We start from the raw sequence: 48,425 nt of genomic DNA, 5'->3' as shown, positions 1-48,425 counted from the left end.
TACTCACCCGTCCGCCGCTAAGCAGGAATGGAAGCAAGCTTCCATTCCTGCTCCGCTCGACTTGCATGTATTAGGCACGCCGCCAGCGTTCGTCCTGAGCCAGGATCAAACTCTCCAAATTGGTATTTAGAAAGAGCGATTGCTCATTTTGAAACATCTGACGAGAATAAAATATTCTCTAATTTTGGACCTCACTTGCGTGAAATCCCACTCACTCGTTGTTCAGTTTTCAAAGATCAATGTCTCGTTTTTCATTCATCACCGCGTCTCAGCAGCGACCTTCATAATATATCACAGCGCCTTTATTTCAGTCAAGCGTTTTTTATTCTAATTTCTCGCCCGGCTTCCAGGCAAGTTATTAGGAAGGTATCTTGTCCAAAGGGCCGAAGCTTAATGTATCATAAATTCCGAACTCACGTCAACCTTTAGAATAAAGTTATTTTCAGGCCTAGGAGCATCAGCACTCCAGGGAGACCAAGAACCGTTACAGCGCCTATGGTTGCAGGATTCAATGGCACATAAATATCCGTTAATATCCCGGAAAAGTTCACTATATAAATACCGATCGCAGCCAGAAGGAGATGCGTGCCAAACAGGCTGAGCCAGGCCCAGCCTAATTTTTTCCTGAAAACAATAAAGAATAATAATAGTCCTGATAGAATCAGTACTGCTGATGCCGCAATTCTAAGCATGATAATCCTCCTTTGTCTTTTTCTATTTTCTATAGCCGAGCTCGATTAAGCCCCATGCTTTTGGCATGCTTCAAATGAATCTGATATTTACGTTCTGCCGCTTCCAAAATATATATGGCATAGTCTATCTGATCCTGGCCCCGCGCCTCGTCAAACATTAAATGCGCCCTCTCCCACTCTGATTGTGCCTGTTTAACCTCAAGAAAAACGTCCCAGTGATCCTCCTGTCTTCCTCTCTGCTCTCCGACGGCCTGCTTCCTTACTCTCCACCATCCCATTCCAATTCCTCCTTAAGAATAATTTCAGTACGATGTGAAGCAACCTCACCCTCGTTTATTCTCATTCATATCGGAATCGGGACAAACTTAGAACTAAAACACAGCATTAAATCACCTGCCTGAAACTGAAGAAGCCGAAGGCTCAGGCCTCCGGCTTTTGCGAGATCAAACAAGCATAGCTTCAATCAAAAAAGAAGCCCGCAGGGGCTTCTTGATTAAATGTCCGTGCGCCAAAGCTGCTCAGAACAGCTCACGCCGACCTTCGAGGGCCTTGGACAAGGTTACCTCGTCCGCATATTCCAAATCGCCCCCTACAGGCAGTCCATGGGCAATCCTGGTGATTTTGATCTCGAAGGGGCGCACCAGGCGGGAGATATACATAGCTGTTGCTTCACCCTCAATATTGGGGTTGGTTGCCATAATAAGCTCCTTCACCCTCTCATCGCTTAGCCGGGTCAGCAGCTCCTTCAGACGGATATCATCAGGACCTATACCCTCCATTGGTGAGATTGCACCCTGCAGCACATGGTAATAGCCATCAAATTCCTTAGTGCGTTCAATGGCCACGAGATCCTTGGAATCCTGAACTACACAGATTACGGAGGGATCGCGGGTTTTGTCCTGACAAATCCGGCAGGGATCGGTGTCAGTAATATTGCAGCAGACCGAGCAGTAATGAAGATTGCGTTTGACACTGACCAGCGCCTTGGCAAAATCAATAACCTCGTCTTCTTTCATGTTAAGCACGTGGAAGGCCAGCCGGGCGGCTGACTTCGGGCCAATTCCGGGCAGACGCGTAAAAGCTTCGATCAGCTTGGCAAGCGGTTCGGGATAATACAAAATATCGGTTCTCCTTTGGACAGATGGAGTAAGGTCTAGAACAGGCCAGGAATCTTCATGCCGCCGGTAAATTTACCCATGTCATTATTAGCCAGTTCTTCCGCTTGGGTAAGAGCATCATTTACAGCGGTAATCACGAGATCCTGCAGCATTTCGATATCGTCTGGATCCACAGCCTCCGGCTTGATTTGAATGGAAAGCAGTTTTTTGTGGCCATTGACCTGGACGGTCACCACACCGCCGCCGGATGATCCCTCAATAGTCTTGCTGCCCAGTTCTTCTTGAGCCTTAAGCATTTGCTCCTGCATCTTTTTGACCTGCTTCATCATTTGGTTCATATTGTTCATACGTCGTCTCTCCTTTGGAATGCGCACTTGGCGCTAATAGGCTTAACTACTCTTTTATGACAACAAGGTCTTCCCCAAAGAGCTGGATAGCCTCGTCAATCCATGGTTCAGTCCGTGTGTCCGCAGTCTCGTGCTCATGCTCCAGCCGCAGCTCCTCTGTACCGGTCTGAGCTGCAGATTTCATTGCGGCCTCATTCCAGTCACGGAGCAGCATAGTAACGAGTCGGTAAGGTTTGCCCAGACGTGCTGCGAACACATTCTCAATCACCTGTCTGTTCGCAGGCTTCTCGGTCGTATCGCGATGAATCGTATTTTTGAACGCAACCAGTACAGCGTCTTCTATAACAGCCACAGGCTCTCCGTCCACAAACCATGCGTGGACCGTTACCTTCTCTTCCTTCACTGCCTGCAGGACAACGCTCCACTTCTTATACACATCAGCGAAATCGGCACTGTCCTTGCCTGCGATAAATTTGTCCAGCTGTGGGGGCAGCTTGGAGGGCGAAGATATGCGCGGAGCGGGATTCTGAGGGGCAGTCTGTCTGCCCGCAGCCGCCTGCTGACCCCCTCCGGACAATGCCCCAGCCTGCAAAGCCTGTTCCAGCTTTTTCTCCAAGGCCGCGATCTGGCGTTTGAGAAGCTCCAGCTCTCCCGGGTCCACAGCGGCAGCATTGCCGCCTGCTTGACGCGAAATACCAGCAACAGCATGCGGAGCAGCCTCTTGAGGAGGAGCTTCCTGCTGCTGACTGCACAGCTTCATCAATGCTACTTCAAACAAAGTTTGGGGATGGGTCGCATATTTCATTTCACCCAGATAACGGGCCAATGTCTCAACGATCAGAAATAGCCGATCCCGGGAAAATGCGGCCGCCATATCGCGGAACTCCGCTGGATTCAGCACCCGATCCGTTAGCTGATCGGCCCCCGGCACCATCTTGATCATAAGTAAATCCCGGAAATAATACAGGAGGTTCTCCAGACATTTATCAGCACTCTTGCCTTCATGCATAAGCTGTTCAACCAGCTCCAGAAGCAGCCCCATATCTCCTTCCAGAATAGCCGTGGCGAGGCGGGCGAACTGTTCGGAGGGAATGCCTCCGGTCATGCCCAGCACCTGCTGATAAGTCACCTGCCCATCCGTAAAAGATGAGATCTGGTCCAGTATGCTTAGCGCATCACGCATTCCGCCGTCAGAGAGACGGGCAATGTATTGCAGCGCCTCTGCATCTGCAGAAATGCCTTCCTTCTCACAGATAGCCGTTAAGTGAGCGGTCTGTTCCTCCAGTGACACCCGCCGAAAATCAAAGCGCTGGCAGCGGGAAATAATCGTTGCCGGCAATTTATGCGGTTCTGTCGTTGCCAGAATAAACATTACATGAGGAGGCGGTTCCTCCAGCGTCTTCAGCAGCGCATTAAAAGCCTCTGTGGTCAGCATATGCACTTCATCAATGATATACACTTTACGGCGGACTTCGGTAGGAGCGTATTTCACCTTGTCCCGGAGGTCGCGTATTTCTTCAACACCACGGTTCGACGCCGCGTCAATCTCTTGCACATCCATGACATTGCCTGCAGTGATCCTGAGGCAGGAAGGGCATTCGTTGCAGGGTTCGGGACCCTCATTCCGTTCGCAATTGACCGCTTTGGCGAGTACTTTGGCGGCACTCGTCTTGCCGGTGCCCCGCGGTCCGCTGAACAGATAGGCATGCGAAACCCGCTGTTCACGAATTGCATTCTGCAGCGTCTGAATAATGTGCTGTTGCCCTACCATGTCATGAAACGACTGCGGCCGCCAGGCACGGTACAGCGCGATATGTTCCACTATGCATTACCCTCTCTTAGGCTGCCGCTTTCGGCATTTGTCGCTAATTTATTATACTATATCCATCAGAATTTGACCAAAAACAAAAAAGCATCTTCGCTTGTGGCAAAGATACTATTATAGGCAATATGATAAACCGTGCACCTGTTATTGATGGCTTCGATCCAAGCGGCAACCCTGCAGCACCGCTCGGGCTAGGCCACCCTCCGGCACAAGAGTAAACTCACTTATGGCTGCTTCCTTCCGGACCTGACCAGGTTCACGAGCACTCATTGCGGAGGACCCAACCGTCAACACAGCCCGCAGGAACCAAGGCCTCACATCGACAGCACCTCTAACAGGAATTCAACCTCGCTACAGCGGATTGCGAGTTACAGGGCACCGCTACCTCCCCGTCTAGCACGGCGAAGATAAGTATAGCTTACAGCTGGACAAAAATCAACTCCAGGCAAAAAGAAGCATTATTGCCAACTCTCTGAGAGGCAGCGTCCTTTTCTTTACGGAAGATAAAGAACATTTAATAAGGTGAAGCCTATAATTATATATCCTCGACGGAAAAGCCCCCGGACGCAAAGTCCAGGGGCCTGCTCCAATCCATAGCAAGGCGATAAATGGATCAGATACCATACTTTTTCTTAAATTTATCAACACGTCCACCGGCATCCAGAAATTTCTGCTTGCCCGTATAGAACGGGTGGCAGCTGGAGCAAACCTCAACACGCAGCTCCGGCTTCACAGAACCGGTCTCAAATGTATTGCCGCATGCACAGGTTACCTTGGTTAGATTGTAATTGGGTTGTATTGCAGATTGCATATGAACCTCACCTCTCGTGCCCTAAGCCTCATGCGGACCTAGAGTTAATAAGATATCTAAGCGGTATTTTAGCACGAAAGAATAGACTCTGCAATAAGTCTTAATCCCACTTGTTGAAGCTATACTTTCACACGCCGCTGCTTGGCCCGGGCCAGATCTGCAGGCGGTACATGTGTATACGAGCCTATAACAACATCAGGAAGCTCCCCGCGGAAAATTTCCAGCATCGTCTTCATTCCCAGAATATCTCCTTGAGCCGGAGGGATTAATTCCAGGTAGCTCTCCGGGTCGATATTTAAATTGCGCATCTGGATTAGTTTCAGATCTGTACGTCTGGCAAACTCCACCATCGCTTCAATCTCTTCTTCACGGTCAGTCACCCCCGGAAAGATCAAATAATTGATTGACGTATACACACCCTGCGAAGCCGCGTATTTCAGAGACTTCTCCACATTAGCCAGCGTATAGCCCCGTGGCTTGTAATAGGCATTATAGTGATCATCCAGTGCACTGATTGTGCTGACACGCATCAGGTCCAGTCCTGCATCAACAATTCCGCGAATATGATCGCTTAGCCCGGCATTGGTATTGATATTGATATAGCCCATATCCGTCACGGCACGGACTTCACGGATAGCTTCAATAATTAGCTTGGCTTGTGTGGAAGGCTCACCTTCACAGCCCTGGCCGAAGCTGATAATCGACCGGGGTGTCTTTAGATGCTCCAGCATGACCTCTGAAATCTCATTTACTGTAGGGCGGAAATTCATTCGCGTCTGCGGCGACACAAAGCCGCTGTCATCAGGCTGTTCGGAAATACAACCGAAGCAGCCGGCATTGCAGGAATAGGAAACCGGGACCGCTCCCTCCCATCGGCCAAGAAAGGTATTGGAAGAGGTCAGACATTCGTAACCCAGCGCGCAATTGGATAGATGCTCATAAAGACGGTTCTCCGGGTACTTGGCGGTTAAACCGCCCACTCCCACTTCTACATCCTCACGATCACAATTAAGCGGATTCCATTGCTCCGGATCATCTGTAAGATCAGCGGCCACATAAAACCCGCCATCTTTCCACACTACTGCGGAATAGCCGAAGAGCGGAAGCTTATACGACTTGTCTGTCTTGACATACCCGGGAAGACATAAGCGGGTAAAGCCCTGCGGAAGCAAAGCTCCTACTGCCTGCGAGCCTTCAGGCAGCGGAAGCATTTCACCCGTCTCAGGGTTCATGCCCACCGCCCGGGTGTTAGGCAGCCCAACTAACGTAGCCCCCTCGGGCAGCGGAATTAATTCTTCCTCCAGCATCTCAACAATCATATCCCCGCTGCGGGCCAGACCGAACAGCTCGGGATGATCATATACGTTTCCATGCCCGTCGGCATATACCAAATACATGTCAGTCTCCTCTTGTTATCTTTTCTCAGGTTGTTGGAACAGAAGGCGTCTTCGGCCGCGAGGTCCGGCGTGCGGATGAACCGCTGTTCGAGGTTCCCCCATTGCTGGCCGTTCCGCCCGGAGACGAAGATTCCTTATTCCCTGCAACATCAAAGGACGCCAGGAATTCGGCGTTGGTCTTGGTGTCACGCAGCTTCTTGATGAAGCCCTCCACAAAGTCGTAGGATTCGTTCATATTTTTGCGGATTGCCCAGATTGTGTCCAGCTCTTCTTTGCTGAGCAGCACCTCTTCGCGGCGCGTGCCGGAACGGCGGATATCAATGGCAGGGAAGATGCGGCGTTCCGCCAGCTTGCGGTCCAGATGCAGCTCCATGTTCCCTGTGCCTTTAAATTCTTCATAAATAATATCATCCATACGTGAACCGGTATCAATAAGCGCTGTTGCCAGTATGGTCAAGCTCCCGCCTTCTTCCACATTCCGTGCGGAGCCAAAAAAGCGCTTGGGACGATGGAAAGCCGCCGGATCAATCCCGCCGCTGAGCGTGCGACCGGACGGAGGAACAACCAGATTATAGGCACGCGCCAGCCGGGTAATACTGTCCAGCAAAATAACAACATCCTTCTTATGCTCCACTAAACGCAAAGCCCGCTGCAGCACAAGCTCAGCTACTTTGATATGATTCTCCGGAAGCTCATCAAATGTAGATGCAACAACCTCGCCCTTCACAGAACGCTGCATATCAGTTACTTCTTCGGGGCGTTCGTCAATCAGCAGTACAAACAGGGCAATTTCAGGATTATTGGTGGAAATGCTGTTGGCAATTTCTTTTAGGAGGAGCGTTTTCCCTGCTTTGGGAGGTGCTACAATTAAGCCGCGCTGCCCCAGACCAACAGGAGCAAGCAAATCCATTATTCGGGTAGACAAGTGAGTAGGGGATGTTTCAAGTGGCAGCTTATCTTGCGGATAAAGAGGTGTCAGCGCCGGAAAATGCAAACGCTCTGCTGCACTGGCAGGATTCTCGCCGTTGACGGCGTTGACTTGAAGCAATCCGAAGTAGCGTTCATTCTCTTTGGGCGTGCGGCATTTGCCGGAAACAAGATCGCCGCTTCTGAGATCAAACTTGCGAATCTGCGAAGCAGAGATATAAATGTCTTCCGCACTGGGCAAGTAGTTGATCGGCCTCAGAAAACCATAGCCCTCAGGCAAAATTTCAAGCACACCTTCCATAAACATGAGCCCGCTCTGCTCAGCCTGCGCCCGGAGGATGGCAAAAATCAGCTCCCGTTTCTTAAGCGTCCCGTAGTAAGGAATCTGGTATTTCTTCGCCAGCTTATACAAATCGGTCAGCTTCATTTCTTCCAAATCGGAAATTTGAAGATCCATGTAATAACCACCTATTCAATTTTTATAATGAGTTCTTCTAGCAGGTCAACCGGTAAAAATAGGAGTCTATTAAATTGTTTATTAGGATAGCATTACCCAATTTGGAAGGGGATATGCAGTTTAAGAGTAAAAAAGCACCCCTTTCCCCGCATCGGATAACCCTATTCTATTCATTCTCGCGCCATACTTCGGCTCCCAAATTACGCAAATTGCTGACCAAATTGTCATAGCCACGGTCTATATATTCTACACCGGTAACCTCGGTTATCCCTTCCTCTACCGTCAGACCGGCAATCACCAGCGCTGCACCTGCACGCAAATCGGCAGCCTTCACCTTCGCAGCGTTCAGCTTGCTTCCTTCGATAACGGCGGAGCGCCCTTCAACACGGATTTTGGCGCCCATCCGCACCAGCTCCGGAACATGCTTAAAGCGGTTGCTGTATACAAAATCGCTGAGCACACTAACCCCTTCAGCCTGGGTAAGCATACTTGTCATTGGAGATTGCAAATCGGTGGCAAAACCGGGGTATATCAGCGCTTTGACATCAGCATGCTCATATTTGGCCTTGCCGATGACCCGGATGCTCTCATCCAGCTCTTCGATATCCACACCCATCTCCAGCAGTTTGGCAGTTAGTGCCTCCAAATGCTTCGGAATCACATTATCTATCAATACATTGCCGCGCGTAGCCGCAGCAGCAATCATATACGTTCCAGCTTGGATACGGTCAGGGATGATAGAGTGACGGCAGCCGTGCATTTCCGTGACACCTTCGATCCGGATCGTTTCGGTACCAGCGCCTTTAATTACAGCGCCCATGGAGTTCAAGAGAGTAGCTACATCTATAATCTCAGGCTCTTTAGCCGCATTTTCAATGATTGTTGAGCCCTTGGCACGTGAAGCCGCAAGCATGATGTTAATAGTGGCGCCTACGCTCGATACGTCCAAATAGATTTTGGCACCGCGCAGTTCCTTGGCATACAGGTGAATAGAACCGTGGTCATTGGTTACAGTTGCTCCCAGCGCTTCAAAGCCCTTGATATGCTGGTCAATCGGACGGGGTTCAAAGTTGCAGCCGCCGGGAAGACCAATTGTCGCTTCCTTAAATCTTCCAAGGAGAGCTCCCATCATATAATACGAGGCCCGGAGTTTCTTGACCGGTCCGTTAGGCATTGGGATGGATACGATACGGGAGGGGTTAATTCTCATCTGGCTGCCTGTCCAGGAGACAGTGGCTCCAAGCTCTTCCAGAATTTCGGAGTAGACAGCTACATCACTAAGGGACGGCAAGTTATCCAGAACAACTTCAGACTCAGCCAAGATCGCCGCAGGAATAAGCGCAATGGCGCTATTCTTCGCTCCACTGATGGTAACAACGCCTTCTAAAGGACGTCCACCGCCAATCATTAATTTTTCCATATATTTATCCGGTTCCCCCTACGTGTATTGCAGCTTGCCCTGGCAATACCTGCTGTGGCTTTGCTTAGTAATGATGATCAGAAACGGATGCGCCGTCCTTACAACAAGGACGGCACCGTTTCCAAAAAGCGAATACAATACAAGGACTGGTTGCCGCCTTAGGCAATAACCCCTTATATTAAATGGAAAGACACCGGCTAGGCGGTGCTCTCCATATCAAACTATTCAGCTGGACAACGTTGCAGTAGTTGGCAAATAGGAAAGTGCAGCGACAGCTCAAGGAAGCCTGTCCGCTTGCATCGTGAAAGGATTAGGCTTTGTTGTTGGAACCAAACTCGCGGATTTTGCCGATAACGGTTTGTTTGATGGCTTCGCGGCCTGGTGCGATGAATGTACGAGGATCGTAAGCATCCGGTTTAGCAGCAAGCACTTCGCGAACAACCTTAGCAAAAGCAATCTGGTTTTCAGTGTTCACGTTGATTTTGGAAGTACCCAGGGAAATGGATTTCTTGATGTCATGCTCAGGAATACCTGTACCGCCATGAAGAACCAATGGGAGGTTAACCGCATCGCGGATTTCTTCCATTTCTTTGAATCCCAGGTTAGGCTCACCATGGTAAGGACCATGTACGGAACCAAGTGCAGGAGCAAGGGTATCGATGCCGGTTTCTTTGACGATACGCACGCACTCGTTCAGGTCCGCATATTGAATGCCGCCGATTACGTCGTCTTCCTGCCCGCCGACAGTACCTACTTCTGCTTCTACAGAAACGCCTTTAGCATGTGCATATTCGACGACTTTTTTGGTCATTTCGATATTCTCATCGATTGGGTGATGGGAACCGTCGATCATTACGGATGTGAATCCGGCGTCGATCGCTTCTTTACACTTGTCGAAGCTGGAACCGTGGTCCAGGTGAATGGCAACAGGAACAGTAATCTTCAAATCATGAATAAGACCTTCAACCATCTTAACAACTGTGTAGAAGCCGCCCATATGTCGAGCTGCGCCTTCGGATACGCCAAGGATTACTGGTGACTTCTCTTCTTCTGCGGCACCAAGAATCGCTTGTGTCCACTCCAGGTTGTTGATGTTGTACTGGCCAACAGCGTATTTCCCCTCAAGTGCTTTGGTTAACATGTCTGTCATTGATACTAATGGCATGGTTTCAATCCTCCTAAAATGTTGAGTTGCTTATATAAGCCGACATCACATACAGGCCTATTATAGCACATCCTGTGTCAAATACTAAATAGGATATACAAAAAAATGTCCCGGTGGGACGTTATTCGACCACCCCATACTCCAGGCAGACTCTCCTCTTTAGAGTATCCATAAAGGAAGATTCCCAAACTGTCGATTCCTAAGCTAGCTGCATTGGTCTATCGACTTATTGTTAAGGTGCATGTTCACGGCTACCCGCATCTCATCAATATCAAAAGGCTTCGTAAAATGCATCAAAGCCCCCAGCTTAGTCGCTTCCTTGATCATATCCAGTTCACCGTAAGCAGTCATCATAATGACCTTGATATCCGGATTGATCTCTTTCAAATGCTTCAGGATCTCAAGCCCGTCCATTCCCGGAATTTTCATATCGAGCAAGACTAGATCAGGGGATTCGCTGCGGACAATGTCCAATGCCAATTTTCCGTTAGCTGCTTGAAATGTGGCATACCCTTCACTATTGAATACTTCCATGAGGAGAATCCGGATTCCGTTCTGATCATCGACAATTAACACTTTCTTTTTTTCCATAACCATACCCTCCCAGAATTTGAAGCAGATTGTCCATACCGCGCACCCGCACAGCTAACGGCCCCTTAACAAAATAGTCTATACGAAACCTATTATTCGTTCCTTACAGTCAAAATCCTGCTAATTGGTTAAAATGCGTAAATCTATGTCATTTTATGGACTGTAATCAGACGCGAGGAGCAGATAATAGCTGCTTCAAAGTCAGGCGGCACCGCTTCTTGAGAGAAATATAAGGATTGCATAGTGCATTAACCCTATATAATTTCAAAGAAAGCCTCCGGATCGGAGGCTCGGCCAGGGCCTTATACGGGCCTTTTCTTTGGATTACAGCTGTTCGGAATGCGTTAATGAGGCATTGACAAATTCACGGAAAAGCGGCTGCGGACGATTCGGACGGGAGGTGAACTCCGGATGAAACTGCACAGACAGGAACCACGGGTGACCCGGAAGCTCGACAATCTCCACCAGGCGGCCATCCGGAGAGGTTCCGGAGATGACGAGGCCGGCTTTTTCAATCTCATCACGGTAGGCATTGTTGAACTCATACCGGTGACGGTGGCGTTCATATACCAACTCATCGTCATAGCAGGACATCGCGAGTGATTCAGGGAGAAGCTTGCATGGGTAAAGACCAAGACGCATTGTTCCGCCCATATCCTCGATATCCTTCTGCTCCGGCAGCAAGTCAATCAGCGGATGGGGTGTAGCCGGATCAATCTCCGAGCTGTTCGCACCTGCCAGTCCCAGAATGGAACGTCCGTATTCAATAACGGAAACCTGCATGCCCAGGCAGATGCCGAAGAAAGGAATGGATTGCTCGCGGGCATAACGGATAGCAGAAATCTTGCCTTCGATTCCCCGGTCGCCGAAGCCGCCCGGAACGAGTATGCCGCCAATGCCGCCCAGCAGCTCGCCTACATTCCCGTCGGTCACAAGCTCAGCATCCACCCAACGGACCTTCACATCCGCATTAGCGGCAAAACCTGCATGCGAAAGAGATTCCACTACGCTCAAATAAGCATCATGCAAGGCTACATATTTGCCGACGATGGCAATCTCAACGGTGCGCTCCAGCTTCTGAATCCTTCCCAGCATATCTTCCCATTCGCGCATATCCGGAGCAGGCGTCGTCAGCTTCAGGTGGTTCACTACGATTTCGTCCAGGCCTTCATCGCGAAGGTTGAGAGGAACTTCATACAGGGTTGAAGCATCGCGGCATTCCACTACTGCGTTGGCGTCGATGTCGCAGAACAAGGCAATTTTGGCCTTCATATCATCAGAAAGCGCATATTCCGTGCGGCATACAATGACATTCGGCTGAATCCCGATACTGCGCAGCTCTTTGACGCTATGCTGTGTCGGTTTGGTTTTGACTTCCCCCGCGGCCTTGATATATGGAATCAGGGTTACGTGAATGTACATTACATTTTCGCGGCCAATGTCGCTTTTGATCTGACGGATGGCTTCCAGAAACGGCAAGCTTTCGATATCGCCCACGGTACCGCCGATTTCTGTAATGACCACATCAGATCCAGTCTCACGGCCTGCGCGGAATACACGCTCCTTAATCTCGTTCGTGATGTGCGGAATGACTTGAACTGTACCGCCCAAGTACTCCCCGCGCCGCTCTTTGCTGATGACCGAGGAATAAATTTTACCGGTTGTGACATTGCTGTTCTTCGAGAGATTAATATCTATAAACCGTTCATAGTGCCCAAGGTCCAGGTCCGTTTCCGCCCCATCGTCGGTTACAAACACTTCGCCATGCTGATAAGGACTCATGGTTCCAGGGTCTACGTTAATGTAAGGATCGAATTTCTGAATCGTCACCTTCAAGCCTCTGTTCTTGAGCAGCCTGCCCAAAGAAGCAGCGGTAATGCCTTTGCCCAGGGAGGACACAACGCCACCCGTTACAAAAATATACTTTGTCACTGTAAAACCCTCCTAAATAAAGTCCAGAAATTCAGGTGACGCTTGGTGTTTATCGTAACCCTTTTTTCCATTATCAAAACGGGGAACCCAAAAGCTGCTTCCAAATGAATCCCGAAAAACCATCCAGGAAGAAATGGCCTTGCCGTCCACTGAAGGAGGCGTCCGTTTCTCCAGAAAAATAAGGATAATTAATAACGTGAAACATATGAATTCTTATCTTTAAAAAAACAAAAAAGTGACACCCGTAGAACCGGGGCACTTTTTATTTTAGAAAACAATATTAACTTCCACTATAAGCCCATGCAATAGTTTACTCTGACGGTCCCACCCATGTCAAGGGAGGAATTGCACCATACTTGTACACTATTCTAATAATTATCGCTCTCGTCCTCATCATCGGCATCTTCCGCTTCGCCGTCTTCGGAATCCTCTTCATCCACTTCGTCTTCATCAATGTCTTCTTCATCAATCACAACATCTTCGTCGACTTCTTCTTCGCTGTCGTCGTCGGAATAGAGGTCATCGCGATCTTCATCGATAGCATCGAAGTCCTCTTCTTCAGCAGCGTAGTTTTCTTCTTCTTCCACGAAGTCATCGTCTTCCAGATCGTCATCCTCGTCATTAATGATACGTGGACGCTTGGAGTTGCCGACCGGGTCATCGGAGCGTTCCAGCGGATACCAGCGCTTCAATCCCCACAGGTTGGTTCCGACGCAGGCAAAACGCCCGTCAATGTTGATCTCGGTATATAACTGGGCAATAGTATCGTTGGTTTCTTCGTCTGTCATGCCGCGCAGCTTGGCCACTTCGACCATCAGATCACGGTAATAATAGGGGGTGTTGGCCGCTTTAAGCACCAGGAAAGCCAGATCCACCATCGGCATTTCTTTTACTTTCTCGGGGTCCAGCTTTAAATTGAGTGGCGTACTCACTAAAGGACACTTCCTCTCACGCTTTGTTCACATTACCGTTAATTTCTATTCCATAATATCCATTAACAAAACTAAGTAAAACCTATTTGGCAGCAAATTGCAAGTCAATTGCGTCCGGCTGAATTATGTATTCCCGGGCTCCCCGGAAAACTTCTTCTTCCCTAACATTAAAAAGGCGGAGGAAGTCCCTCCGCGCATGACTGTATCCACGCCAAGGATCGGCTCCTTACGGGATGTTGCAAAGAGAACTTGCGGTCTCTTCTGTTTATTTTATGTAAAGCTCCGCTTTTTGACACGATGGGCAGCCCATTTCGCTAAAAAAGGGCAAGTTCCCATTCGGACGTCCGCCTCCTTTCATACAATATGGCAGCACGGCACCGAGGAGGGGACGGCGTAACTTATGGATTATTACGGATTTTGGCAGATGCTGCTTGATGAGATACCGGCTGCCCCCAAAAAAACAGAGCGGCGCATTGTAACTTTCAATGATCCCCGCCAGTATGCCGGAGCGCTGTCAGAGTGGAAATCGCTGAAGGCGAAGACACCGGGATTGCGGCAAATAAAGATGTCCCCGCTGATCCGGGCGTTTTTTGTGCCCGCCGCTGCGGCAGGCAAGCTGCTTCATAAATTTGAAGGTGCTCTAAGCATCGAAGAGGATTCACGGATACAAGTCCACGCAGTGGCCCCTGAAAAAGCGGGCACCTCCGTGATGCCATGGGGTGTGAAAGCGATTCATGCCCCGCAAGCCTGGTCCAAATCGACTGGCGTGCATGTCAGGATCGGCGTCATTGATACGGGGGCCGACTACCGCCACCCGGATCTCAAGCATTCGCTGGCCTCGGGCGTAAACCTGCTCCACCGCGGTATGCTGCCGCTCGATGACAACGGGCACGGCACCCATATCGCCGGCACACTTGCAGCAGCCGGCGGCACCCGCGGCATGATGGGCGTAGCACCGCGGGCGCTGCTGTACCCGGTCAAGGCTTTTGACCACAGCGGATCCGCCTATGTGTCGGACATTGTACTAGGCATCGACTGGTGCGTACAGAACAAGATGGATATCATTAATATGAGCTTCGGCATGAAAACAAGAAGCAAAGCCCTTCACGATGTGGTGATCAAGGCCTACCGGGCCGGGATCGCCATCGTCGCCTCCTCCGGCAACGACGGCAAGCGCGGCGGAGACTATCCCGCCCGCTACCCCGAGACGATCGCCGTCGGCGCCCTTGACCGAAGGCACCGCGTCGCGGCCTTCAGCAACCGGGGTCCGTATATCGACGTATACGGACCCGGCGAAGGCGTGCCCTCCTGCTGGCTGAAGGAGGGCTACAAAGAGATGAGCGGCACCTCCATGGCGACCTCGCATGTCACGGGAGCCGCCGCCTTGCTGCTCGCGCTGCGCCCGGGCCTCTCGCCCCGGGAGCTGAAGCTGCTCCTGCGCCGCACAGCCTCGCCGGTGCGGCTGCGCAAGGGCCAGCGCCGCGCGGCCTTGGGCGGCGGCGCGGCCGATGCCCTGCGCCTGCTGCGGGCAGGCGCGCGGGCGAAGCGGGCCGCCGCGAAGGCGTAGCGGCGGGCCGGCGACGGGCTAGCAGCGGGCGCGGCCCATAAGGCCCCTGAGCCGGGGGGCCTCATGGGCCTCTCTTGCGCTAAGCCGGAGAGGCTTGCGTTCTCCCCAAAGCCGGGCGGACTGCCGCTTCCCCGGCAGCACCAGGTCGCCTTGAGCCCTGAGCTGTGAGTTAGCCCAAGTGGAAAAAGTGAATTTAAATCTGCGCATCCCGCTCTCACACAAGCATTAGTGGGAAAAAGTAAGCCTAATCCTGCTGATTCATGCCTTTACAGGGAATTCGCTTAACTTAAGTCTACTAATTCCAACTAATCCCCGCCGCGGGACGCTTTTGAGCACATTTAAGTGTACTAATTCCACTTCGCCTCCCTGCAGCTCTCCGCGATCAGGCGTCCCCCGCAGGAAAAATATAATTTCCTGAACATTAAGCAAAAGCTCCGCCCCAGCCATACGGGGAGGAGCTTTGGTGTGCAAGCCGGACCGTTACATCCGGTCCGGTGCGGTAACGCCGACGAGGCGCAGCACGTTGGCGATTGTAGTCCGCGCCGCGCCCAGCAGGGCAAGGCGGGCTACGGTCTGGGCGGCATCCTCGGTGATGACGCGTTCCGCTTTGTAGTAGCTGTGGAACAGCGAGGCCAGATCATACACGTAGCGGATCAGGCGATGCGGTGCATAGCTGCCTGCGGCAATCTCGATCTCCGCAGGCAATTCGCCGATTTTGCGCAAAAGATCATATTCATGAGCAGCGGTCAGCTTCGAGTAGTCGATCCCGGCAGCATCCGGCAGCACAATGCCCTGTTCCTCCGCCTGGCGGAAAATGCTGCAAATCCGCGCATGCGCATATTGGACATAGAATACAGGATTTTCATTGGAGGTGGAGACAGCCAGGTCCATATCGAAGTCCAGATGCGAGTCCATGCTGCGCATCGTGAAGAAATAACGGATGGCATCGATTCCGACCTCTTCCATCAGGTCTTCCATCGTCACCGCCTTGCCGGTGCGCTTGGACATTTTGACCTTTTCGCCGTCCTGGAACAGGCTGACCATTTGGGCGATCAGCACAACCAGCTTCTCCGGATCATTGCCAAGCGCGGACATGGCAGCTTTCATCCGGGGAATATAGCCGTGGTGATCAGCACCCCAAATGTTAATCATTTTATCGTAGCCCCGGCCGTATTTGTCGTTGTGGTAAGCGATATCCGGCGTCAGGTAGGTGTAGGTTCCGTCGTTCTTAATCAGCACCCGGTCTTTGTCGTCGCCGTATTTGGTCGTTTGCAGCCAGGTTGCCCCGTCCAGCTCGTAGACTTCGCCGCGCTCGCGCAGCTCATCCAGGGAACGCAGCACCTCTCCGTTCTCGTACAGCGAGGTTTCACTGAACCAGATGTCAAAGCTTACACGGAAACGGCCCAGGTCGCGTTTGATTTTGTCCAGCTCCTTGGTGAGGCCGTAGGTGCGGAAGAAAGCGGCACGCTCGCCCGGGGTCATGGACAGCAGAGCATCGCCTTTTTCGGCTACCAGTTCTTTGGCAAAGCCCTTGATATCTTCGCCATGGTAACCGTCTTCCGGCATTTCCGCCGGCTGGCCCAGCTCCTGCAGGTAGCGGGTTTCGATGGATTTGCACAGGTTAGCAACCTGGTTCCCGGCATCATTGATGTAATACTCGCGGGTCACCTGATAACCGGCAAAATCCAGCACGTTGCAGAGCGCGTCGCCGACAGCGGCGCCCCGGGCATGTCCCAGATGCAGGCTGCCCGTAGGGTTGGCGCTGACAAATTCCATCTCGATCCTTTGGCCCCGGCCTGCATTGATGCGGCCATAATCGTCTCCCTGATCGGCCACGAGGGCGATTACCGGGTACAGATAGCTTTTGGACAGCGTAAAGTTTATAAAGCCAGGCCCGGCGATTTCGGCCTTTTCAATAGAAGCGCTGCCCTTATCCAGATGCTCGATAATCGCTTCAGCAATCTGCCGCGGATTACGCTTGGCAATCTTGGTAAGCTGCATCGCCGCATTGGTTGCCAAGTCGCCGTGGGCTTTGTCCTTCGGCACCTCCAGCACGATGAACGGAAGCTCCTCTCTGGTAACCAGGCCAGCGGCTACAATGGCGCCGGATATCGCTTCCTTCACCCGTTCATTGGCTGACTGAAGCGGATTTTGACTTTGTGTCATGATTGTGGTTCCTCCTGTATATGCAAACTTATAGCGAACTGTCCCGATAGTTCCCCGTACACGTAGAGATCATATTCCCATGAAACCGCAAGCGACCTTCCATCGCGCTTAATGTCGAGTTTCCGGGTGTCGGTGGAGAGATTAAACTGTGTATAAGACGAGCGGTAGAACCCCGGCAGGCGTTGTCCCTGCTCAAAGGACTGCTCCGACTGAACGCCGCCGTGACGGATCAGCTTCAGTCCGCTGTCCGATATCTTCAAGGTGCTGCGGACAGAAACCTCCTCGCCCTTGGGGCCAGGCTGCGTTTCTTCATAGCGGATATACAGCAGCTGCCCTTTGGCAATGGCCTCTCCTGCTGTATGCACTACATTCCGCTCTCCGCCCTGCACACTCTCCAGCAATATGAAAACGCCGTATTTGCCGGACTGTACTTCAGTCATCACATGTTCCTCGCTTGTTCATACTTATATTCATCTAAGTCATATTCGCTTTCCCATTGTACACTATATCCAGATCGGATGAGCAATTCAATGTCTATTTATATAGTCCTTTAAAATATTCACAGCGGCAGCAGAGCAACGGTGTCCCTGCTCTTAAGCTGCCCTACCATGGACGTCCAGGCTTCCGGCTTATCCGCAAGCACCGCGTAATAACGGGTCAGAAAATCGGCAACCAAAGACGCCTCTATCTGCTTCAAATCCTCATTGCCGGGCATAAAACACAGATCCAGACCCGATACCGCTTCACCGTCACCCTGCCATGAGGGGTGAACGTAAGGAAAATCGAGACGCTTATACCCGAGATGAGACAGTACCTCGCGGCGGACAAACGGGTCCATGGGCTTAATGCCTCCAAAAGCATGCTCCACCCGGTAGGGATCATAAATCTCGGCGAACATGCCGAACAGCTCTTGGCCATTGCCGGCTGCCAGCCTCTGCAGGTCTTTCAGCCGGCTCTGTGCCAGGAAGCGGCCTACTCCCAGCCCCTCCCGGCCAATGATAGTGAAATCGGTCATCGCCACATTCCAGTCGGCATAATAACGGTATTCGGTCGTACCCACAACGGCCCCTTCATGCACGGCAGCAAATACACGGATGCCCGGATCCTCCAAAGGCTCCTTCCATAGACTGTATTCGAGCACTTCCTCCGGCGGGAACACTTCCGACAGCAGCTTATGTACTTGACTGAACAAGGGGTCTGCCACACTTGTAATTCTTCTATACTCCATATTCAAGAATCTCCTCCGGTTCTGAAATAGACATTTTCCACTTATAAAAAAGGATTGCGCCACTCCATCAGCGCAGCGTAATTGCCTGATTCCTCGTCTTCCAGATAATCAGCCACTACTCCAACCGGAGATCTTCCGCAGCGCAGCAGGAAGGTGATTACAGGATCGGACCATTTCCCGGCCACCACTCCGGCCAAGTACTCTTCCGCTGTCATATGGACAGCCTGCAGATGATACCCTGGCATTCGGCCGGCTCCAAGCAGCCGTTCCAGCTTCTGCTCCACTACCGTATGATACAGCGACTGTACCAGCTCCTTGCCCAGCCCAAGCTTGCGGTATTTGGGACGGACACACAGATCGGCAATATACAGGGTATTCCCGTCCGTCCGGTGCGTAGTAATATATCCATCTGCCGTAACCTCCGACCAGGTATGGTGAAGGGCCGGAGCTTCGGGGTCGAAACGGATTTTCAGTCCTGTTACCGACCCGGCCAGTTCCCCTTCCACCTCCACACATAACGCACCTTCCGGAAAAAGCGACACATGATTCAGCAACTGCTCCCGGCTCCACCATAATTCCGCAGGATAAGGAGGCGGAAAGGCTTCGGCTTGAAGGGTAATCAGTTCCGTAAAATCGGCTTCCGTATAGCTGCGGATCACCGCAGGCACCGGATTTTTACCATTAAAAGCGTAGAAATTCCTGTAATACATTTCTCTTCTTCCCCCTTACACCCAGTCGGTGTACAAATCCGTCCGGCGGTCACGCCACGTGGTTACGGACCCGCGTTCACGAACGCGGTACAGCAGCTCCAGATCTAAATCGGCGGTGATAATCATCGCGTCGTTGATTTCCCCCTCGGCCAGCAGGCCCTGCGGAGGAAACGGGATGTCATTGGGGGTAATGACCGCTGCCTGGCCATAGTTCGCCCGCATCAGATCTACGGTAGGCAGCGAGCCTACAGTGCCTGTCAGCACGACATAGACTTGATTTTCAATAGCACGGGCATGGCTGGTGTATCTCACCCGGTGGAAGCCATGGCGGTCATCCGTGCAGGAAGGGCAGAAGATCACATCCGCTCCCTTGGCTCTCGCCATGCGCACAATTTCCGGAAATTCGATATCGTAGCAGGTCAGCATGGCGATGGTGCCTTTGTCCGTCCGGAACACCTCCAGCCCTTCACCTGCGCCCATATTCCAGCCCTCCGCTTCAGCCGGTGTAATGTGCAGCTTGGCCTGCTCGGCGATTCTTCCGTCCGGATAAAAAAGATGGGCCACATTGTAGAGCTTATCGTTCCTGCGCAGCACATGGGTCCCGCCGATAATATGCACAGTATATTTCTTGGCATACCCGGAGAACAGCTTCCGGTAACGGTCTGTAAACTGCGGCAGATCCTCTATGCCGAGGGCATTTCCCTGTCCATCGCCTATGGACATCAGCTGTGTCGTAAGAAACTCGGGGAACAGAATGAATTCGGCGCCGAATTCCATGGCTGTCTTTATATAATGCTCGCACTCGGCGGCAAACTCATCAAAAGAGGAAATAGTATGCAGATGATATTGTACGGCGGATACGCGAAAGGCCATGGAGCAGTCCTCCTAAGCGGGATATAGGCTTGCATTCGTAAAGCACCTAAAATTTTACCATAACGGATCACAAAATCACACATGGGAGAAATGCTGACCTTTTCTGGAATGAGACGGTGCTTCATGAATATCCAGGCGCTTCCTTCCCCATAATGAGAATTGACAAGTCAAGCCAAATACAGAAGGAGCCTGATGCCATGCCGCGCGAACCTGTTACACCCCGGAAACCCAAACGCCGCCTCCGCCGGCTGTTCCGGCTGCTGGCCGTGATGAGCGTGCTTTTGGTACTGGCGGCTGGCGCACTGCTCGGCTACCTGTATCAAAAGGACCTTCCGCCGGCCGCCGATGATGTCCGTTCCAAGCTGCTTGATTCCCGCGGGAATGTGCTGGCTGCCTTCACCTCAGACGGCCGCAGCCGCGATCCTGTAACGCTCAGCCAGATTTCCCCGCTGCTCATACAGGCTACGCTGGCAGTGGAGGACCGCAAGTTCTACAGCCACGCCGGCTTTGATATCAAGGGCATGGGCCGGGCTGTGCTTGCCAATCTGGAATCAGGCGACCGTACGCAAGGGGCCAGCACCTTAACCCAGCAGCTTGCGCGCAATCTCTACCTGAGCCATGAGAAGACATGGACCCGCAAGGCCAAGGAAGCCCTTTACACAATGCAGCTTGAAATGAAATACAGCAAAGACGAAATCCTGAACATGTATCTGAATGAAATTTATTATGGTCATGGCGCCTACGGTATCGAAGCGGCTTCAAGAATGTATTTTGGCAAAGCGGCGGCAGATCTCGATCTTGCGGAAAGTGCCATGCTTGCCGGAATCCCCAAAGGCCCGACCTACTATTCCCCATACACAAATATGGACAATGCCAAGAAACGCCAGCGGATTATTCTGGAGGCGATGACGGAAATGGGCGATATTACCGAGGCCCAGGCTGCTGCTGCCAATCTGGAGACCTTGAGCTTCAAGCCTCAGGGTGAAAAGGATACGACCGTTGCCGCACCTTACTTCCGCGACTATGTCCGCAGCCTGGTCATCGACTCCCTGCAGATCAGCCTCGAAGAGCTGGAGCAGGGCGGGCTAAATGTATATACAACGCTTGATCCCGATATGCAGCAGGCTGCGGAGGAGGCCGTTGAGCAGGGCATGGACCCCGGCAGTGATTTGGAGACTGCCCTTGTGTCCATTGATCCCCGTACAGGCTACATCAAAGCGATGGTCGGGGGCAAAAATTACCGGACCAACCAATTCAACCATGCACTGGCGACTACTCGGCAGCCCGGGTCGTCTTTTAAGCCTATCATGTACCTAACCGCACTGTCCTCCAAAAGCATGACGGGACTGTCCGTCTTCAACAGCCAGCCGACGCTGTTCCACTATGATAATGACCGCAAAACCTATCAGCCCAAAAACTTCGGCGACAAGTATCTGGGCGAAATCAACATGCGGCAGGCCATTGCCGCCTCCGACAATATCTATGCAGTGAACACGATTATGAAAATCGGCGCGGATAAGGTCGCCGAAATGGCGGCTAAAATGGGTATCAGCAGCCCGCTGCAGAGCGTGCCCTCCCTGGCGCTGGGCACTTCGCCTGTCAGTCCGCTGGAGATGGCGTCCGCCTTCGCCGTGATCGGCGGGGGCGGGGTGAAGCTTCCGGCTACGGCTATTCTGAAGATTACCGATGCCCAGGGAAAGCTTCTGTATGAAGCCCCCCAGGCGCAAGGAGAGAAGGTTGTAGATCCAGCGGCGGCCTATGTGCTGACCCGGCTCATGGAAGGCGTATTCGAGAGCGGGGGAACAGGCAATCGTGTAGCATCTATTATTAAGCGTCCTGTAGCCGGCAAGACCGGTACTACCGATACCGATGGCTGGATGGTCGGATTCACGCCTGAGCTGTCTACGGCTGTCTGGGTCGGATATGACAAGGGACGCGATATAGCCACGGCAGACGGGCGGCGTGCTGCCCCGATCTTCGCCCAATTCACAGAAAAAGCACTGGAAAACGTTCCGCCGAAAATTTTCCCGATTCCTGACGGCGTGGTCAGTGTGTATATCAATCCGCAGTCCGGAAAGCTTGCGACGGCGGCTTGTCCCGAGAAGGAGCTGGAAACCTTCATCAGCGGAACGGAGCCTACGGAATACTGTGATCAGCACGGCCCAGCCGATTCCGCCGATCCTGCCGGCGGCACCACAGCTCCCCCGGATGCGGACATAAAAGAGGAGCACTCCCTGTGGAATGATATCAAGCGCTGGTGGATGAACTGATCCCGGTTGCTCCCATCCGGCTCATGCGATACGATGGGACCAATCAACGAGGCGGGCACCGAAAGATGTGTCCGTTTCGGGCAGAGAGGGGTCATTTATCTATGGAGCTGAAGGACAATCCCGGCGAATGGGAAGGATGCCGGACCAGAAAACTGTTGAACCCGGATGTATTTAAGCTTACTGCGCTCCAAGCTGCACCGCTTCTTCTGGGACAGCATCTGGTCCGGCGGACCGAGGACGGGGAGATCCGCTGCCGGATCGTAGAAACAGAGAGCTATGGCGGCGCGGAAGATAAGGGCAGCCATGCGTATGGGGGACGCCGGACAGCGCGTACTGAAGTCATGTTCAGCTCCGGCGGAACTGCCTACGTGTATCTCATATACGGTATGTACCACTGCGTCAATGTGGTGACTGCCGCTGAACATGATCCGCATGCTGTCCTGATTCGTGCGGTAGAGCCGCTTAACGCCGCCGATGCGGAGATGATGGCGGCATACCGGGGCATCGCCGTCAAGAAGGCGGCCAGCCTGTCCGGCGGACCGGGTAAGCTGTGCCGGGCATTGCGCATTGACAAAAGCCTGAACGGATACCGGCTGGATGATCCGGGCGGGCCGCTGCGGCTGGAGCAGGGAGAACCGCCGGAGACGCTGGATATTGTCCAGGCGCCGCGCATAAATATTCCTTATGCCGAAGAATATGCACCGCTTCCCTGGCGTTTCTACCTCCGGGGCAACCCTTATGTCTCTGTCATCGATAAACAGGCACAGTCCTTTCACCTTGACTAAAGATTGGCGGTGCTGTTTCGCCAGCCGAAAATTGGGTAAAAAACAAAAGAACCCTAATTAATCTCTCCTTTCGGACTTCCCGGATGGAGAGGTTTTTAAATTTAGACAAAGAATCTTCCTGAATTTAACAAAAAACTCTATATATGAATGCGCTTTCCCCGTTCTCATAACTTACAATTACTGCTATAATCATAGATATCCACAAAAAAATATAAAGATGTAAATGAGGGACATGGGATGAAAGATACAGGCATGATCCGGAGTTTAGACAGTCTTGGTAGAATTGTGGTTCCCGTAGAAATCCGAATGACACGCAATATTGACATTGGGGATCCTATCGAATTTTTTATTTTGAACGAAGAAATTATCGTACTCAGAAAGTACACCTCAACTGAATGCACGTTCTGCAGAAGCCTTGATCATGTGACCTACTATAAAGATCAGTTCATTTGCAACAGCTGTCTGAAAGAGCTCAGCAATCCTGAACGCCCGGCCGGTGAGGCCGTGCAGCCCCAGAGCATCCCCGAAGCCGCCCCTGAACCAAGATCCGGGGGACGGCGTACCAAAACTGAAGAAATGAGTCAGCGTCTGGAGAAGGCCATAGAGGACCATCCATACGCCAACCAGAAGGAGCTTGCCGAGGTTCTTGGCATCAGTCAAGCCCGTGTAAGCCAGCTCAAGCGCAAGCTTAACCTGCTCAGCAGATCATAGGATTATAAGCTGTACCCCGGCATTCTGCAATTTCATACACAATACAAACAGCCAGGCTCTCCTGCAAGGGAGGGTCTGGCTGTTTGCGGAATGCAGATTCCTCCGGTCTATCGAGAACAGACTGGGGGAAGTAATGCGCTTATTCTGACAATGCCGCCTTAATCTCCTCGCTTGAAGCGTCCCACCACTCCGCATTATGGGCAACCAGCAGCGACTTCAGCGCAGCCTTGTCCGCCGCTCCAAGTCCTTCCAGGATAATTCTCCGCTTCAGGGCCGAGTCCAGCTTGTTCACATGATCGGCAAGAATCTTCCAACCACGGCGGGCTTCCGTATCAATCCACATCTCGCAGGCAGTGATTCCGCCATAGGACTGGCCTTCAGGTGTGCGGTCCACTGCAACCCACACCACCCAGACCTGTCTTCCGTTTGGCACATCCTCACGGTTCGGGCTGAACTTTATACCCTTCTCCACTTTACTCTTGGCATGCATGGCACCGATATCGATAACGGCTTCACCGCCGTCAATAATGACCGGCGATACATTGTTCAAATCGATGGAGCCTGCGCCGAAGCCCTTATGCTTGCTCTTGGCATTCACAATATTTAGAGCCATCGGTTTTTTGCCCTCTGGTTGGTTGTTATCCACAAGTGCACATCCTTCCCTTTCACTAATAGAACATGAACTTGAGAATGTCAGGCTCATTCTCAAGTTCATCTTATTTAATTTAATTTTAGCTAATAATGCGGCGATTGCAAACATATACATCCCGTAGATGCTTGTCACGGGAGGAATCACAGTATGAAGCCACTGTCATTAAGGTACACCCTCATCTTTGCGGTCCTGGCCACCATCACTCTTCTGGGAGGCGTAATCTGGGCCCTTGCCGGGAACAAGCCTGCCGTCCTGGCTTCTGCCGCTCCAAAAGAGGCCAAGTCCCCTGCTGCCGCGCAGATCAAAGCAACGCAGCCGGTTCTCCCCGAGAGTAAGCCGCTCCCCGTCTCGGAGGCCTTAAGCCAGCGGGTAACCGAATATCATCTCGACGCGCAGCTTATTCCTTCAGCCGGGTTAATAAGTGGCTCCGAGACGGTCACCTGGACCCACCCCGGCCTAAAACCGGTACAAGACCTCTACTTTCACCTGTATCCCAATGCCTTTGCCTCCGACGATACCACCTTCATGAAGGAATCCGGAGGAACACTGCGCGGGGATACAATGCCGGCGAACGGCTACGGCAGCATAACCCTGACGGATTTGCGGACCACCGATGGGGTTTCGCTCATGCAGCGGCTGCAGTATGTCCAGCCCGATGACGGCAACGTGAATGACAAGACACTGGTCAAGGTGCATCTTCCCCAGCCTGTGAACGGCGGAGAAAGTGTCACACTCAAGCTGAAGTTCGAAGTCAAGCTGCCCCAAATATTCGCCCGCATGGGAGTTGCAGGAGATTTTGTAATGGCTGGACAATGGTTCCCCAAAATCAGTGTCTATGAGCCTGCAGGCACCAGGGGCGTGGAGCAGGAGGGCTGGAATCTGCATCAGTACCACGGCACCTCCGAATTCTACAGCGACTTCGGGATCTACAACGTTACCCTTTCCGTGCCCGCCAATTACACTGTTGCCGCAACCGGCTTCCCGGTAAAGACCGCCAAGCTGAAGCAGGATCAGAAAATCTACCAGTTCTACGCCGATGATGTTCATGATTTCGCCTGGGCCGCCTCACCCGATTTTGTAGTTGCGGAGGAAGCCTTCTCGGCACCTAATGTGCCTGGAGTAAGGATCAAGCTCTACCTGGACCCGCTGCACAAGGAGTTGCAGGAGCGGTATTTCCAGGCCGCCAAGGCAGCTCTGAGCGCCTTCAGCAAATGGTATGGCCCTTACCCTTACTCCACGCTGTCTATCGTCGTTCCTCCCAAGGAAGGGAATGGTGCAGGGGGGATGGAATATCCCACGCTCATTACCGCTTTTGGCGCATCTGACGATGCCCCAGGCACCCAGCTTGAACGTACCGTTATCCATGAAATCGGGCATCAGTTCTTTTATGGCATAGTCGCCAGCAATGAATTTGAGGAGGCCTGGCTGGATGAGAGCTTCACCTCTTACGCGGAGGACCGGCTTATGGAGCAGGAGTATGGTGTGGCGTCCAATCTTCCGCTGCAGGCCAGTCTGGTGTCCTCTTCGCAGCCGCTCACTCTGGAGACCTGGAAATATACCGGAGATGATGCCTACACCCGCAATGTGTACATCCGGGGCAAGCTGGTGCTCAAAGATATCGAGCAGCAGGTGGGAAGCCAAACGATGGATACCATCATGGCCACCTATGCCCGCAAATACCGCTTCCGTCATCCTTCTACCGCAGATTTCCAAAAAATCGTAGAAAAAGTGACCAAAAAATCATGGCAGTCTTATTTCGACCAATATGTTTACAGCGGCGGCGCCCCTGATTTTGCCGTGGACGACATCGTAAATACCGTAAATAAAACGGAAGCGGAAACAGAAGGTCTCCGTTATGAATCCTCTGTTGCGGTAAGCAATAAAGGCAGCCGGTACGAGGATGTGTCCATAAAGTTCACATTCTCAGATGGATATACCGTTCAGCGGTATTGGAATGGGGAAGAGAAGCAAACCATATTTCAGTTGTCCTACAAAGCGCCGCTGATCTCGGCAGAGATTGATCCGGAGCATTCCATCCTTCTGGAGAGCAGGCATCTGAATAATTTCAGGCTCGCCGAGCTGGAACCTGTTACGCTCTCACGCTGGACGCTTAGTCTAACCAACCTGATTGAAAACCTGCTCGGAACTCTTGTCTGGTGAGGTGAAGGATTGTGAAAAGATCGATAACCCGCGGCTGGCACAGCATGAAAGAGCAATTTTATATCCTGATTCTGTTATTTATCTACCGGCTGTTCTGGGGATATTTCATGTATAAATTCGTCAAAGGCGCTGTGGTTCCGGTACTGCTGCGTTATCCTGACCAGCAGGCAGGCGGCAGTGGAATGGGCAGGCTGCTCTATTATGTGGAAGGACAGTTTGCACTGGGCAACGATCCCGGAGTGCAGCGCTGGCTCTGGATGCTGTTGGCGCTGAGCGCAGTCAGGCTGCTTATCTCCCCTTTCATCCGCGCAGGGCTGCTGCATGAGCTGCATCAGGAACGCAAGGGAGAGCGTGGAATGTTCTTTTTTCCGGGCATGCGGTTGTATGGGCTTCCGGTGCTGCTGTTCAGTCTCGCAGAGTGGGCGCTTGCTGTGCTCCCCCTGTACTGGCTTCTCCCCAAAATGTACAGCCTGCTGCTTAGCGGCGTTCTGGATTATAAGCTGCTGCTGAAGCTGGTTCCCTACATTCTGGCCTGGCTCCTGTATCTGTTCTTCATTCGCAAGCTGCTGTTGTACATGCAGTTCGGGTATACGGCCGGTACAGGAATCCTATCGTCTCTGCTTGTTTTTTTGAAGGTACTGGTTCCTTCCGTGGGAGTATCCATTATATTGGGTGCAGGCGGGCTGGCGATGATGCTTGTGTGCGGAGTGACTGCGATTCTGTGTCCGGGATTGCCGGCTTTGCTGCTCCGCCAGTTCTCCCCGCTCCCTACTACACTGTTCCGAATGTGGGGAACCGCCGCACAATATCATCTTTGGTGCAGTAAATCATTCCCACAATAATTGAGCCGTCCAGCCGGCATAATAAAAGAGTCACTGCTCCTTCCGGGGGAGCGGGACTCTTTTTTGGGTTACAAAGTGACTAAGAGTATTTGCAAAACTGTAAATCCTCTGGTACAATGATGCCTGTACTACTAGTAACAACTTTGTAATCTTTATGTCATCAATTACTTAATCGCAACATTCGATGTTTTTGAAACTTGTCGATACGTCGCTCTTCTGGTGCATAAAACGCCAAATTCCCTGCACCGGGAAGCGGGGGAACCATATTTTGGGTGAATTGATCTCGCTTTAGAGGGGTCATAGGGGAACCTTCTACCGAATCCTTAAGCTAACCTCGCAGGCCTTTGGAAGGAGTACATCTTTTGAGAAGTCAGAATTTCAAAAAAAAATGCACAGCAGCAGCACTTGGACTAGTGATGGTATTCACAATAGGGGCTGGCAGCGCTTCTGCGGACTCCAAGTTGGACACCGTTATCTCCAAAACAATTGGAACGACCTATAAATTCGGAGGCACCAGCACGAACGGTTTCGATTGCTCCGGATTCACCAGTTACGTGTTCAAGAGTATCGGACTTACCCTGCCGCGCACGTCAAAGGCTCAATTCAAGGTCGGAACCTCTGTATCACGCAGCAATCTGCGTTCAGGCGATCTGGTTTTCTTCAACACCTTCGGATCGGGAGTTTCCCATGTCGGCATTTATGTCGGCAACGGTAAGTTCGCACAATCCTCCACTTCACGCGGTGTAACAATAACCTCGTTGAGCGAAGCTTACTGGGCCAACCGCTACGTTGGCGCCAAACGGGTAATGAGCACTACAGCGTATAAGGCTGTTGCCTACGATTGATCAGCTTTTATCCCCTCAACAGTACTGCCTCTAACAAATAAATGTAACTTATACGAGCCCGGAGCTGATTATTGCCGTAATCATTTCCGGGTTTTCTCTCTTCCTTATTCTCCCTTTTACACAATTTTCGGGACACTGAAACACCTTTTTGCTAAATATTCCAATAAAATTCCCTATAAAGCTGGGTAAAGCTTACTCAGCACGTGAAGATAAGGCTTAAATAACGTATTCCACTCTCAAAAACGCAAAAAAAATGCATTAATATGTTTTAAATGATTGCCAAGCGCTTCCGTCTTTGTTACAATTATCGCAGTGAGTTGATAGTAACATTTTTGTAATTATTCAAACCTTATTTACAAAGGTTTTGTCATGTATTGATCCGTAAGCTAATCCTAATCAACAGTCGTGCCGAGTTTCCTAACAATTAGGGAAACGGGGGAACCGATTTTTGGGTGAATTGACCTCCTGTTCACAGAGGGGTCATAGGGGACCTTCAACCGAACCCTTAAGCTAACCTCGTAGGCATTTGGAAGGGGTATTTACTTTTGAAGAAGAAGCTGGCAGCAGCACTACTGAGCTTTTCCATCATCCTTACCATTGGAGCAGGAAGCGCTTCCGCAGACTCCAAAATGGATCAAGTTATCGACAAGACCATCGGAACCAAATACGTAGCCGGCGGAACATCGACTAATGGGTTTGACTGCTCCGGATTTACAAGATACGTTTTTGATAAGATCGGCATCAACCTTCCTCACCAATCAGGCTCCCAATACCAAATGGGAACCGCTGTATCACGCGATAACATCAGACCGGGCGATCTTGTATTCTTCAACACAAGCGGTAAGGGCGTATCCCATGTCGGCATTTATGTCGGTGAAGGCAAATTCGCACATGCTTCAACCAGCCGCGGTGTAACCATTAGCTCGCTGAGTGAGAGCTACTACGTCAACCGCTACGTTGGCGCCAAACGAATTATGAGCACAGATGCTTATCAGACTTTAGCTTCCGATTCCCAAGACAATGACGATGTTCAATAGGATGTAATCAGCTAAACAGGCTCTTCTCCAAGATTTTTTCCGAAATCTTGAGGGGGGCTTTTTTTTGTCTACACCAAATATTTACCCTTCTCATTATTTGTAAAACACAAAATCCCCTAATTTCCGCCATTTTAAAAAAAATTATTAGCATTTGTCGAGGACTCAGCTTCCCCCTGAAATTTTATGCGTCGAAAAGAGGCTATTCTGTATATAATTATATATAACGTTTCGTTCTTAAAGGGAGGTTCGTGGCCTGATGATTAGTTCTCCGGTAACTTTTTACGTTGTTCCTATGGAAATTAAACACGGTGCAGAGATTTGCGAATGGGTGTATAAGCCTCCATATAATATCTACGGCTGGATGTCCTGGGAACAGATGCAGGCTTTGGGCGTGGAATTCGGTGATCCGCAGTTGCGCAGCGAACAGTATGTCTCCGTAGTGAACGGGCAAGGCAGCCTCTGCGGCTTTGCCCAGCTGTTTCCCATGGAAGGCGTTGTCCGGCTGGGCATTGGCATGCGGCCTGATCTGTGCGGGCACGGCTTGGGCCATCTGTTCATGAATGCTATCGTTAAGGCAGCCAGAGCACGTTATCCGGAACGTGAGATCGACCTGGAGGTGCTGACCTGGAACCAGCGGGCTATTCGTGTTTATCAAAAGAGCGGATTTACCATTACAGATACCTATGAACGCCGGACTCCAACTGGCGACAAACCTTTCTATTGCATGGTTTATAACAAATAGCATAAATCGTTCAATTATTTGACACAAACGCTATGATAACGCTTTACCTTCTTGTATAATGTAGGAAGCAGCTTACATGGAGGGGACGGATGCAGATGCAGAAATGGATCATGAGCGGGTTATTTTTTGCCGCCTGTGCCTTTGCGGTAGTCTTAATGTTTACTTTGCCTGGCAAAGCTGAAGTCGCTGAGGAGAATAAGCCAACCATGCCGGCAGTGGCGCTGGAAGCGGCAAGTGCGGAGGCCACAGTGAAGGCTAATTGCATCACCTGCCATGGCGATCAGCTTCAAGGCGGTGTAGGTCCCAGCCTGCAACAGGAGGGCGGAGAGCATGATGCTGAAGAAATCTTCACCATTGTTACCAAGGGCCGCGGGCAAATGCCATCCTTCAGGGATAAGCTGGCCCCGGAGGAAATCGCCAATGTAGCCATGTGGCTTGCCGAGAAGAAATAGCTTTACTTCATATTCGTAGAATATCCAACACAAAATGCCCGAGCAAGGATGATGTTGATCCTGTTCTGGGCATTTTTTATATAAGGGGTATGAGTTCTCATTCTCATCGTCCAATCCGGGTCAGAAGTCTAACGGTTTTTCTCAAAGGCCTCGTTAAATTCATGCGCCTGCCGGATATCAAGCGCGGTAAGGCCATCCCCCCCAATTGCGGACAGGCGCAGGATTACGGTTTTATAATCAATCGTAATATGCGGATGATGCTCAAATGCTTCCGATATGGCGGCAACCTCATCCACAAAGGCAATGCCCTTCATATATCCATTGAACATGTATTTGCGCACCATAGTGTCCTGCTCCAGCTTCCATCCTTCCAGCTTTCCCACCTGCTCCCGCAGCTCTTCTTCCGTAAATTGCAATGTTCTTCCTCCCTTACTAAATTAGCAGCAAAGTCCTTACAGTTCTTTTCCAATAAGATCAGGCCTTAAACAAAACATCCCTCAGCTTATAAAAGTCCAAGGGATGCGCCAGGATGAAGGCTTTTTTTCGGTTTAATGTATTCACAGATCCCGGCAAATATTACTCGGCTCCATCAATTTTACCACGTGGCAAAGGCTGCGGGCAAACCGGCCACTTGACGGCAGCCTGTTTCTCAGATGAGAAGAACCGAATCCAGATCCTCTTCGCCCAGCAAAATATTAATCCGGTGTGTCTCCTTATCATAGATCACCACGCCGCTGCCGACCTCAATAACCGGCTCATTGCCCAGAGCGTAGAACAAATCCTCCGCCAGTGCTTCCCAGACCTCCAGCTTGGATTCCTGCGGCAGCTCCCGCCACTCCTCAGGCTCCATTTCAAAAAATAAATACCCGTCGGAAATTCTGCCTACCGCTACCGCCAGCTCGCTCAGAATTTCACTGTAATCTCTGCCATGCTTCACACCCAAGTCAATCACTCCGTTTTCTCCACAGATGAATAATAACTTACCTTATCCATTATAGCCGAAAAAATGACTTCACAAAAAAGGGAGGACTGTCGATAAATAAGAATATACGTTATTGGTCAGGCAGAGTGTCCCACCGCTGTTCATGGATGATACACGCGGTATAGTCGGATCACTTCTTAATTCTCATGGACGAGGTGCATAAATGGAGATTTCAACAATACTCGGTTTAGTTTTTGGTCTAATTGCAGTACTTTGGGGAATGACGCTTAAACACGCTCCACTCTCAAGCTTGGAGAACCCGGCTGCTTATGTCATCATCTTTCTGGGTACGATAGCTTCGATTTTTGTAGCTTTTCCAATGTCCGATGTCAAGAAAGTTCCTAAGCTGTTCAAAATACTGTTTATAAAGAAAAAAATGATCAGCAAGGCTGAACTGATTACAATTTTTATGGAGTGGGCTTCCATTACCCGGCGCGAAGGACTGCTGGCCCTCGAATCGAAGGTTGACGAAATTCAAGATGATTTTCTCCGCAACGGTATGCGGATGATTATTGATGGTAATGATCAGGAATTTGTCCGCGATGTATTAATGGAAGATATTCACGCTACTGAGGATCGTCATAAAGCAGGAGCACTGATCTTCTCGCAAGCAGGAATGTACGCACCAACGCTCGGGGTACTTGGAGCGGTTATTGGTCTGATTGCCGCATTGGCGGATATGAGTGATATGGATGTTCTGGCCCACGCAATAGCAGGCGCCTTTATTGCTACCTTGCTCGGGATTTTTACCGGTTATGTGATGTGGCACCCTATGGCCAACAAGCTCAAGCGTATTTCCAAACGCGAAATTGAAGTCAGGCTGATGATGGTGGAAGGGCTGCTGTCCATTCAGTCAGGGGTATCTACAATCGCCATCAACCAGAAACTGTCTGTCTTCCTCACCCCACTGGAACGATCGAAGCTTAGTGACAAGGAGGGTGCTTCCAGTGAGCAAAAAGACTAGACATGAGGAGCATGAAGAACATGCCGATGAATCCTGGTTACTGCCCTATTCCGACTTAATGACTCTTCTTGTTGCCCTGTTCCTTGTTATGTATGCTATGAGCGCTACCGATGCCAAGAAATTTGAAGAGATGAGCCAAGCTTTCAGTTCAGCTCTGAGTGGCGGGGGCGGGGTTCTGGAATATAAGTCCGATGCTCCGACAAGCAAACAGCTTGACCAAGGCAAGGCAGATAAGATGGATAATGTAGTAGCTCCGAATACCGGCAAATCAGAAATTGCCAGGCTGAAGCAACAAGAGCAAGAGGATCTGGAGAATCTGAAGCAGCAATTCGACCAGTATATCCAGAATAACGGGATGACTGATTTGCTCAGTACCAAGCTGAATCAGTCCCAACTGATGATCACTATCAGCGACAACGCCTTGTTCGCTTCCGGACAAGCTGTCGTGAAGGATGATTCCCGCCAGCTTGCGAAGTCCATCTCCACAATGCTGCAGCAATTCCCTGATTATGAAGTGCTGGTACAGGGACATACGGACAATATTCCGATCTCCAACAGCAGCTATTCCTCCAACTGGGATCTCAGTGTAGACCGGGCGCTTCAATTCATGAAGATCCTGCTGCTGAATCCTTATCTGAACCCGGTTAAGTTCAGTCCCATCGGATATGGGGAATATCATCCGATCGCTGACAACTCCACGGCCGCCGGACGGGCCCAGAACCGCCGAGTGGAGATTTCAATCCTTCGGAAGTATCAGGATAGCCCGCAGACTATGGATGCCACAGCGACTGGAAATTGAAAGTATCATACACAACAAGAGCTGTACCGAAGCGTCTTAATAAGTCCTTTGGGTACAGCTCTTTATTTCGTTCTTCAAAGTGCCCGCCTGCTACTGCAGCTGATAGTTCAGCATGGCGCCCAGCTCCTGCTTCTCCCGGGCAGAGAGCTCACGCCATTCTCCGGTCTGCAGGTTGCCCAGACGGATGTTCATCACACGGATGCGCTGCAGCCGCCGGACCTCATAACCAAAGGCAGAGCACATGCGGCGGATTTGCCGGTTTTTGCCTTCGGTAAGAATAATACGGAAGACCCGCTCACTGATTCGCGTCACTTCGCAGGGAAGCGTCAGGCTGCCCAGTATCCTGACCCCGCCCGACATCCCCATAATGAAGGACGGTGTAACCGGCCGGTCCACAGTAACGATATATTCCTTCTCATGCTTGCCTTCAGCCCGTAAAATCTTGTTGACGATATCCCCATCATTGGTCAGCAGGATTAATCCTTCGGAATCTTTATCAAGCCGGCCAATGGGGAAAATCCGCTCATGATGTCCGACGAAATCGACAATATTCCCCTGAATATGTGACTCTGTAGTGGATGTAATGCCCACCGGCTTATTCAGCGCAATGTAGACTACCTTACTGCCCGTTTCAAGGAGGCTGCCATCTATCCGCACCTCATCCCCCGGCTCGGCCTGACTGCCGAGCACAGCACGTTCTCCGTTGATGGTAACTCTGCCGCCCTCCACCAGCTTGTCAGCTTCACGGCGTGAGCAGAATCCTGTCTCACTGATGAATTTATTGATTCTCACTTCTGTCTTCACTCCGTTCTCCGTTCATGGCCTGCCCGGGAGCATGCTCTCCGGCTGCAGGCAGCTTAATCATAACCTCGGCCCCGCACCCGTATTCACTGTGTATTTCCAAGCTCCCTTTATGGGATTGGATTATCCGCTGGCTGACCATCAGCCCCAGGCCCGTTCCCGTCTCCTTGTTGGTAAAGAAAGGCTCGCCAAGCTTAGGCAGCATTTCCTCAGGAACGCCCTCACCCTCATCGGAGATGACAATTTCAACAGTACTGCCGACAATCTGCTGCTCCAGCATAATCGTACCGCCTTCAGGCATAGCCTCAATCGCATTCTTGACAATGTTGATGAACACCTGTTTTAACTGATTTTCTTCGCAATGCACCGTTGCCGGCTGCTCGGAGAACCGGGTTGCAAATTCTATTCCGAACAAGTGCGCCTGGCTGTCCAAGAGAGAGATCACGTCGCCCAGAATATGCCGGACATCTCTGAGTTGAAAGTGCACGGCCTGCGGCTTGGCCAAAATCAAAAATTCACTCACAATCATATTGATCCGCTCCAGTTCCGAGAGCATCAGCTCAATGTGGAGCGGAACCAGAAGCTTCTTCTCTTGCTGAAGCTGCAGAAAGCCCCTAAGTGTGGTGAGCGGATTGCGGATTTCATGGGCAACCCCAGCTGCGAGCTGACCCACCGTAGTCAGCTTCTCCGAGCGCCTCAGCAGCTCCTCAATCCGGTTGCGCTCCGTCATATCACGCGAGACATGGACGAAAGACTGCGGATTTCCTTCCTCATCGCGGATGACCGAGCTGCTGACACTGACTTCAACGAGCGAACCGTCGCGTTTTAGTCTTATGGTCTCCAGCGGAGCCAGGACTGCTCCATCCTTAAGCTCTCTCAGCCTGATTTCTTCCTGCTTCTGTGCTGTGGCCGGCACCAGATAAGGCGTCTTGTCCAATTCATCGGACGCACTCCAGCCGTACAGCTCTTCAAAAGCACGGTTCGTGCTGATAATCCGGCCATCCATGTCCATAGTATGAATCGCATCCGAGGTGCCGTTGATTACCGACTCCAGCCGCTCTTTGACGGCCCGGTTCTCTTCCAGCGTTTGTCCAAGCCGGTTGGTATGCTGCAGCAGATGCGAGGTCATGGCATTAATACGGTGCGCCAGTTGTCCCAGCTCATCACGGCTTTCCACATTTAACGGAGGCTCGAACTTGCCTCTGGCCACATCGTTTACCTTTTTCAGGATATCCTGAATCGGCCGGGTAACAGCACCCGCAAGGATATAGCTCCCCATGAAAAAGACTACAAGCAGCACCACCGATGTGGTTACATTGTTCAGCAGCTGCTGTTTGATAACCGAGGAAATAACCGAATAATCCATAACAATACTGATCACATAATCTTCTACCCCCGGCTGCTTGATCGGAATGAAGGTTTTCAGCACTCTTTTGCCAAGGGCCTGTGTGTCCAGCGTAATAGGTGCCTCACTGCTCAAAGCACCCATAATGGCCGTCTTGTCCTCTTCGACATTGCCATAAATGTAAGTGCCGTACTTAATGGCGCGGTTGCGCAGCTTCTGATTGGCAGGATCACTGCCATCTGTCAGCATGGTCGGTGCTCCAAAGGTTTTGGGATTAATACCTGTGATCTCCAGAATTCCGGAATTGACCTCCATGGACTGGCGGACAATCTCATCGGGATTCATAATTTTTACATAATCACTTACGGCCGTGCTGCGAATGTAAGGATCTATAATGTAATTGCTCGATTGGTCATAGTAGTATCCCCACTTCTCGATGTACTCCGGATTAGAGGTTGAATATTCAAAGGGTCCTGACCAGAAATGCTCAAAGCTCTGCCCTTGCTCAACCGAAACCTCCTGGCCTGCAAACAGTTCAAGAAATGCCACATACCAATACCCCATACTCTTGGTAGACAGACCTAGCTCACCAGGATCTGAAGATTTGGCAACGACCACATCATCCTCAGTCTTGACCAGAAGTGAAATATTAGATACCCCCAGCTTATTTGCAAGCGCAACCAGCTGTTCGTTCTTCACATTTTGAATATCGGGATCAAGTTCCTTGGAGGCCAGGATAGCGGTCAGCCTAAGGTTCTGGGCGATTTGGTGCTGCACATAATTAGAGCTATAGCCGCTCTGTTCGACGGAGACGGCAATCTGCCTGGCGGTCATCTTCATATTATTTATACTTTCATTGCGCAGATTGCTTCGAGCCGCATGAAGATTAATGGTAAGATTAAGCGCCAGTATCAAGAGCACCGAACCGAAGATGATTGCCGATAACTTTATTTTTATGGACAAGCTGTTTTTCCACCTCTTATCCGTTGGTAAATCCTAGCGGAGTGTTCAAATATTATCATACCTTTTGCCCTCACATTTGAAAAGACATTTCACTCTGCGGCCTCCTTCGGGAAATATTGAATTTTATAGACAGTTTCTCTACAATAGATAAGAAACCATCCACAGGTTATGCACATATAAACATTTTATCAAATTACGATGTGTACAATATTGTGTATAAGTCGGGCTTTATCCACAGAGTTGTCCACAATTTGTTAAGAACGAATATCTGTTCGTTGCACAAGGGCAAGTAGAGAAAGGAAGATGGGGTTGGATAATATAAATAATGAACTGTCGTCTGAGGAAGTTGCAGTTCATGAATATTGGATGAAAGAAGCAATAGCAGAGGCCCGCAAGGCAGAAGCACTGGGTGAGGTTCCGATCGGGGCGGTGGTGGTGCGCCATGGAGAAATCATCGGCCGCGGCTATAATCTGCGGGAGACAACCCTGGATTCCACCGCCCATGCAGAGATGGTTGCCATTCGCGGGGCCAGTACCCTGCTTGGCTCCTGGCGTCTTCTGGACTGCCAGTTGTACGTCACTCTGGAGCCTTGCCCCATGTGTGCCGGAGCCATGATCCAATCCAGATTGCCGCTTGCTGTATATGGCACCCCCGATCCCAAAGCCGGCTGCGCAGGCACCTTGATGAATCTCTTGGAGGAGCCGCAGTTTAATCACCGCACCGGGGTCATACAAGGCATATTGCAGCAGGAATGTGCTGAGCTGTTAACCACCTTTTTCCGAAGGCTGCGGAACAAAACTTCAAGGTAAGGAGAGCTTCCATGACTCAAAAATTCTATAACTCCACTCAAGGCATCTATATTTCTCTGCTCCAGCCTATGGATGCCGATGACCTGCTCCGGCTGCGTCTGCGAAATAAGGAGCACCACCAGCCTTTTGAGCCTCTGCGCGATAAAGATTACTTCACACTGGAGAGCCAGCAGCAGCTCATTAGACAACGGCTGGAGGACTCCGGGCAGGACCGTGGATATATGTTCGGTATCTTTTTACTGGACGGCCAGCTGATTGGTCAGATCACGATCTCCAATATAGTACGTGGAGTCGGACAGTTTGCTGATATCGGCTACTTCATTGATTACGCGGTGCAGGGAAAAGGATATACAAGCGCTGCCGTTGCCCTCGTCCTTAAGTTCGCCTTCCGCTCCCTTGCCTTGCATAGAGTACAGGCTGCCATCCTCCTCCACAATCATGGTTCCCGCAGGGTCCTTGAGAAGAACGGCTTCCAGGCAGAGGGGATCGCCCGCCGCTTCATTCAAATCAATGGACAATGGCAGGATCACCGCACTTATGCTATTCTCGTGGATGATGCCCGGCAGGTGGAAGGATAATAGGTGTCCCCGGTGCAAGTGCAACTCCTGTTTTTAATTACTGCGATATCGCAAAAATCCCGCATGAGCGCCGGGATTGCGCATACATGCGGGATTTTCTAATTTACTTTTCCACCTTTACTGGTCCGTTTAGTAAGTGATGCCCGTACTTCCGAATTCCTGCTGCAGCTCATCCAGGGTAATAACGTCCTCACCCTGAGGAATACCGATTATGAAGGTTTGCTCTTCATTAATTTTACTGTATTGATTGCTGGCAGTTACGGATAAGCTGACGTTCTCGCCATTGTCTGGATCATTGACTTTAATATCCATCAGCAGATCCTGATACACTGGATAATCATCTTTGTTAATAGCGGTATTCAAATAGAATTGATTGATAGTCAGATAAGTTCCCAAATCAGCCAGGCCTTTGTCGAACTCTGCACGGCTGTCACTGGACTGCAGCTCCTCTTTGGCTTTGGCCAGATCTGCAGCGTCAATGTTCAGCATTTCTTTATATTCTTGCTTGCCCAGGATATCAATAATCTTAGGCAGGGCGTTGTTCACCAGAATAGTGAGTGCCTCTTTGACATTATCATCGGTTACCTTGAATTGCACAACCTGCTCTGCTTCAACACCTTCCGGCAAGGCGGCATCCTTAGGCTTAATGTCCTCGAAATATGTTTCTTCATCATACTCGCCCATCAATGTGCTGAGCACCTCATTGAAAAGCTTCTGCATCTTCTGGGTATCCACAGCAGCCGGGTTCCATTCGGTTCCTTCCTGCTCGGCCAATTCCTTCAGATCAAGCTCTATGAACTTGCCAACCACCGTCTCCGGAAGCGGCAGGAACGGAATCGACGGCACTTTGACATACACCTTCTCCGCCGTTATAACCATTGGAATGGTGAAGGACATCGTCATATCGCCCTTCAGATTAAGCACCAGCGTCAATTCGGTCTGCATTGGTTCTGCCTGATAGACGCCGTCGATAGTGACGTCAGCATTCTTCAGCATACTGAGCACCTGTGCGGCTGTTGCATCCGATTCCCCGCTTGCCGGCGCGTCAATCGTCAGATTATTAATTACCAGCTTGCTCTTCATCTCATATGAATTCAGCGCCGTTGCTTTGACCGCGGCTGATTTCAACGCCTCTTTCGGTGCTTGCTCTTTGTTCGCGCAGCCAGGCAGAATTACTGCAGCAGTTAGCAGCAAGGCAGCAGCGGACAACCCCCATTTTTTATTCATTATAAATCTCCTCTCCCATGTGAAGAATTTTTTTTCCCTCCCTAATGATAAACCATTTGGCAAATATGAGAAACATTTCGTACAATTATATAACCCCGGACAGATCAGCCTTGAGGGTTGTGATGATCCACATGATTAGCCTGCTTTACCTTTTTGGAGCCGGACAATGGCTCTGGATTCGAATGCTTATGATCCTTGCGCCGCTCCTGGTTCTTATCCTCTGCACCGGGCACAGGCATGCTCTTGGGTTTGCTCAATTTGGTCAGCCTCCTATGGATTGGTCAATTCTTGCAGGGCCTGGGCGCATTCGTGGATTTGTCTGGTGTACTGCTGCGCCAATAGCTGAACAGCATCAGCGCGTTCATCGGTATGGCGTCCAGCCTCTTCAGCGTCAATCAAACTTACCGCAACTTCACGGCTATCGACATAAGTGCAACGGAAATCAAGCGAATAAGCCTGCCGTCCGGCCGCATTAAAATGAATCAGCAGACTGTTCGGGTCCGCCGCATCACCCTGTACGCTAAAGCTGTCTCCGTCCTCCATCAGTGCAGGCAAGCGCTCCTGCCAGGCAGAAACCAAGCTTTGCTGGTCCAGCTGTAATTGTCGGTTCATTGTTATTATCAGCCTCCTTCCCTATTACATTGCGGAATAAAGGGCTTTTTTATACTTGCTGCCAACGGCTCCAGGAATGATTATAATTCGATATACGGCTTCACGGCTTAAAGGATTTCTGCCCCGTAAGTGACTTGGGTAAGCAAATCCCCCAAATTAAAGCTGGTTCGATTAAACTGAAAGGAGCTGGTATTGTGAATATAGAGGATTATGCATGGAATAAACATGAGCAGAAAATAAAAGAACAGACAGAATTTACACACAGTAAACCTAAGATAAAGATTTTGGATAACCATGTATTAAGGAATAAAATCGAAGAAGAACTTGAAAAATTGCCGCAGAAATTACTTGCTCAATGGGCTTTAAAGGTGGCAGCTCCATACTTAGAGTGTCTCGATAACCATTTAAAAGATGACCCGCGTATAAATTTAGGAATAGAAACTTTAGAAAACCGACTGAAAGGAAAAATAAGAGCTTATGATTTACGAAAGGTTGGATTTACTGTAAATGAATTAGCTAAAGAGTCGAAAACTGATGTTAGTAAGTATTCAGCACGTTCATTTGCCCAGGCAGTTGCAACCGGACACATGAGAGGACATGCTATGGTTAGTAGTGACTGTGCAATAAAGGCTGTAAATACCTTAACAAATAATTCCATAGAAGCTTCAACAAAGGAAAGAAAAAGACAATTAAAGCTAATAGATGCTTTATTGAAATGAGACGGATTTCAAGTGAATCCAAATCAACATTAATTAATATCGCTATATGTTAAAATAACCCCAAAAAGCCATCCATGCCGCTGACGCGGCACCACAGATGATGGAAATGGGGGTGGATTTTGTTGCGTTTAATTTCTTGCTGCCTTTAAGCGGTTATCCTCATCCGTAAAGTTATTTCCAGGTAGTGAGGCCTTGGCTTCGATGATTACTCAGGTACTTTGCGGGGACCCCAAAACATATAAATTCTTATCTTTTTAAAAAGCCGCCTTCCGGGGAAGGCGGCTTCTATCTTCATTACTTAATTTTTAAGTTATGGCGGAGAGGATGGGATTCGAACCCATGTGAGCTTGCACTCTAACGGTTTTCAAGACCGCCCCGTTATGACCGCTTCGGTACCTCTCCAATGCATCAAAATTTCACATGCATTAGAAATTATACCACACAATCCAAGCATTATGCAACTGCGATTATTGGGCAGCTTTAGGGCCAATCACTTTTACATTCCGCATGTAGGGCTGCAGCGCTGTTGGAATTAACACCGTTCCGTCCTCCTGCTGATAGTTCTCCAGAATAGCGGCTACAGTCCGGCCAACTGCAAGTGCCGAGCCATTCAGCGTATGAACGAATTCCGGCTTGGCCTTAGGTTCCTTGCGAAAGCGGATATTGGCCCGCCGAGCCTGAAAGTCCTCCGTATTGGAGCATGAGGAGATTTCGCGGTACATGCCGCTCTCCGGCAGCCATACCTCCAAATCGTACGTCTTGGCGGAGGTGAAGCCCATATCCCCTGTACAGAGGCCCAGTACGCGGTATGGCAGCTCCAGAAGCTGAAGCACGCGCTCGGCGTCCGCAGTCATCTTTTCCAGTTCCTCATACGAGGTCTCCGGTGTGGTGAGCTTCACCAGCTCCACCTTGTTGAACTGATGCTGGCGGATCAAGCCGCGGGTATCACGGCCGGCCGAGCCCGCTTCAGAACGGAAGCAGGAGCTGTAAGCTACATGATATTTCGGCAGGTCCGCAGCCGTCAGAATCTCTTCACGGTAATAATTGGTGACCGGAACCTCGGCTGTAGGAATCAAATAATATTCGGTATCCCGCAGCTTGAAGAGATCTTCCTCGAACTTCGGCAGCTGGCCGGTGCCATACAGGCTGTCTTTGTTGACGATATACGGCGGCAGCATTTCCTCATAGTTATGTTCTCCGCTGTGAAGATCCATCATGAAGTTGATCAGCGCGCGCTCAAGCCGCGCTCCTAGTCCCTTGTAAAAGGCAAACCGTGAGCCTGTTACCTTGGCCGCAGCTTCAAAATCAATAATATCCAGCTGCTGGGCCAGCTCCCAGTGTGATTTCGGCGTAAAACCAAATTCACGCGGCTGTGACCAGCGGCGAACTTCAACATTATCTTCCTCGGATTTGCCGACCGGCACCGATTCATGCGGAATATTCGGAATACTCATGGTCAATTCTTCGATTCTGGATTCAAGCACCCTTACTTCATCATCCAGCTCTTTAATACGGTCGGCTACGGTGCGCATCTCAGCAATCAATTCATCTGCCGGTTCACCGTTCTTCTTCTTCTTCGCCACTTCACCGGATACGTTATTGCGGCGGTTCTTCAGCCCTTCTGTCTCCTGCAGCAGCTCGCGGCGGCGCAAATCCAGCTGTGGAAATTCCGCAATCAACTCAAGCGACTTACCGCGTTTGTCCAGCGCCTCTTCTACTCTGGCGTAATCACTGCGCAATATCTTTACATCTAGCACAAAGTTTCCCTCCTGAAAACAGCCCAAACTCTTTCAAAATGCTGTTCACAGCTTTGAAAGAGTCGGAATGTTTTTTATATGCAGTTCTATTGATTGGCTGCTACACTGTGTTCTACCATATCGGCAAAGTATTGATGCAGCCGGTAATCATCTGTCAACTCCGGATGAAAAGAGGACACAAGCAGATTGCCCTGGCGTGCAGTCACAATCTCATCATTATAGACCGTGAGCACATCAACCCCGGGGCCGACCTCGTTAATAAGCGGAGCGCGGATAAATACAGCACGTACCGGCTCATTGATCCCTTTAACCTCCAGATCACATTCAAAGCTTTCCCGTTGGCGGCCAAAAGCATTCCGGGCAACTGTAATATCCATCAGCTCCAAATGACCGGGTTCTCCGCCGGCAATACGCTTCGCCAGCACGATCATACCTGCACATGTCCCAAAAATAGGCTTGCCCTGGCCGGCAAAATCACGGATGGCTTCAATGAAGCCGTACTTGCGCATAAGCTTGCCAATCGTGGTGCTCTCTCCGCCGGGGATGATCAATCCCTCGATCTCTTCCAGCTGCTCGACACGCTTAATTGGCAGACCTTGCGCTCCAGTCTTCTCTATGCTGACAATATGCTCTGTTACAGCGCCTTGAAGCGCCAGCACTCCTATCTTCATCGGGACTACCTTCTCTCTGTTAACGGCCGCGTTCCGACATGCGTTCTGCCGGTGACAGTGTGGCAATATCAATGCCCTTCATCGGGGTGCCGAGGTTCTTGGATACTTCTGCGATCAGCTTGTAGTCCGTAAAATGAGTTGTAGCTTCAACGATCGCACGGGCAAACTTCTCAGGATTATCCGATTTGAAGATTCCGGAGCCAACGAATACGCCATCGGCACCCAAATGCATCATCAGAGCCGCATCAGCCGGAGTCGCAACACCGCCTGCAGCAAAGTTAACGACCGGCAATTTGCCCAGTTCATGAACTTCCAGCAACAGCTCGTATGGAACACCCAGAGTCTTGGCTTCATTGTACAGCTCGTCCAGCGAAAGATTGGTCACCTTGCGGATCTGGCTGTTGATATAACGCATATGGCGTACGGCTTCAACAATGTTCCCGGTTCCTGGCTCGCCTTTGGTACGAATCATGGATGCACCTTCATTAATGCGGCGCAGCGCTTCCCCCAGATCTTTCGCTCCACATACAAAAGGAACTGTGAATTCGCGCTTGTTAATATGGAACACTTCATCAGCCGGAGTCAACACTTCACTCTCGTCCAAATAGTCAACACCCAGCGACTCAAGGACCTTGGCTTCCACATAATGTCCGATACGCGCTTTGGCCATCACCGGAATGCTTACTACCTTGATAACCTCTTCTACAATAGTAGGATCAGCCATACGTGCTACCCCGCCTGCTGCGCGGATATCAGAAGGCACGCGTTCCAGAGCCATAACGGCTACCGCACCCGCAGCCTCGGCAATTTTTGCCTGCTCGGCATTCATGACGTCCATAATGACGCCGCCTTTTTGCATTTCTGCCATGCCTCTTTTAACTCGCGATGTTCCTGTTTCCATGTTCAAGCCTCCCGAATGATCTTACTTAATCTAACATATAATTTTACCGCAAGGCGGCTATATACACAACCTATTTACTCGGAATTTCTCCTGTTTTCGACATTTTCAGCCGCTAGAACAAGTTTTTAATTCCTTTAAACAGATCGCCAAAAAATTCTCCTATTGCCCTCATCAGCAGCTTGAACCAGCCGGCCTTCTCCGCTTCCTCAGCGGTAATCAGGTTGACGGTCTTCTCCTGAATTTGAGTAATGCCTTCCACCTGATAGGAATAAGTCACTTTCCCCACCTTGCTGGCTCCGGCAATCGGGGCAACCAAGGTGGCCGGATCGTTGGTGACAACAGTAGTTTTGATCTCTGGAGATACCGTTCCTTTAGGAACTATGAAGGTGACACCGGCATCTGTAACCACAGAAACGTCTTTGTTCTTGCCTTTCAATACAGGAACAGTTTCATTGCCGGCAATGACTGCCTTGGGGGCAACAACCTGCTTAATCTCAAAATTATTGAAGCCAAAGTCAAGCACCTTCTTCGTTTCCGTAAAACGGTGGGCTTCGGAGTTTGCTCCCATAACGACACTGATCAGACGCATACCATCCCGAACAGCGGTACCGGTGAAGCAGTTACCCGCATTGGTTGTATGTCCTGTCTTCAGGCCATCAAGCCCCGGGTAGGCATAAGCCTTGAAGTTGGTAACATCTTTGTTCGCTTCCAGCATCCAGTTATAATTAATCATCGGTTCCTTATCCCGCTCACGGAATTTGTAGGACTGAATCGTGGTGAACTCTGTGAAATCAGGATGCTCCGTCACTATAAATTTAGCGAGAAGTGCGGCATCCATTGCCGACATTACGGTTTCGCGATCCGTATCAGGTCGAAACTTTGCTGGCATGTCAGCCCGATCAAGCCCCGTGGAGTTAATGAAATAGGCCGTCTTCATGCCCATCTCCTGCGCTGTTTCGTTCATCAGAGCTACAAACTCCTGCTCCGATCCTGATACTTCTTCTGCCAAAGCTACAGTAGCATCATTCGCGGAACCTACAGCCATGGCTATGTACAGCTCTTTAACTGTATGTTCATCGCCTTGAGCGAGGAAAATACGTGATCCGATTTGCTTGGAGGCATTCTCCTGCACAATCACTTTTTTATCCCAGGAGAGCTCGCCTTTCTTCACGGCATCTGCTACGAGATACTCCGTCATCATCTTGGTCATGCTTGCCGGAGGAAGCGGCACATCCGCGTTCAATGACAGCAGCACCTCACCCGTTGTTGGCTCCATCAGCAGCGCTGATTTCAGGTTCAGCCCCAGGGAATCCACTGAGGGGATCTTAACTGCAGTTGCTTGGGTGGTGGTTGCATCTGTAGCCGCCGTGCCTGATTCTGTAGCCGCCGGTGTCTTGACCGCATCAGCCAGCACTGAACTTACTGGAGAAACTAGCATATTTAAAAGTAGACCTACTGTCGCTGTCTTAATCACAAATTGCTTACTGCTGAATTTACGCATGTACTTCAATGATTACTACTCTCCTTTTGCCCTCATATCCATTGCTTGTTCTATTCTAACACAGGGGTACCTGCAAAAAAAGACAGACAGGACGAATTTAGTCCTGCCTGCCCTTAAAATGTCGGTTATACGAAACTATAGGGAATAGTTGGGAGCTTCCTTGGTGATCTGCACGTCATGCGGATGGCTCTCACGCAGACCGGCTCCGGTAATCCGGATAAAGGAGGTGTCATTGCGCAGCTCCGTCAGCGTCTTGGTTCCACAATACCCCATACCTGAACGAAGTCCGCCAATCAGCTGATGAACCGTATCCGAGAGCGAACCTTTGAACGCAACACGGCCTTCAATACCTTCAGGAACCAGCTTCTTGTCATCGTCCTGGAAGTAACGGTCTTTACTGCCTTGCTTCATGGCACTCATACTGCCCATGCCGCGGTAGACCTTGAATTTACGCCCTTGATAAATTTCCGATTCTCCAGGGCTTTCTTCCGTACCTGCGAACAGACTGCCCATCATAACAGCGGAAGCTCCCGCGGCGATAGCCTTGGTAATCTCTCCAGAGTATTTAATCCCTCCGTCAGCAATGATAGGAATGCCGTATTCTCGCGCTACTGTCGCACAATCATAGATTGCTGTAATTTGGGGTACACCGATACCGGCAATTACACGTGTGGTACAGATTGAGCCCGGTCCAATGCCTACCTTGATCACCGAGGCTCCAGCTTCAATCAGTTCACGGGTTGCTTCCCCGGTGGCAACATTGCCGGCAACGATCGTAAGGTCAGGATACAGCTCGCGCAACTTACGGACAGCGTCAATAATATTGATATGATGACCATGTGCGGAATCTACCGTAATGAGATCGACACCCGCTTTTACCAAAGCTTCTGTACGTTCAAGAGTATCTTTGGAGATTCCGATTGCCGCACCAACCAACAGCCGGCCTTGGGCATCCTTCGCACCATTCGGGAACTGAATGGCCTTCTCGATGTCTTTTATTGTAATCAGACCTTTAAGAATGTTGTTCTCATCCACTAGAGGCAGCTTCTCAATCTTATGGCGCTGAAGAATAACCTCAGCCTCCTGAAGAGTAGTGCCCACAGCCGCGGTGACCAGGTTCTCATGCGTCATCACTTCTTTGATCTGAATATTGAAATCATGAATAAACCGCAAATCCCTATTTGTCAAAATCCCAACCAGCTTATTGCCTTCATCTACGATAGGCACACCGGAGATACGGTATTTGCCCATCAGAACTTCGGCATCGGATACCCAGTGCTCTGGTGTAAGGGAAAAAGGATTCGTAATAACGCCACTTTCGGAGCGTTTCACGCGGTCCACCTCTTCCGCCTGCTGCTCCACGGACATGTTCTTATGAATAACGCCGATGCCGCCCTCCCGGGCAATCGCAATCGCCATAGCCGCTTCTGTGACCGTATCCATACCCGCACTCATCAAAGGAATGTTCAGCTTAACATTTTTGCTTAACACTGTGCCCAGATCCACTTCTTTCGGCAGCACCTCGGATTTACGCGGCACCAGCAGCACATCGTCAAAAGTTAATCCCTCTTTGCCAAACTTATCTTCCCACACCTGGGTCATTCCTCCTCGAATGTCTTTATTCTAAACGCCTGCAAACTTATGAATGAAGAAACTAGGGTTCAAGTCCATACCCGACAGACATTGATAAGGACCTGGAAGCTATATGTTTACGTATCTTCAATTAAGGTTTGAGATGCTTGTCCAAAAATATATTATTGCCATCTTAGCAAAGGGTTTTTGGCCTGTCAAGAATATTACATCATGGGAGAAGCTATTCGGAAAACGGTCGCCGGGTAAGCGAATTCTTGGACAAAAGTCCGTTTGGGGTGGACACTTTTTCATAGCTATCTGCACTTTATCGTCATCCATATTAAGATCTATGGATCATAGAATGTGAATATTTACTTTTAATTCCTTCAATTCCACCAAAACAAGAACAAAACGGCTATGCCGCCCTTGACCGGGCAGCGCAGCTGTTTGCATTTCAGGTGGAAGGCTGGCTGCGGTTCCTGGCTCTCCGGTTCCCCTGGCCGGCTGAAGCTCTTCCTCCCCGATCTCTCCAGACCTTCCTGCTCAGACCCGGCGGCTACGCCCAATTGGAAAAAGGAAACTTAATCCCCACTTTCCCTTTTTCGCTTGCGTTAGCGGGAAAAAGAATCCCTAACCGATCCGTTTCTCTCCCTTGCAGAGGAATACGCCTACATTAAGATGTACTTGAACCATTCATCCAAAGGGCAGCCATTTGAGTGGTAAAAAGGATAACTAAAGTAGCGCATTCGGATCCTGGATCATCCCTAGTGGGAAAAAGTACAACTAATTCGGCTGAAACCAGCCGTATTGAGGGAGTTGGCCTCCATGAAGTGTACAAAATCCCACTAAAGCCCGTTAAAGCCAAAATTCCAGCCCATTAGTGTTACTTTTTCCACTTCGCTTCCGTTCCCTATGAACCTCCTTGCGTTTCATCAGCGTGTTCAGGTCCGCCGGTTCCATTCCTATACATTCAATTACCTTTTTGGCTCAACACCAAAATCAGCGGTTGACGATGTGAATGAAGTCCGCTGCGGGTTCAGAGGGTTCTTCCGGCCGCTGTTAAAGCCCGTTTTCCTGATTGAAATAAGATTGCAGATTGAATTTAGATCGAATCAGCTTTTTCCCACGATTCCTTTAAGACTTTTCCGTCCGTGTAAGTGTACTAATTCTTGCGAATTCCACTTTACTCCATTCCACTTCACGTCCCTGCCCCGGTAGCGGCCTCGGTTAGACCCGCTCTATTCCCGCTTCCTCCCGCAAAACATAGAACTCCCAGACTCAGCACGGCTCAGCAGACACAGCACAATTCAGCAAACCCTGCAGACCTAGCACGGCTCAGCAAACTCAGCACCATTCAGCACGATTAAGACGCATTATAATTCCCCCCTAACTTCATACCTACCTTATCCACAATTGACGAGAAGCATACTTTCCTAAACGACAAAAAGCCATTGCCGACTGCTCGACAATGGCTCGGTGTGCTTGGCGGCGTCCTACTCTCCCGGGACCCTTCGGTCCAAGTACCATCGGCGCTGGAGGGCTTAACGGTCGTGTTCGGGATGGGTACGC

General features: G+C 50.5%; 46 protein-coding genes, 1 tRNA gene, 2 rRNA genes, 1 other RNA gene and 2 riboswitches. Of the genes, 15 read left to right on the top strand and 35 right to left on the bottom strand.

Features of this window, described 5'->3' with window-relative positions:
- The 15 genes from HYD27_RS28275 to rpoE all read right to left on the bottom strand — a co-directional run.
- Nucleotides 1-121 (bottom strand): 16S ribosomal RNA (locus tag HYD27_RS28275); the annotation flags it as partial.
- A 304-nt stretch (nucleotides 122-425) separates the two neighbouring features.
- The gene (locus tag HYD27_RS28270; RefSeq protein WP_219220910.1) at nucleotides 426-692 is read right to left on the bottom strand and encodes a pro-sigmaK processing inhibitor BofA family protein; all 267 of its coding nucleotides are present in this window, start codon (nucleotides 690-692) and stop codon (nucleotides 426-428) included.
- A 29-nt stretch (nucleotides 693-721) separates the two neighbouring features.
- Nucleotides 722-970 carry a DUF2508 family protein gene (locus HYD27_RS28265; RefSeq protein ID WP_219220908.1) on the bottom strand — a complete coding sequence of 83 codons (249 nt, stop codon included), beginning with the start codon at nucleotides 968-970 and terminating at the stop codon, nucleotides 722-724.
- Between the two features lie 240 nt (nucleotides 971-1,210).
- Nucleotides 1,211-1,810 carry a recombination mediator RecR gene (recR, locus tag HYD27_RS28260; protein WP_219220907.1) on the bottom strand — a complete coding sequence of 200 codons (600 nt, stop codon included), beginning with the start codon at nucleotides 1,808-1,810 and terminating at the stop codon, nucleotides 1,211-1,213.
- Nucleotides 1,811-1,845: 35 nt separating this feature from the next.
- The gene (locus HYD27_RS28255) at nucleotides 1,846-2,157 is read right to left on the bottom strand and encodes a YbaB/EbfC family nucleoid-associated protein (protein WP_020426415.1); all 312 of its coding nucleotides are present in this window, start codon (nucleotides 2,155-2,157) and stop codon (nucleotides 1,846-1,848) included.
- 46 nt (nucleotides 2,158-2,203) lie between these two features.
- Nucleotides 2,204-3,979: a DNA polymerase III subunit gamma/tau gene (dnaX, locus tag HYD27_RS28250; RefSeq protein ID WP_219220906.1), complete on the bottom strand. Its 1,776-nt coding sequence runs from the start codon at nucleotides 3,977-3,979 to the stop codon at nucleotides 2,204-2,206.
- 136 nt (nucleotides 3,980-4,115) lie between these two features.
- Nucleotides 4,116-4,384: signal recognition particle sRNA large type (gene ffs, locus HYD27_RS28245), an RNA gene on the bottom strand.
- A gap of 211 nt (nucleotides 4,385-4,595) precedes the next feature.
- The gene (gene rpmE, locus HYD27_RS28240; RefSeq protein WP_219220905.1) at nucleotides 4,596-4,793 is read right to left on the bottom strand and encodes a 50S ribosomal protein L31; all 198 of its coding nucleotides are present in this window, start codon (nucleotides 4,791-4,793) and stop codon (nucleotides 4,596-4,598) included.
- Between the two features lie 119 nt (nucleotides 4,794-4,912).
- Nucleotides 4,913-6,190: a radical SAM family protein gene (locus tag HYD27_RS28235; protein WP_219220904.1), complete on the bottom strand. Its 1,278-nt coding sequence runs from the start codon at nucleotides 6,188-6,190 to the stop codon at nucleotides 4,913-4,915.
- A gap of 25 nt (nucleotides 6,191-6,215) precedes the next feature.
- Nucleotides 6,216-7,574: a transcription termination factor Rho gene (gene rho, locus HYD27_RS28230; protein WP_219220903.1), complete on the bottom strand. Its 1,359-nt coding sequence runs from the start codon at nucleotides 7,572-7,574 to the stop codon at nucleotides 6,216-6,218.
- Nucleotides 7,575-7,740: 166 nt separating this feature from the next.
- Nucleotides 7,741-8,994 carry a UDP-N-acetylglucosamine 1-carboxyvinyltransferase gene (locus HYD27_RS28225; RefSeq protein ID WP_219220902.1) on the bottom strand — a complete coding sequence of 418 codons (1,254 nt, stop codon included), beginning with the start codon at nucleotides 8,992-8,994 and terminating at the stop codon, nucleotides 7,741-7,743.
- A 310-nt stretch (nucleotides 8,995-9,304) separates the two neighbouring features.
- Nucleotides 9,305-10,159, bottom strand: a complete 855-nt coding sequence (gene fba / locus HYD27_RS28220; protein WP_219220901.1) for a class II fructose-1,6-bisphosphate aldolase — start codon at nucleotides 10,157-10,159, stop codon at nucleotides 9,305-9,307.
- A gap of 204 nt (nucleotides 10,160-10,363) precedes the next feature.
- On the bottom strand, nucleotides 10,364-10,750 hold the full coding sequence (locus HYD27_RS28215) for a response regulator (protein ID WP_219220900.1): 387 nt from the start codon (nucleotides 10,748-10,750) through the stop codon (nucleotides 10,364-10,366).
- A 324-nt stretch (nucleotides 10,751-11,074) separates the two neighbouring features.
- Entirely contained in the window at nucleotides 11,075-12,682 is a 1,608-nt protein-coding gene (locus HYD27_RS28210; RefSeq protein ID WP_219220898.1) for a CTP synthase, read from the bottom strand.
- A 368-nt stretch (nucleotides 12,683-13,050) separates the two neighbouring features.
- A complete protein-coding gene (gene rpoE / locus HYD27_RS28205) occupies nucleotides 13,051-13,614 on the bottom strand; it encodes a DNA-directed RNA polymerase subunit delta (protein WP_219220896.1) in 564 nt (187 codons plus the stop codon).
- A 400-nt stretch (nucleotides 13,615-14,014) separates the two neighbouring features.
- On the opposite strand from rpoE, the gene HYD27_RS28200 reads away from it, so the two are divergent.
- Nucleotides 14,015-15,181 carry a S8 family peptidase gene (locus HYD27_RS28200; protein ID WP_219220895.1) on the top strand — a complete coding sequence of 389 codons (1,167 nt, stop codon included), beginning with the start codon at nucleotides 14,015-14,017 and terminating at the stop codon, nucleotides 15,179-15,181.
- A gap of 480 nt (nucleotides 15,182-15,661) precedes the next feature.
- On the opposite strand, the gene argS is transcribed toward HYD27_RS28200, so the two are convergent.
- The 5 genes from argS to HYD27_RS28175 all read right to left on the bottom strand — a co-directional run bounded on the left by argS (nucleotide 15,662) and on the right by HYD27_RS28175 (nucleotide 20,158).
- Nucleotides 15,662-17,347 carry an arginine--tRNA ligase gene (gene argS / locus HYD27_RS28195; RefSeq protein WP_219220893.1) on the bottom strand — a complete coding sequence of 562 codons (1,686 nt, stop codon included), beginning with the start codon at nucleotides 17,345-17,347 and terminating at the stop codon, nucleotides 15,662-15,664.
- Nucleotides 17,344-17,787 (bottom strand): YwiB family protein, encoded by a 444-nt coding sequence (locus HYD27_RS28190; RefSeq protein WP_219220892.1) that lies wholly within the window; start codon nucleotides 17,785-17,787, stop codon nucleotides 17,344-17,346. Before HYD27_RS28190 ends, argS begins: the two co-directional genes overlap by 4 nt.
- Before the next feature lie 119 nt (nucleotides 17,788-17,906).
- Nucleotides 17,907-18,575: a GNAT family N-acetyltransferase gene (locus tag HYD27_RS28185; protein WP_219220890.1), complete on the bottom strand. Its 669-nt coding sequence runs from the start codon at nucleotides 18,573-18,575 to the stop codon at nucleotides 17,907-17,909.
- Between the two features lie 41 nt (nucleotides 18,576-18,616).
- A complete protein-coding gene (locus HYD27_RS28180) occupies nucleotides 18,617-19,285 on the bottom strand; it encodes a GNAT family N-acetyltransferase (protein WP_219220888.1) in 669 nt (222 codons plus the stop codon).
- 15 nt (nucleotides 19,286-19,300) lie between these two features.
- Entirely contained in the window at nucleotides 19,301-20,158 is an 858-nt protein-coding gene (locus HYD27_RS28175) for a carbon-nitrogen hydrolase family protein (protein ID WP_219220887.1), read from the bottom strand.
- A 197-nt stretch (nucleotides 20,159-20,355) separates the two neighbouring features.
- On the opposite strand from HYD27_RS28175, the gene HYD27_RS28170 reads away from it, so the two are divergent.
- From HYD27_RS28170 to HYD27_RS28160, 3 genes are all read left to right on the top strand, one after another.
- Complete coding sequence (locus HYD27_RS28170; RefSeq protein WP_219220886.1) at nucleotides 20,356-22,428, top strand: transglycosylase domain-containing protein; 2,073 nt, start codon at nucleotides 20,356-20,358, stop codon at nucleotides 22,426-22,428.
- Between the two features lie 101 nt (nucleotides 22,429-22,529).
- On the top strand, nucleotides 22,530-23,213 hold the full coding sequence (locus HYD27_RS28165; protein WP_219220884.1) for a DNA-3-methyladenine glycosylase: 684 nt from the start codon (nucleotides 22,530-22,532) through the stop codon (nucleotides 23,211-23,213).
- A gap of 237 nt (nucleotides 23,214-23,450) precedes the next feature.
- On the top strand, nucleotides 23,451-23,924 hold the full coding sequence (locus HYD27_RS28160) for an AbrB/MazE/SpoVT family DNA-binding domain-containing protein (RefSeq protein ID WP_219220882.1): 474 nt from the start codon (nucleotides 23,451-23,453) through the stop codon (nucleotides 23,922-23,924).
- A 139-nt stretch (nucleotides 23,925-24,063) separates the two neighbouring features.
- On the opposite strand, the gene HYD27_RS28155 is transcribed toward HYD27_RS28160, so the two are convergent.
- A complete protein-coding gene (locus tag HYD27_RS28155) occupies nucleotides 24,064-24,570 on the bottom strand; it encodes a YwhD family protein (RefSeq protein WP_219220881.1) in 507 nt (168 codons plus the stop codon).
- A 153-nt stretch (nucleotides 24,571-24,723) separates the two neighbouring features.
- Between HYD27_RS28155 and HYD27_RS28150 the strand changes: the two genes are divergently transcribed.
- The 6 genes from HYD27_RS28150 (at nucleotide 24,724) to HYD27_RS28125 (ending at nucleotide 30,654) form a co-directional block, all read left to right on the top strand.
- Entirely contained in the window at nucleotides 24,724-26,736 is a 2,013-nt protein-coding gene (locus tag HYD27_RS28150) for a M1 family metallopeptidase (RefSeq protein ID WP_219220879.1), read from the top strand.
- 11 nt (nucleotides 26,737-26,747) lie between these two features.
- Nucleotides 26,748-27,578 carry a hypothetical protein gene (locus HYD27_RS28145; protein WP_219220878.1) on the top strand — a complete coding sequence of 277 codons (831 nt, stop codon included), beginning with the start codon at nucleotides 26,748-26,750 and terminating at the stop codon, nucleotides 27,576-27,578.
- Nucleotides 27,579-27,797: 219 nt separating this feature from the next.
- Nucleotides 27,798-27,937: riboswitch (cyclic di-AMP (ydaO/yuaA leader) on the top strand.
- 57 nt (nucleotides 27,938-27,994) lie between these two features.
- Nucleotides 27,995-28,423 carry a C40 family peptidase gene (locus HYD27_RS28140; protein ID WP_219220915.1) on the top strand — a complete coding sequence of 143 codons (429 nt, stop codon included), beginning with the start codon at nucleotides 27,995-27,997 and terminating at the stop codon, nucleotides 28,421-28,423.
- A gap of 396 nt (nucleotides 28,424-28,819) precedes the next feature.
- Nucleotides 28,820-28,963, top strand: a riboswitch (cyclic di-AMP (ydaO/yuaA leader).
- A 5-nt stretch (nucleotides 28,964-28,968) separates the two neighbouring features.
- Nucleotides 28,969-29,460 (top strand): C40 family peptidase, encoded by a 492-nt coding sequence (locus HYD27_RS28135; protein ID WP_375373954.1) that lies wholly within the window; start codon nucleotides 28,969-28,971, stop codon nucleotides 29,458-29,460.
- Nucleotides 29,461-29,716: 256 nt separating this feature from the next.
- A complete protein-coding gene (locus tag HYD27_RS28130) occupies nucleotides 29,717-30,202 on the top strand; it encodes a GNAT family N-acetyltransferase (protein WP_219220876.1) in 486 nt (161 codons plus the stop codon).
- Nucleotides 30,203-30,297: 95 nt separating this feature from the next.
- Entirely contained in the window at nucleotides 30,298-30,654 is a 357-nt protein-coding gene (locus HYD27_RS28125) for a c-type cytochrome (protein WP_219220913.1), read from the top strand.
- 128 nt (nucleotides 30,655-30,782) lie between these two features.
- Here the strand turns inward: HYD27_RS28125 and HYD27_RS28120 are convergent, their stop codons facing one another.
- Nucleotides 30,783-31,070: a 4a-hydroxytetrahydrobiopterin dehydratase gene (locus HYD27_RS28120; RefSeq protein WP_219220874.1), complete on the bottom strand. Its 288-nt coding sequence runs from the start codon at nucleotides 31,068-31,070 to the stop codon at nucleotides 30,783-30,785.
- 233 nt (nucleotides 31,071-31,303) lie between these two features.
- Nucleotides 31,304-31,597 (bottom strand): hypothetical protein, encoded by a 294-nt coding sequence (locus tag HYD27_RS28115; RefSeq protein WP_219220912.1) that lies wholly within the window; start codon nucleotides 31,595-31,597, stop codon nucleotides 31,304-31,306.
- 202 nt (nucleotides 31,598-31,799) lie between these two features.
- On the opposite strand from HYD27_RS28115, the gene motA reads away from it, so the two are divergent.
- Together motA and HYD27_RS28105 are read left to right on the top strand one after the other, a co-directional pair.
- Nucleotides 31,800-32,600, top strand: coding sequence for a flagellar motor stator protein MotA (motA, locus tag HYD27_RS28110; RefSeq protein ID WP_219220873.1), 801 nt, complete (start codon nucleotides 31,800-31,802; stop codon nucleotides 32,598-32,600).
- Complete coding sequence (locus HYD27_RS28105) at nucleotides 32,584-33,399, top strand: flagellar motor protein MotB (protein WP_219220871.1); 816 nt, start codon at nucleotides 32,584-32,586, stop codon at nucleotides 33,397-33,399. The genes motA and HYD27_RS28105 overlap by 17 nt, the downstream gene beginning before the upstream one ends.
- 90 nt (nucleotides 33,400-33,489) lie before the next feature.
- On the opposite strand, the gene rluF is transcribed toward HYD27_RS28105, so the two are convergent.
- Both rluF and HYD27_RS28095 read right to left on the bottom strand, forming a co-directional pair.
- Nucleotides 33,490-34,191, bottom strand: a complete 702-nt coding sequence (gene rluF, locus HYD27_RS28100; protein ID WP_219220869.1) for a 23S rRNA pseudouridine(2604) synthase RluF — start codon at nucleotides 34,189-34,191, stop codon at nucleotides 33,490-33,492.
- Entirely contained in the window at nucleotides 34,178-36,508 is a 2,331-nt protein-coding gene (locus HYD27_RS28095) for an ATP-binding protein (protein WP_219220867.1), read from the bottom strand. The genes rluF and HYD27_RS28095 overlap by 14 nt, the downstream gene beginning before the upstream one ends.
- Nucleotides 36,509-36,817: 309 nt before the next feature.
- Here HYD27_RS28095 and tadA point away from each other — a divergent pair, with 309 nt between their 5' ends.
- Together tadA and HYD27_RS28085 are read left to right on the top strand one after the other, a co-directional pair.
- Nucleotides 36,818-37,318 carry a tRNA adenosine(34) deaminase TadA gene (tadA, locus tag HYD27_RS28090; protein ID WP_375373953.1) on the top strand — a complete coding sequence of 167 codons (501 nt, stop codon included), beginning with the start codon at nucleotides 36,818-36,820 and terminating at the stop codon, nucleotides 37,316-37,318.
- An 11-nt stretch (nucleotides 37,319-37,329) separates the two neighbouring features.
- On the top strand, nucleotides 37,330-37,896 hold the full coding sequence (locus HYD27_RS28085; protein WP_219220863.1) for a GNAT family N-acetyltransferase: 567 nt from the start codon (nucleotides 37,330-37,332) through the stop codon (nucleotides 37,894-37,896).
- Nucleotides 37,897-38,025: 129 nt separating this feature from the next.
- On the opposite strand, the gene HYD27_RS28080 is transcribed toward HYD27_RS28085, so the two are convergent.
- The 3 genes from HYD27_RS28080 to HYD27_RS28070 all read right to left on the bottom strand — a co-directional run bounded on the left by HYD27_RS28080 (nucleotide 38,026) and on the right by HYD27_RS28070 (nucleotide 39,735).
- On the bottom strand, nucleotides 38,026-39,123 hold the full coding sequence (locus HYD27_RS28080) for a hypothetical protein (protein WP_219220861.1): 1,098 nt from the start codon (nucleotides 39,121-39,123) through the stop codon (nucleotides 38,026-38,028).
- A 104-nt stretch (nucleotides 39,124-39,227) separates the two neighbouring features.
- Nucleotides 39,228-39,380, bottom strand: a complete 153-nt coding sequence (locus tag HYD27_RS28075) for a small acid-soluble spore protein P (RefSeq protein ID WP_219220860.1) — start codon at nucleotides 39,378-39,380, stop codon at nucleotides 39,228-39,230.
- A 13-nt stretch (nucleotides 39,381-39,393) separates the two neighbouring features.
- On the bottom strand, nucleotides 39,394-39,735 hold the full coding sequence (locus tag HYD27_RS28070) for a hypothetical protein (protein WP_219220858.1): 342 nt from the start codon (nucleotides 39,733-39,735) through the stop codon (nucleotides 39,394-39,396).
- A 194-nt stretch (nucleotides 39,736-39,929) separates the two neighbouring features.
- Between HYD27_RS28070 and HYD27_RS28065 the strand changes: the two genes are divergently transcribed.
- Nucleotides 39,930-40,454 carry a putative immunity protein gene (locus tag HYD27_RS28065; RefSeq protein ID WP_219220857.1) on the top strand — a complete coding sequence of 175 codons (525 nt, stop codon included), beginning with the start codon at nucleotides 39,930-39,932 and terminating at the stop codon, nucleotides 40,452-40,454.
- A gap of 313 nt (nucleotides 40,455-40,767) precedes the next feature.
- Here the strand turns inward: HYD27_RS28065 and HYD27_RS28060 are convergent.
- From HYD27_RS28060 to rrf, 7 genes are all read right to left on the bottom strand, one after another.
- Nucleotides 40,768-40,856: transfer RNA gene (locus HYD27_RS28060), tRNA-Ser, on the bottom strand.
- 65 nt (nucleotides 40,857-40,921) lie between these two features.
- Entirely contained in the window at nucleotides 40,922-42,211 is a 1,290-nt protein-coding gene (serS, locus tag HYD27_RS28055; protein WP_219220856.1) for a serine--tRNA ligase, read from the bottom strand.
- Between the two features lie 86 nt (nucleotides 42,212-42,297).
- Nucleotides 42,298-42,882: a pyridoxal 5'-phosphate synthase glutaminase subunit PdxT gene (gene pdxT, locus HYD27_RS28050; protein ID WP_219220855.1), complete on the bottom strand. Its 585-nt coding sequence runs from the start codon at nucleotides 42,880-42,882 to the stop codon at nucleotides 42,298-42,300.
- Nucleotides 42,883-42,901: 19 nt separating this feature from the next.
- Nucleotides 42,902-43,783: a pyridoxal 5'-phosphate synthase lyase subunit PdxS gene (pdxS, locus tag HYD27_RS28045; protein ID WP_219220853.1), complete on the bottom strand. Its 882-nt coding sequence runs from the start codon at nucleotides 43,781-43,783 to the stop codon at nucleotides 42,902-42,904.
- A gap of 112 nt (nucleotides 43,784-43,895) precedes the next feature.
- Nucleotides 43,896-45,284: a D-alanyl-D-alanine carboxypeptidase family protein gene (locus HYD27_RS28040; RefSeq protein WP_219220911.1), complete on the bottom strand. Its 1,389-nt coding sequence runs from the start codon at nucleotides 45,282-45,284 to the stop codon at nucleotides 43,896-43,898.
- A gap of 135 nt (nucleotides 45,285-45,419) precedes the next feature.
- Nucleotides 45,420-46,877 (bottom strand): IMP dehydrogenase, encoded by a 1,458-nt coding sequence (gene guaB, locus HYD27_RS28035; protein ID WP_219220852.1) that lies wholly within the window; start codon nucleotides 46,875-46,877, stop codon nucleotides 45,420-45,422.
- Nucleotides 46,878-48,336: 1,459 nt separating this feature from the next.
- A 5S ribosomal RNA gene (gene rrf / locus HYD27_RS28030) occupies nucleotides 48,337-48,425 on the bottom strand; the annotation flags it as partial.

Origin of the sequence: Paenibacillus sp. S150, from assembly GCF_019352175.1 — a bacterium.
Lineage (GTDB): Bacteria > Bacillota > Bacilli > Paenibacillales > Paenibacillaceae > Paenibacillus_AQ.
This window is presented reverse-complemented; position numbering and strand designations above follow the sequence as displayed.

What these genes read in the sequence shown, in the direction of transcription:
- HYD27_RS28150 (WP_219220879.1), top strand. Translation starts at nt 24,724, where the DNA reads ATGAAGCCACTGTCATTAAGGTACACCCTCATCTTTGCGGTCCTGGCC.
- HYD27_RS28180 (WP_219220888.1), bottom strand. Translation starts at nt 19,285, where the DNA reads ATGTATTACAGGAATTTCTACGCTTTTAATGGTAAAAATCCGGTGCCT.
- HYD27_RS28170 (WP_219220886.1), top strand. Translation starts at nt 20,356, where the DNA reads ATGCCGCGCGAACCTGTTACACCCCGGAAACCCAAACGCCGCCTCCGC.
- pdxT (WP_219220855.1), bottom strand. Translation starts at nt 42,882, where the DNA reads ATGAAGATAGGAGTGCTGGCGCTTCAAGGCGCTGTAACAGAGCATATT.
- HYD27_RS28130 (WP_219220876.1), top strand. Translation starts at nt 29,717, where the DNA reads ATGATTAGTTCTCCGGTAACTTTTTACGTTGTTCCTATGGAAATTAAA.
- HYD27_RS28140 (WP_219220915.1), top strand. Translation starts at nt 27,995, where the DNA reads ATGGTATTCACAATAGGGGCTGGCAGCGCTTCTGCGGACTCCAAGTTG.
- HYD27_RS28255 (WP_020426415.1), bottom strand. Translation starts at nt 2,157, where the DNA reads ATGAACAATATGAACCAAATGATGAAGCAGGTCAAAAAGATGCAGGAG.
- HYD27_RS28175 (WP_219220887.1), bottom strand. Translation starts at nt 20,158, where the DNA reads ATGGCCTTTCGCGTATCCGCCGTACAATATCATCTGCATACTATTTCC.
- pdxS (WP_219220853.1), bottom strand. Translation starts at nt 43,783, where the DNA reads ATGGAAACAGGAACATCGCGAGTTAAAAGAGGCATGGCAGAAATGCAA.
- rpmE (WP_219220905.1), bottom strand. Translation starts at nt 4,793, where the DNA reads ATGCAATCTGCAATACAACCCAATTACAATCTAACCAAGGTAACCTGT.
- HYD27_RS28265 (WP_219220908.1), bottom strand. Translation starts at nt 970, where the DNA reads ATGGGATGGTGGAGAGTAAGGAAGCAGGCCGTCGGAGAGCAGAGAGGA.
- HYD27_RS28125 (WP_219220913.1), top strand. Translation starts at nt 30,298, where the DNA reads ATGCAGAAATGGATCATGAGCGGGTTATTTTTTGCCGCCTGTGCCTTT.
- HYD27_RS28190 (WP_219220892.1), bottom strand. Translation starts at nt 17,787, where the DNA reads ATGACTGAAGTACAGTCCGGCAAATACGGCGTTTTCATATTGCTGGAG.
- HYD27_RS28080 (WP_219220861.1), bottom strand. Translation starts at nt 39,123, where the DNA reads ATGAATAAAAAATGGGGGTTGTCCGCTGCTGCCTTGCTGCTAACTGCT.
- HYD27_RS28085 (WP_219220863.1), top strand. Translation starts at nt 37,330, where the DNA reads ATGACTCAAAAATTCTATAACTCCACTCAAGGCATCTATATTTCTCTG.
- HYD27_RS28185 (WP_219220890.1), bottom strand. Translation starts at nt 18,575, where the DNA reads ATGGAGTATAGAAGAATTACAAGTGTGGCAGACCCCTTGTTCAGTCAA.
- HYD27_RS28235 (WP_219220904.1), bottom strand. Translation starts at nt 6,190, where the DNA reads ATGTATTTGGTATATGCCGACGGGCATGGAAACGTATATGATCATCCC.
- HYD27_RS28160 (WP_219220882.1), top strand. Translation starts at nt 23,451, where the DNA reads ATGAAAGATACAGGCATGATCCGGAGTTTAGACAGTCTTGGTAGAATT.
- HYD27_RS28070 (WP_219220858.1), bottom strand. Translation starts at nt 39,735, where the DNA reads ATGAACCGACAATTACAGCTGGACCAGCAAAGCTTGGTTTCTGCCTGG.
- HYD27_RS28200 (WP_219220895.1), top strand. Translation starts at nt 14,015, where the DNA reads ATGGATTATTACGGATTTTGGCAGATGCTGCTTGATGAGATACCGGCT.
- motA (WP_219220873.1), top strand. Translation starts at nt 31,800, where the DNA reads ATGGAGATTTCAACAATACTCGGTTTAGTTTTTGGTCTAATTGCAGTA.
- rho (WP_219220903.1), bottom strand. Translation starts at nt 7,574, where the DNA reads ATGGATCTTCAAATTTCCGATTTGGAAGAAATGAAGCTGACCGATTTG.
- HYD27_RS28225 (WP_219220902.1), bottom strand. Translation starts at nt 8,994, where the DNA reads ATGGAAAAATTAATGATTGGCGGTGGACGTCCTTTAGAAGGCGTTGTT.
- argS (WP_219220893.1), bottom strand. Translation starts at nt 17,347, where the DNA reads ATGACACAAAGTCAAAATCCGCTTCAGTCAGCCAATGAACGGGTGAAG.
- HYD27_RS28270 (WP_219220910.1), bottom strand. Translation starts at nt 692, where the DNA reads ATGCTTAGAATTGCGGCATCAGCAGTACTGATTCTATCAGGACTATTA.
- fba (WP_219220901.1), bottom strand. Translation starts at nt 10,159, where the DNA reads ATGCCATTAGTATCAATGACAGACATGTTAACCAAAGCACTTGAGGGG.
- HYD27_RS28215 (WP_219220900.1), bottom strand. Translation starts at nt 10,750, where the DNA reads ATGGAAAAAAAGAAAGTGTTAATTGTCGATGATCAGAACGGAATCCGG.
- HYD27_RS28165 (WP_219220884.1), top strand. Translation starts at nt 22,530, where the DNA reads ATGGAGCTGAAGGACAATCCCGGCGAATGGGAAGGATGCCGGACCAGA.
- HYD27_RS28040 (WP_219220911.1), bottom strand. Translation starts at nt 45,284, where the DNA reads ATGCGTAAATTCAGCAGTAAGCAATTTGTGATTAAGACAGCGACAGTA.